At 67.2% G+C, this 54,923-nt stretch carries 57 protein-coding genes (1 of these 57 running past the window's edge); 25 read left to right on the forward strand and 32 right to left on the reverse strand.

Annotation, left to right across the window (positions count from 1 at the left end):
* Positions 1-188: 188 nt before the first annotated feature.
* The 6 genes from SGR02S_RS04365 to SGR02S_RS04390 all read right to left on the reverse strand — a co-directional run bounded on the left by SGR02S_RS04365 (position 189) and on the right by SGR02S_RS04390 (position 7,197).
* Positions 189-1,967, reverse strand: a complete 1,779-nt coding sequence (locus SGR02S_RS04365; protein ID WP_067106050.1) for a heparinase II/III family protein — start codon at positions 1,965-1,967, stop codon at positions 189-191.
* 3 nt (positions 1,968-1,970) lie between these two features.
* A complete protein-coding gene (gene rpe / locus SGR02S_RS04370; RefSeq protein WP_067106052.1) occupies positions 1,971-2,639 on the reverse strand; it encodes a ribulose-phosphate 3-epimerase in 669 nt (222 codons plus the stop codon).
* A 69-nt stretch (positions 2,640-2,708) separates the two neighbouring features.
* A complete protein-coding gene (locus SGR02S_RS04375; RefSeq protein ID WP_067106054.1) occupies positions 2,709-2,915 on the reverse strand; it encodes a type II toxin-antitoxin system antitoxin in 207 nt (68 codons plus the stop codon).
* A gap of 109 nt (positions 2,916-3,024) precedes the next feature.
* A complete protein-coding gene (locus SGR02S_RS04380; RefSeq protein WP_067106056.1) occupies positions 3,025-3,927 on the reverse strand; it encodes an SPFH domain-containing protein in 903 nt (300 codons plus the stop codon).
* Positions 3,928-4,034: 107 nt separating this feature from the next.
* Complete coding sequence (locus tag SGR02S_RS04385; protein ID WP_255211383.1) at positions 4,035-6,242, reverse strand: M3 family metallopeptidase; 2,208 nt, start codon at positions 6,240-6,242, stop codon at positions 4,035-4,037.
* A gap of 85 nt (positions 6,243-6,327) precedes the next feature.
* Positions 6,328-7,197 (reverse strand): SMP-30/gluconolactonase/LRE family protein, encoded by an 870-nt coding sequence (locus SGR02S_RS04390; protein WP_067106058.1) that lies wholly within the window; start codon positions 7,195-7,197, stop codon positions 6,328-6,330.
* Between the two features lie 196 nt (positions 7,198-7,393).
* Between SGR02S_RS04390 and SGR02S_RS04395 the strand changes: the two genes are divergently transcribed.
* From SGR02S_RS04395 to SGR02S_RS04410, 4 genes are all read left to right on the forward strand, one after another.
* Complete coding sequence (locus SGR02S_RS04395; protein ID WP_067106060.1) at positions 7,394-8,548, forward strand: acyl-CoA dehydrogenase family protein; 1,155 nt, start codon at positions 7,394-7,396, stop codon at positions 8,546-8,548.
* A gap of 154 nt (positions 8,549-8,702) precedes the next feature.
* A complete protein-coding gene (locus SGR02S_RS04400; protein ID WP_067106062.1) occupies positions 8,703-9,872 on the forward strand; it encodes an acetyl-CoA C-acetyltransferase in 1,170 nt (389 codons plus the stop codon).
* 106 nt (positions 9,873-9,978) lie between these two features.
* The gene (locus SGR02S_RS04405; RefSeq protein WP_067106064.1) at positions 9,979-10,761 is read left to right on the forward strand and encodes an SDR family NAD(P)-dependent oxidoreductase; all 783 of its coding nucleotides are present in this window, start codon (positions 9,979-9,981) and stop codon (positions 10,759-10,761) included.
* 1 nt (position 10,762) lies between these two features.
* Complete coding sequence (locus tag SGR02S_RS04410; RefSeq protein ID WP_067106066.1) at positions 10,763-11,200, forward strand: acyl-CoA thioesterase; 438 nt, start codon at positions 10,763-10,765, stop codon at positions 11,198-11,200.
* A gap of 73 nt (positions 11,201-11,273) precedes the next feature.
* Here the strand turns inward: SGR02S_RS04410 and gmk are convergent, their stop codons facing one another.
* On the reverse strand, positions 11,274-11,936 hold the full coding sequence (gmk, locus tag SGR02S_RS04415) for a guanylate kinase (protein ID WP_067106069.1): 663 nt from the start codon (positions 11,934-11,936) through the stop codon (positions 11,274-11,276).
* Between the two features lie 58 nt (positions 11,937-11,994).
* On the opposite strand from gmk, the gene SGR02S_RS04420 reads away from it, so the two are divergent.
* Positions 11,995-12,546: a DUF2585 domain-containing protein gene (locus tag SGR02S_RS04420; protein WP_156482972.1), complete on the forward strand. Its 552-nt coding sequence runs from the start codon at positions 11,995-11,997 to the stop codon at positions 12,544-12,546.
* A gap of 20 nt (positions 12,547-12,566) precedes the next feature.
* Here the strand turns inward: SGR02S_RS04420 and SGR02S_RS04425 are convergent, their stop codons facing one another.
* Genes SGR02S_RS04425 through SGR02S_RS04440 form a run of 4 tightly spaced genes read right to left on the reverse strand, consistent with a single transcriptional unit; the run spans position 12,567 to position 15,166 of the window.
* Positions 12,567-12,932 carry a hypothetical protein gene (locus tag SGR02S_RS04425; protein ID WP_067106073.1) on the reverse strand — a complete coding sequence of 122 codons (366 nt, stop codon included), beginning with the start codon at positions 12,930-12,932 and terminating at the stop codon, positions 12,567-12,569.
* 22 nt (positions 12,933-12,954) lie between these two features.
* A complete protein-coding gene (fumC, locus tag SGR02S_RS04430; protein WP_067106075.1) occupies positions 12,955-14,370 on the reverse strand; it encodes a class II fumarate hydratase in 1,416 nt (471 codons plus the stop codon).
* Positions 14,367-14,678, reverse strand: coding sequence for a hypothetical protein (locus SGR02S_RS04435; RefSeq protein WP_067106077.1), 312 nt, complete (start codon positions 14,676-14,678; stop codon positions 14,367-14,369). The genes fumC and SGR02S_RS04435 overlap by 4 nt, the downstream gene beginning before the upstream one ends.
* A gap of 5 nt (positions 14,679-14,683) precedes the next feature.
* A complete protein-coding gene (locus SGR02S_RS04440) occupies positions 14,684-15,166 on the reverse strand; it encodes an SspB family protein (protein ID WP_067106079.1) in 483 nt (160 codons plus the stop codon).
* A 97-nt stretch (positions 15,167-15,263) separates the two neighbouring features.
* On the opposite strand from SGR02S_RS04440, the gene hisB reads away from it, so the two are divergent.
* The 4 genes from hisB (at position 15,264) to hisF (ending at position 18,074) form a co-directional block, all read left to right on the forward strand.
* A complete protein-coding gene (gene hisB, locus SGR02S_RS04445; RefSeq protein ID WP_067106177.1) occupies positions 15,264-15,851 on the forward strand; it encodes an imidazoleglycerol-phosphate dehydratase HisB in 588 nt (195 codons plus the stop codon).
* A gap of 9 nt (positions 15,852-15,860) precedes the next feature.
* Positions 15,861-16,469, forward strand: coding sequence for an imidazole glycerol phosphate synthase subunit HisH (gene hisH / locus SGR02S_RS04450; RefSeq protein WP_067106081.1), 609 nt, complete (start codon positions 15,861-15,863; stop codon positions 16,467-16,469).
* Entirely contained in the window at positions 16,457-17,191 is a 735-nt protein-coding gene (gene hisA, locus SGR02S_RS04455) for a 1-(5-phosphoribosyl)-5-[(5-phosphoribosylamino)methylideneamino]imidazole-4-carboxamide isomerase (RefSeq protein ID WP_067106083.1), read from the forward strand. Before hisH ends, hisA begins: the two co-directional genes overlap by 13 nt.
* Before the next feature lie 118 nt (positions 17,192-17,309).
* Positions 17,310-18,074 (forward strand): imidazole glycerol phosphate synthase subunit HisF, encoded by a 765-nt coding sequence (gene hisF, locus SGR02S_RS04460; protein WP_067106085.1) that lies wholly within the window; start codon positions 17,310-17,312, stop codon positions 18,072-18,074.
* Here hisF and SGR02S_RS04465 read toward each other — a convergent pair.
* The gene (locus SGR02S_RS04465; RefSeq protein WP_067106087.1) at positions 18,061-19,197 is read right to left on the reverse strand and encodes a beta-ketoacyl-ACP synthase III; all 1,137 of its coding nucleotides are present in this window, start codon (positions 19,195-19,197) and stop codon (positions 18,061-18,063) included. The two genes, hisF and SGR02S_RS04465, sit on opposite strands and share 14 nt — an antisense overlap.
* 197 nt (positions 19,198-19,394) lie before the next feature.
* Here SGR02S_RS04465 and SGR02S_RS04470 point away from each other — a divergent pair, with 197 nt between their 5' ends.
* The gene (locus SGR02S_RS04470) at positions 19,395-19,946 is read left to right on the forward strand and encodes a hypothetical protein (protein ID WP_067106089.1); all 552 of its coding nucleotides are present in this window, start codon (positions 19,395-19,397) and stop codon (positions 19,944-19,946) included.
* A gap of 20 nt (positions 19,947-19,966) precedes the next feature.
* On the opposite strand, the gene SGR02S_RS04475 is transcribed toward SGR02S_RS04470, so the two are convergent.
* On the reverse strand, positions 19,967-20,734 hold the full coding sequence (locus SGR02S_RS04475; RefSeq protein ID WP_067106091.1) for a sulfite exporter TauE/SafE family protein: 768 nt from the start codon (positions 20,732-20,734) through the stop codon (positions 19,967-19,969).
* 127 nt (positions 20,735-20,861) lie between these two features.
* Positions 20,862-21,788, reverse strand: coding sequence for a LysR family transcriptional regulator (locus SGR02S_RS04480; protein ID WP_067106093.1), 927 nt, complete (start codon positions 21,786-21,788; stop codon positions 20,862-20,864).
* A gap of 82 nt (positions 21,789-21,870) precedes the next feature.
* Here SGR02S_RS04480 and SGR02S_RS04485 point away from each other — a divergent pair, with 82 nt between their 5' ends.
* Complete coding sequence (locus SGR02S_RS04485) at positions 21,871-22,209, forward strand: hypothetical protein (RefSeq protein ID WP_067106095.1); 339 nt, start codon at positions 21,871-21,873, stop codon at positions 22,207-22,209.
* Between the two features lie 72 nt (positions 22,210-22,281).
* On the opposite strand, the gene SGR02S_RS04490 is transcribed toward SGR02S_RS04485, so the two are convergent.
* Positions 22,282-23,154 carry a proline dehydrogenase family protein gene (locus SGR02S_RS04490; protein WP_067106097.1) on the reverse strand — a complete coding sequence of 291 codons (873 nt, stop codon included), beginning with the start codon at positions 23,152-23,154 and terminating at the stop codon, positions 22,282-22,284.
* Complete coding sequence (locus SGR02S_RS04495; protein WP_067106099.1) at positions 23,151-24,251, reverse strand: GNAT family N-acetyltransferase; 1,101 nt, start codon at positions 24,249-24,251, stop codon at positions 23,151-23,153. Before SGR02S_RS04495 ends, SGR02S_RS04490 begins: the two co-directional genes overlap by 4 nt.
* A gap of 248 nt (positions 24,252-24,499) precedes the next feature.
* Between SGR02S_RS04495 and SGR02S_RS04500 the strand changes: the two genes are divergently transcribed.
* The 3 genes from SGR02S_RS04500 to SGR02S_RS04510 are packed head-to-tail and all read left to right on the forward strand — an operon-like array spanning position 24,500 to position 27,863.
* Entirely contained in the window at positions 24,500-25,675 is a 1,176-nt protein-coding gene (locus SGR02S_RS04500; protein WP_067106179.1) for a P1 family peptidase, read from the forward strand.
* 5 nt (positions 25,676-25,680) lie between these two features.
* Positions 25,681-26,808, forward strand: coding sequence for an NAD(P)/FAD-dependent oxidoreductase (locus SGR02S_RS04505; RefSeq protein ID WP_255211386.1), 1,128 nt, complete (start codon positions 25,681-25,683; stop codon positions 26,806-26,808).
* Between the two features lie 47 nt (positions 26,809-26,855).
* Positions 26,856-27,863 carry an isoaspartyl peptidase/L-asparaginase family protein gene (locus SGR02S_RS04510; RefSeq protein WP_082796957.1) on the forward strand — a complete coding sequence of 336 codons (1,008 nt, stop codon included), beginning with the start codon at positions 26,856-26,858 and terminating at the stop codon, positions 27,861-27,863.
* A 105-nt stretch (positions 27,864-27,968) separates the two neighbouring features.
* On the opposite strand, the gene SGR02S_RS04515 is transcribed toward SGR02S_RS04510, so the two are convergent.
* The 3 genes from SGR02S_RS04515 to SGR02S_RS04525 all read right to left on the reverse strand — a co-directional run bounded on the left by SGR02S_RS04515 (position 27,969) and on the right by SGR02S_RS04525 (position 29,110).
* A complete protein-coding gene (locus SGR02S_RS04515; RefSeq protein WP_369691225.1) occupies positions 27,969-28,316 on the reverse strand; it encodes a hypothetical protein in 348 nt (115 codons plus the stop codon).
* A 108-nt stretch (positions 28,317-28,424) separates the two neighbouring features.
* Positions 28,425-28,724: a CtrA inhibitor SciP gene (sciP, locus tag SGR02S_RS04520; RefSeq protein WP_067106105.1), complete on the reverse strand. Its 300-nt coding sequence runs from the start codon at positions 28,722-28,724 to the stop codon at positions 28,425-28,427.
* A gap of 2 nt (positions 28,725-28,726) precedes the next feature.
* Complete coding sequence (locus SGR02S_RS04525; RefSeq protein ID WP_067106108.1) at positions 28,727-29,110, reverse strand: hypothetical protein; 384 nt, start codon at positions 29,108-29,110, stop codon at positions 28,727-28,729.
* A gap of 144 nt (positions 29,111-29,254) precedes the next feature.
* On the opposite strand from SGR02S_RS04525, the gene mnmA reads away from it, so the two are divergent.
* The 5 genes from mnmA to SGR02S_RS04550 all read left to right on the forward strand — a co-directional run bounded on the left by mnmA (position 29,255) and on the right by SGR02S_RS04550 (position 32,624).
* Positions 29,255-30,388, forward strand: a complete 1,134-nt coding sequence (mnmA, locus tag SGR02S_RS04530) for a tRNA 2-thiouridine(34) synthase MnmA (protein WP_067106182.1) — start codon at positions 29,255-29,257, stop codon at positions 30,386-30,388.
* Between the two features lie 93 nt (positions 30,389-30,481).
* Positions 30,482-30,898, forward strand: a complete 417-nt coding sequence (locus tag SGR02S_RS04535) for a hypothetical protein (RefSeq protein ID WP_067106109.1) — start codon at positions 30,482-30,484, stop codon at positions 30,896-30,898.
* Positions 30,899-31,183: 285 nt separating this feature from the next.
* On the forward strand, positions 31,184-31,879 hold the full coding sequence (locus SGR02S_RS04540) for a DsbA family oxidoreductase (RefSeq protein WP_255211384.1): 696 nt from the start codon (positions 31,184-31,186) through the stop codon (positions 31,877-31,879).
* A 58-nt stretch (positions 31,880-31,937) separates the two neighbouring features.
* A complete protein-coding gene (locus tag SGR02S_RS04545; RefSeq protein ID WP_067106112.1) occupies positions 31,938-32,249 on the forward strand; it encodes a hypothetical protein in 312 nt (103 codons plus the stop codon).
* Between the two features lie 141 nt (positions 32,250-32,390).
* A complete protein-coding gene (locus SGR02S_RS04550; RefSeq protein ID WP_067106114.1) occupies positions 32,391-32,624 on the forward strand; it encodes a DUF2171 domain-containing protein in 234 nt (77 codons plus the stop codon).
* Between the two features lie 230 nt (positions 32,625-32,854).
* Here the strand turns inward: SGR02S_RS04550 and SGR02S_RS04555 are convergent, their stop codons facing one another.
* A complete protein-coding gene (locus SGR02S_RS04555; RefSeq protein WP_156482973.1) occupies positions 32,855-33,337 on the reverse strand; it encodes a hypothetical protein in 483 nt (160 codons plus the stop codon).
* 289 nt (positions 33,338-33,626) lie between these two features.
* Positions 33,627-33,779: a hypothetical protein gene (locus tag SGR02S_RS20210; RefSeq protein ID WP_169799637.1), complete on the reverse strand. Its 153-nt coding sequence runs from the start codon at positions 33,777-33,779 to the stop codon at positions 33,627-33,629.
* A gap of 158 nt (positions 33,780-33,937) precedes the next feature.
* Between SGR02S_RS20210 and SGR02S_RS04560 the strand changes: the two genes are divergently transcribed.
* Positions 33,938-34,435, forward strand: coding sequence for a hypothetical protein (locus SGR02S_RS04560; protein ID WP_255211385.1), 498 nt, complete (start codon positions 33,938-33,940; stop codon positions 34,433-34,435).
* Positions 34,436-34,508: 73 nt separating this feature from the next.
* Here the strand turns inward: SGR02S_RS04560 and SGR02S_RS04565 are convergent, their stop codons facing one another.
* The 6 genes from SGR02S_RS04565 to SGR02S_RS04590 all read right to left on the reverse strand — a co-directional run bounded on the left by SGR02S_RS04565 (position 34,509) and on the right by SGR02S_RS04590 (position 43,230).
* Positions 34,509-34,739 (reverse strand): hypothetical protein, encoded by a 231-nt coding sequence (locus SGR02S_RS04565; protein ID WP_067106118.1) that lies wholly within the window; start codon positions 34,737-34,739, stop codon positions 34,509-34,511.
* A 133-nt stretch (positions 34,740-34,872) separates the two neighbouring features.
* Complete coding sequence (locus SGR02S_RS04570; RefSeq protein ID WP_067106120.1) at positions 34,873-35,934, reverse strand: ribonucleotide-diphosphate reductase subunit beta; 1,062 nt, start codon at positions 35,932-35,934, stop codon at positions 34,873-34,875.
* 134 nt (positions 35,935-36,068) lie between these two features.
* Positions 36,069-36,383 carry a hypothetical protein gene (locus SGR02S_RS04575; protein ID WP_156482974.1) on the reverse strand — a complete coding sequence of 105 codons (315 nt, stop codon included), beginning with the start codon at positions 36,381-36,383 and terminating at the stop codon, positions 36,069-36,071.
* Positions 36,384-36,485: 102 nt separating this feature from the next.
* The gene (locus tag SGR02S_RS04580; RefSeq protein ID WP_067106124.1) at positions 36,486-38,429 is read right to left on the reverse strand and encodes a ribonucleoside-diphosphate reductase subunit alpha; all 1,944 of its coding nucleotides are present in this window, start codon (positions 38,427-38,429) and stop codon (positions 36,486-36,488) included.
* Between the two features lie 688 nt (positions 38,430-39,117).
* A complete protein-coding gene (locus SGR02S_RS04585; RefSeq protein ID WP_067106126.1) occupies positions 39,118-41,406 on the reverse strand; it encodes an EAL domain-containing protein in 2,289 nt (762 codons plus the stop codon).
* Between the two features lie 81 nt (positions 41,407-41,487).
* Positions 41,488-43,230: an acyl-CoA dehydrogenase gene (locus SGR02S_RS04590; RefSeq protein ID WP_067106128.1), complete on the reverse strand. Its 1,743-nt coding sequence runs from the start codon at positions 43,228-43,230 to the stop codon at positions 41,488-41,490.
* 77 nt (positions 43,231-43,307) lie between these two features.
* Here SGR02S_RS04590 and SGR02S_RS04595 point away from each other — a divergent pair, with 77 nt between their 5' ends.
* Complete coding sequence (locus SGR02S_RS04595; RefSeq protein WP_067106130.1) at positions 43,308-44,240, forward strand: L-threonylcarbamoyladenylate synthase; 933 nt, start codon at positions 43,308-43,310, stop codon at positions 44,238-44,240.
* 18 nt (positions 44,241-44,258) lie between these two features.
* On the opposite strand, the gene SGR02S_RS04600 is transcribed toward SGR02S_RS04595, so the two are convergent.
* The 3 genes from SGR02S_RS04600 to SGR02S_RS04610 are packed head-to-tail and all read right to left on the reverse strand — an operon-like array spanning position 44,259 to position 47,635.
* Positions 44,259-45,161: a DMT family transporter gene (locus SGR02S_RS04600; protein ID WP_067106132.1), complete on the reverse strand. Its 903-nt coding sequence runs from the start codon at positions 45,159-45,161 to the stop codon at positions 44,259-44,261.
* A gap of 39 nt (positions 45,162-45,200) precedes the next feature.
* A complete protein-coding gene (locus SGR02S_RS04605) occupies positions 45,201-46,802 on the reverse strand; it encodes a S10 family peptidase (RefSeq protein WP_067106134.1) in 1,602 nt (533 codons plus the stop codon).
* A 53-nt stretch (positions 46,803-46,855) separates the two neighbouring features.
* Entirely contained in the window at positions 46,856-47,635 is a 780-nt protein-coding gene (locus SGR02S_RS04610) for an SDR family NAD(P)-dependent oxidoreductase (protein WP_067106136.1), read from the reverse strand.
* 88 nt (positions 47,636-47,723) lie between these two features.
* Between SGR02S_RS04610 and SGR02S_RS04615 the strand changes: the two genes are divergently transcribed.
* Entirely contained in the window at positions 47,724-49,247 is a 1,524-nt protein-coding gene (locus SGR02S_RS04615) for an acyl-CoA carboxylase subunit beta (protein WP_067106138.1), read from the forward strand.
* A 21-nt stretch (positions 49,248-49,268) separates the two neighbouring features.
* Here SGR02S_RS04615 and SGR02S_RS04620 read toward each other — a convergent pair whose 3' ends face one another.
* Positions 49,269-50,063 (reverse strand): SDR family oxidoreductase, encoded by a 795-nt coding sequence (locus SGR02S_RS04620; protein ID WP_067106140.1) that lies wholly within the window; start codon positions 50,061-50,063, stop codon positions 49,269-49,271.
* A 195-nt stretch (positions 50,064-50,258) separates the two neighbouring features.
* Here SGR02S_RS04620 and SGR02S_RS04625 point away from each other — a divergent pair, with 195 nt between their 5' ends.
* From SGR02S_RS04625 to SGR02S_RS04635, 3 genes are all read left to right on the forward strand, one after another.
* Entirely contained in the window at positions 50,259-50,498 is a 240-nt protein-coding gene (locus SGR02S_RS04625) for a hypothetical protein (protein ID WP_156482975.1), read from the forward strand.
* 104 nt (positions 50,499-50,602) lie between these two features.
* A complete protein-coding gene (gene secA, locus SGR02S_RS04630) occupies positions 50,603-53,338 on the forward strand; it encodes a preprotein translocase subunit SecA (protein ID WP_067106145.1) in 2,736 nt (911 codons plus the stop codon).
* Between the two features lie 55 nt (positions 53,339-53,393).
* Positions 53,394-54,125, forward strand: coding sequence for a proteasome-type protease (locus tag SGR02S_RS04635; protein WP_067106147.1), 732 nt, complete (start codon positions 53,394-53,396; stop codon positions 54,123-54,125).
* 72 nt (positions 54,126-54,197) lie between these two features.
* On the opposite strand, the gene acs is transcribed toward SGR02S_RS04635, so the two are convergent.
* Positions 54,198-54,923, reverse strand: partial view of an acetate--CoA ligase gene (acs, locus tag SGR02S_RS04640; protein WP_067106149.1) — the 3' end only. It continues 1,239 nt past the right edge of the window; 726 of the gene's 1,965 nt are visible here — the last part of the coding sequence; its start codon lies beyond the right edge, outside the window; the stop codon is at positions 54,198-54,200.

The raw sequence follows: 54,923 nt of genomic DNA on the forward strand, positions 1-54,923 counted from the left end.
CGATGCTCTAGGACCAATCGACATTCAGAAGATGGCGAGGCGAAAATGGTGGTTTTTCGCGACTCGGAGCGCAGCGTGCTGACGGCACGTGAGCAGCGGAAGCGCGAAAAGCCGCCATTTGCAGGCCGCCAGAGCTGAATGTCGATTGGTCCTAGCGCAAATTCAAGGCTCACCGCGATGGGAGCCGCTTACCCGATATGCTTGAAGATCCAGCCGATGCTGACGCCGCCGGCGGGGGCGCTGCCGGTGACGACGAGCTGTTCGGTGGGATGCGGGCGGCCCTCGCCGTCGACCCACAGGCTTTCCTCGACCGCGAGCGTGCCCTCGGAGGCGCGGAACTGCCACAGCGGCCCGCCGGCGATGCGCAGCAGCGCGCCGAGCCGGTCGGCGGTCAGGCTGGCGGAAATGTTGCGGCCGAGATGGAAGCGCAGCGCGAAATGCTTGTCGCCCTTGCGGCGGCTGCGCGGAGCGGGGAGCAGCATGTCCTCGCCGCGCAATTCGCGCCCGTTGGGGGACAGGATCAGCAGGCGGCGATGGATCAGCCCGTGGCGCCGCGCATAGCCATCGTGGCTCATTTCCAGCCGGCTGCCCTGCGGGGTTTCGTGCCGGTCGAGCTCGACCTCGGTCACCCCCTTGCCGAGCGAGCCGTTGGGCAGGATCGCGGTCGAATTGCTGTCGGCAACGACCAGCGTCGAATGCGCGGCGGTGGTGCGCAGCCCGCGCGCCAGTTCGGCGGGGATGGTCGCGCCGGTCAGCGCCGCGCCGCCGCAGTTGACGACGATGCGCTCGGCCCCGTCGCTCAGCTCGAACGCCAGGGTCGAGGCGCAGCCCGCCTCGGTCACGCGCGCGATCGGCGGCGGCGCCGCATCGGCGAGCAGCACGACCTTGTTCGCGACGAGCCGCTGATAGCCCCAGTCGCGCGCCTGCTTGAGCGGGCGGGTGCGCACCCCGCTCGCCGCGACGATTGCCGCGATCGTTTCGGCCGGCGTCGCCCCGCTGCCCTGCCAGCTTCCCATGCCGCCGTCGCTGTGGACGATCCCGAGCAGCGCCGGAACCGCGCGCGCCAGCACCTCGTGGAGAAAGGGCGGCAGGTCGATCCGCCGCATGTCGTATATGCGCGCAAGCATCGACAGCGCCATGATCGCATCGAGCTGCGCCTGCGGAGACCGCGCGATATTGCCGCCGTCGGCGTAGAAGCTCGTCTCGATGACCTTGCGCAGTCCCGCTTCGCCGAAGACCTGCCGCGGTTCGCCGCCGGGCATCAGCAGCGAGGCGGCGACGACGCCGATCCAGGCGACCATCTGCTCGACGCCGGGGCGCGTCTTGTCGGCGACGCGGTCGAGATGCCGCGCCGCGCGGGCGAGGTGGTTGAGCACGGCGGAGCGATAGACGAGATCGCTCGACGACAGGATCAGCGGCGCGTGCGCGGCCCAGAACAGGATGCGCCACCCCGTATTGTCGGCTTTCCACGCCGGTTCGCTGACGGTCTCGCCATGGACCGCGAGCCATTGGCGCACGATCGCCTCCGCGATCGCCGCACCGTCGGCGCGCGTCCCGGTGGCGGCAAGGTCGCGCAGCCACGCGAAGCTGTGGATGTGATCGGCAAAGCTCGGCGCGACGCCCAGCGCCGTGAAATCGAGCGTGGCGAGCGGCAGCCTGAGCCCGCGATGGAGGAAATGACCGGCGCGGATCGCGGTGCCCGCGCGCGTGTCGCCGGGAACCGGGTCCTCGGGCACGCCGAGCAGCTTGAGCGGAAAGCGCCCCTTGAGGCGGAAGGCGTGCAGCGGGGTGCGCCACGTCAGCCGCGTGATCTGGTTGGTGATGCGGTCGCCGAGCGACAGCCCCTTGTCGGCGGGGAGGCGGATCAGCCGCTTGCCGGGCTCGATCGAGTCGTCGAGCGGCGGTGTGTCGTCGCCCGCATCGGGGGTCGGGTCGATGGGGGCAACGGTCAACGGTCTCCCCTCCATCGCTCAGGCGCCGCGCAGGCGCCGGATATTGTCGGCATAGGCGTCCGGCCCGCCGCGGAAGGTCGCGGTGCCGGCAACGAGGACGTCGGCGCCCGCCGCGATCGCGAGCGGCGCGGTGCCCGCGTCGATGCCGCCGTCGACCTCCAGCCTTATGTCGCGGCCCGACTTGTCGATCATCCTGCGCACCGCTTCGATCTTGCGGAGCTGGCTGGAAATGAAGCTCTGGCCGCCGAAACCCGGGTTGACGCTCATGATCAGGACAAGGTCGATCTCGTCGATCAGATAGTCGAGCATCTTCGCCGGGGTCGCGGGGTTGAGCGAGACGCCGGCCTGCTTGCCCAGCGACTTGATGTGCTGGACGCTGCGGTGGATGTGCGGTCCCGCTTCGGGGTGGACGGTGATGATGTCGGCGCCCGCCGCGGCGAAGGCGTCGAGGAAGCCGTCGACCGGCGAGATCATCAGATGCACGTCGAAGGGCAGCGTCGAATGCGGCCGCAGCGCCTTCACCACCATCGGCCCGATCGTCAGATTGGGAACGAAATGGCCGTCCATCACGTCGATGTGAACCCAGTCGGCGCCCGCCGCCTCGATCGCGCGCACCTCTTCGCCGAGCTTCGCGAAATCGGCGCTGAGGATCGAAGGGGCGATGCGGACGGAGGGTGCGGCGGTCATGACGACCGGCCTTAACCATCTAGCCGATGGGGAGCAAGCGGCCGTGCGCCCGGTCGCCTTCGGCGACTGTCAGTCCCCGGTCCTGGGCGGGCGCCCGCGCCGCGGGCCCTCCGACTGCTTCACCGCCACGCCGCGCCGGGCGAGCGCCTCGCGCAGCAATATCTCGATCTCGGCATTGGCGCTGCGCAGCTCGGCCGCAGCCAGCCGCTCGATCGCCGCATAAAGCGCGGGATCGAGGCGGAGGGCGAAGGCTTTCCTGGGAGGATTTTGGGACATGACCTCTGTTCCAAACCCGTTCGGGCTGAGCCTGTCGAAGCCCCGGTCTTTCTTGCGGCGTCGAAAGAAAGGACGGTCCTTCAGCAGGCTCAGGGCGAACGGGTCTTGATCAATAGAGCGACCCGGTGTTGACGACGGGCTGGGTGTCGCGTTCGCCGCACAGCACCACCATCAGGTTCGACACCATCGCCGCCTTGCGCTCGTCGTCGAGATGGACGACGTCCTTCTCCGACAGGTGCTGCAGCGCCATCTCGACCATCGTCACCGCGCCTTCGACCAGTTTCCGGCGCGCCGCGATCACGGCTTCGGCCTGCTGGCGGCGCAGCATCGCGCCGGCGATCTCCTGCGCATAGGCGAGGTGGGTCAGGCCGCATTCGTCGACGGTGATACCGGCGACCGCCAGCCGTTCGATCAGTGCCTTGCGCAATTCGGCGCCGACCTCGTCATGGTTGCCGCGCAGCGTCACTTCCTGATGCTCGATGTCGTCATAGGGGTAGCGCGATCCGATCGACCGCACCGCGGCCTCGATCTGCGCGAGGACGAATCCCTTGTAATCCTCGACGTCGAACAGCGCCTGCGCGGTGTCGGTGACGCGCCATACCACCTGCGCCGCCATTTCGATGGGATTGCCGCGCAGGTCGTTGACCTTGATCTTGTCGGAGATGACGTTGTTCGCGCGCACGGCGATCTTGCGGCGCGTCAGCCACGGCAGCACCCAGCGCAGCCCGGTCTCGCGGTCGGTGCCCTTGTAGCTGCCGAAAAGCTGGATCGCTGCCGCCTCGTTCGGATTGATAAGGTAGAAGCCGCAGAGGATCAGCGTGCCGGCAATCGCCGAAACGGCCAGCAGCACCCATTTCCACGACGCTTCGGTCCCCGTGGCGTTGCTCACCCCCGCCCAGATCGCGATGCCGAGCAGGACGAGCCAGACGAACAGCATCAGATAGCCGCTGGCCGTCGCCGCGCGCACCTCGCGCGTTGGGTTGAGCGCGGCCGTCACATTCGAATCACCCATGGCACCCTCCGATATAAAGATGATATCATATTTATATCGTATCTGGCCGGCGTCAATTGGATTTTTGGGGGGCGCGAAGGCCCCTTTGCTTCGCGGCGGAATGCCGGTCAGTCGGTCGGAAAGCCGCGCTTGTGCAGCAGCGCCTTCACGTCGGGGTCGCGACCGCGGAAGGCGCGATAGGCGTCGGCGCGGTCGGTTTCGTTGCCGGTCATCAGCAGGATGGTGCGGAACCGGTCGGCGACGCCGCGATCCCATGGTCCGCCCGCTTCGGTGAAGGCCGCCCAGGTGTCGGCGTCCATCGTTTCGGACCACAGATAGCTGTAATAGCCGGCCGAATAGCTGTCGGAGCTGAACAGGTGGCCGAACTGCGGCAGCCGGTGCCGCATGACGATCTCCTTCGGCATGCCGATCTCGGCCAGCGTCTCGCGCTCGAACGCGTCGATGTCGGTGACGGGGGTCTTGCGGTCGTGCAGCTTCATGTCGACGATCGCGCTTGCCAGATATTCGACCGTCTCGAACCCCTGGTTGAATTTGGCCGACGCGAGGATCTTGTCGACCAGCGCCTGCGGGATCGGCTCGCCCGTCCGATAGTGCGTCGCATAGGTCGACAGCACCTCGGGCGTCATCAGCCAATTCTCGTTCACCTGGCTCGGGAACTCGACGAAATCGCGCGGCACGCCGCCGAGCGCCGGATAGGTCACATGCTGCAGCAGATAGTGGATGCCGTGGCCGAATTCGTGGAACAGCGTCGTCGCGTCGTCGAGGCTGACCAGCGTCGGCTCGCCCTTCGCGGCCTCGGTGAAATTATTGTTGTTCGACGCCAGCACGTTGCGGTCGCCGCCCAATGTCTGCTGGCTGCGATAGGTGGTCATCCACGCGCCCGATCGTTTGCCGTCGCGCGCGAAATTGTCGAGATAGAGAACGCCGATGTTCGCGCCGGTCTTGAGGTTGGTGACCTCGAACGTCTTCACCTTGGGATCGAAAACGGGGATGGTGCCCGTGTTCTCGCGAAAGCCGAGATCGTAGAGCCGCCCCGCCGACCAGAACATCGCGTCGCGCAGCTTGTCGAGCTGGAGATAGGGCTTCACCTCGCTTTCATCGAGGTCGTATTTCGCCTTGCGGACCTTCTCGGCATAATAGCGATAGTCCCATGGCTCGATGGTGATCTTCGGACCCTTGCCGGCCTTCGCCTCGGCGTCGGCGATCGCCTGCATGTCGGCGACTTCCTCGTGCACGCGCGCGACCGCGGCGGGCCAGACCTTCATCATCAGTTCCATCGCCTTTTCGGGCGTCTTCGCCATCGTGTCGGCCATGCGATAATGCGCGTGGGTCGGGAAAACGAGCAGTTCGGCGCGCTGTTGGCGCAGCTTCAATATCCCGGCGATCGTCGCGTTGGTGTCGTTCGCGTCGCCATTGTCGCCGCGGTTCACGAAGGCGCGCCACACTTTTTCGCGCAAGCTCCGGTTGGCGGCATTCTGAAGCACCGGTTGCGCCGACGAACGGGTGTTCTTGATCGCCCATTGGCCGGGCTTGCCTTGCGCCTCGGCCGCCGCGGCGAGCGAGGCGACGAATGCGGGTTCGAGCCCCGCCAACTCGGCCTTGTCGGTGACGAAGGTATAGAGTTTCTCGTCGGCGAGCAGCTTCGACGAGAAGGCCGAGAACAGTCCTTCGAGCTTTGCATTCAGGTCGACGAGCTTTGTCTTGTCGGCGGGCGACAGGCTGGCGCCGTCGCGCACCATCTCGTCATAGCTGCGCTCGACGATGCGAATCTGCTGCGTGTCGAGCCCGCTCGAATGCCGCGCGTCATAGACCGCCTTGTAGCGGGCGAACAGACGCGGATCGAGGAACAGCTCGGTGAAGAAGGTCGAAAGCTTCGGGCTCCATTCGGCGTCGATCGCCTCGACGCGGTCGCTCGACTTGTTCGACGTCTGCACGCCCCACAGCGCATAGACGCGGTCCATCGTGTCGCCCGCGAGCTGCATCGGGACGTGCGTATTCTCGAACGTCGGCGCTTCGGGGTTGGCGATCACCGCCTCGACCTCGGCGCGCGTTTCGGCCATCGCCTTCTGGAAGGCGTCGGGGAACAGCTCGGGATCGAGCTTGTCCCACGGCGGCACCCCCTGAAAGGGGCCGGTCCACGGTGCAAGCATCGGGTTGTCGGCGGCAGGGGTGGCCGCGGCCGGAGCGGCGGCGGGTTCGGTGGCGGTGGATTTGCTCATCTGGCTGTCCATGCTGGCATAACCCGCGACCAGCGCGGTGGATGCGAGCAGCATCGACAGGCGGCGGGCGAGAGGGGGCGCGGGGCGCGGCATCATCGGTCATCTCCCGGGGGTTTTGGTTTCGGGCGAAACCATATGGGGGAGCCTTAGCCCGGGACCGCGCGGCGATGCAAGGCGGCGGTCAACCGGCGAAGCCCGGCTGGATGAGGCCGGGCACGTCGACGCGAAAGGCGAAGAGGCCGCCCGCGTGCGGCTGCTCGCGGCGTTCTTCGTCGGACAGCGCCTTGCCCGCGCTGGTGACGAAGGCAGTGCGCATGTCGGGGCCGCCCAGCGCGATCATCGACGGGCGCTGCACCGGCAGCTCGATGGTCTGGAGCAGTTCGCCGGCCGGCGACAGGCGTACGACGCGCCAGCCGTCCCACAGCGCCGACCAATAGCAGCCTTCGGCATCGACGGTGCCGCCGTCGGGGCGGCCGGTGCCTGTCTCGAACTGGTGGAACAGCCGCCCCTCGCCCAGCGTGCCGGTCGCCGGATCGACGGCATAGGCGCGCAGCGCGTGCGTCGGCGTGTCGGCGTGATAGAAAGTCCGTCCGTCGGGGCTGAATGCGGCGCCGTTGCTCGTCAGCAGGCCGCCGAGCATTTTCGTCAGCGACCCGTCGGGGTCGAGCCGATAGAGCGAGGCGGCCGGGTTCGTCTTGTCGCGCGTCACGCTGCCGACCCACAAGCGCCCGGCGGCATCGACGCAGCCGTCGTTGAAGCGCTGCTCGGGAATGTCCGCGAGCACTTGTTGACCGAAAGGGCGCGGCGCTCGTCCCCAGACGTCGATCAGCGCGCAGCCGCCCTTCAGGCCTGCGACCAGCCCGCCGCCCGCGCGCGGCGCGATGCAGCCGACCGGCCCGTCGAGTTGCATCGTCTCGGTCCGTCGCGTCGTCGGGTCGGTGCGGTGGATGCGGTGCGCGTCGATATCGACCCAATAGAGGCGCGATTCGCCCGGGTGCCAGCGCGGCGACTCGCCGAGCAGCGCGTGGGCGTCGAGGAGCAATTCGACCATAAGCAATGGCATAGCGTCGCCGCCCGGCACCGGCAAATCCGCTCGACGAAGGAGTTTCGTGCCGTAGCGGCATTTCTACTTGACGTGGACGTAAACGTAAGGTCCATTGGTCGGCGAAGGGCGTGCCGCGGCGCGCCCGTTCTTGCGCGGACCGACTCCCCGATAACGCTCGGCCGCCCTCAGGAAAGGAAGACCCATGTCGCTCGATCATCTGTCGCGCACCGCTTATACCGAGGATCATGAAGCGTTCCGCGCGACGGTTCGCCAGTTTCTCGAAAAGGAAGTCGCCCCCAACCAGGCGAAATGGGCCGACGATGGCATCGTCCCCAAGGCGCTGTGGCCCAAGGCGGGCGAGATCGGGATGCTGTGCCCGACGGTGCCAGAGGAATATGGCGGGCTTGGCCTCGACTTCGGCTATAACGCCATCGTCGACGAGGAAAGCGCCTATTACGGCCGCGTGACCACGGGCTTCTCGCTCCAGTCGGACATCGTCGCCAACTATATCGTCCGCTACGGCAGCGAGGAGCAGAAGAAGCACTGGCTGCCCAAGATGGTCGCGGGCGAGGTCGTCACGGCGATCGCGATGACCGAACCGGGCACCGGCAGCGACCTTCAGGGGATGCGCACGACTGCGAAGAAGGACGGCAACCACTATGTCATCAACGGGTCCAAGACCTATATCACCAACGGCCAGAACGCCGACCTGATCCTCGTCTGCGCCAAGACCGACACCGATGTGCAGCCGGCGTGGAAGGGCGTATCGATCATCCTCGTCGAGGCTGAGCGCGAAGGGTTCCAGCGCGGCCGCAACCTCGACAAGATCGGGCAGGACGAAGCCGACACGTCGGAACTCTTCTTCAACGACGTGCGCGTGCCGATCACCAACTGCCTCGGTGACGAGGGGCAGGGCTTCATCTATCTGATGAGCGAACTGCCGCAGGAACGCCTTTCGATCGCGGTGAGCGCGCAAGCCTCGGCGCAGCGCGCGTTCGACGATACCGTCGAATATACGCGCGACCGCAAGGCGTTCGGCAAGCCGATCCTCGATTTCCAGAACAGCCGCTTCGTCCTCGCCGACCTCAAGGCGAAGCTGCAGGTCGGCTGGGCGCACCTCGACTGGGCGCTCGCGCGCCACATGAAGAAGGAACTGACGCCGGAGGAGGGCGCCGCGGCGAAGCTGTGGCACACCGACCTGCAATGGGAGGTGATGGACAAGTGCCTCCAGCTCCATGGCGGCGCGGGTTACATGAACGAATATCCGATCGCCCGCGCGTGGCGCGCCGCGCGCGTGACGCGCATCTTCGGCGGAACGAACGAGATCATGAAGGAACTGATCGGGCGGAAGCTCTGATTTCCCCGCCCGCAAGCGGGCGGGGCAGCGAGATCTGGGAGCTTGCTCCCTGGTCGCAGCGGGGTGGACCATCTCACCCCCGGATGCTCGCTCCGCTCGCGCTCACCCCTAACCCCTCCAGCCTGCGGGAGGGGGATCAAGAAAGGAATTCTCCATGGCTACAGCTTATATCGTAGACGCCGTCCGCACCGCCGGCGGCCGCCGCGGCGGCCGGCTGGCCGGTGTCCACCCCGTCGACCTCGGCGCAGCGGTGTTCGACGCGATCGCCGACCGCAACGATTTCGACACCAACGTGATCGAGGACGTCATCACCGGCTGCGTGTCGCAAGGCGGGCAGCAGACGATGGACCTCGGCCGCAATGCGGTGCTCGCGTCGAAGCTTCCCGACAGCATCCCTGCGGTCACCATCGACCGCCAGTGCGGCTCGTCGCAGCAGGCGGTGATGTTCGCGGCGCAGGCGGTGATGTCTGGCACGCAGGACGTCGTGCTGGCGAGCGGCATCGAGAGCATGACGCGGGTGCCGATGGGCAGCGTCGCGACGCTGTTCATGAAGGAGGGGCTCGGCAACTACAAATCGCCGCGGCTCGAAGAGAAATATCCCGGCATCATGTTCAGCCAGTTCATGGGCGCCGAGATGATCGTCAAGAAGCACGGCTTCACCAAGGCCGACCTCGACGCCTTCGCGCTCGAAAGCCACCGCCGCGCCAGGGCGGCGACCGAGGCGGGCCTGTTCGATCGGGAGATCGTTCCGGTCGAGATCGAGACCGCCGACGGCAAGGAATGGCACAAGGCCGACGAGGGCATCCGCCACGACGCGACGCTCGAAAGCATCGCCGGGGTCAAGCTGCTCCAGGAAGGCGGCACGATCACCGCGGCGACGTCGAGCCAGATCTGCGACGGCGCCTCGGCGGTGCTGGTCGTGTCCGAACAGGCGCTCAAGGATCATGGTCTGACCCCGCGCGCGCGCGTCCATCACCTGTCGGTGACGGCGGGCGATCCGATCATCATGCTCGAGGAACCGCTGTTCGCGACCGAAAAGGCCTTGAAGAAGGCGGGGCTCAAGATCGGCGACATCGATGCCTATGAGGTCAATGAGGCGTTCGCGCCGGTGCCGCTCGCGTGGCTCAAGTATCTTGATGCCGATCCCGCACGGCTCAACGTCCACGGCGGTGCCATCGCGCTCGGCCACCCGCTCGGCGCCACCGGCGCGAAGCTGATGGCGACGCTGCTCGGCGTGCTCGACGCCCGGGGCGGCAAATACGGCCTTCAGACGATGTGCGAAGGCGGCGGCCAGGCGAACGTCACCATCGTCGAGCGGCTGTAAGAATCCGGCGTCGCCCCGGCGAAAGCCGGGGCCGCTATCCACATGGGCGTCACGGCGCCTGCGATCCCGGCTTTCGCCGGGATGACGAAATCAGAAAGGACATCCCATGAAACTCGATTCCACCGTTTCCGCCGTCGTCACCGGGGGCGCCTCGGGCCTCGGCGCCGCCACTGCGCGCGCGCTCGCCGCGAAGGGCGTCAAGGTCGCGATCTTCGACCTGCAGGAGGAAAAGGGCAAGGCGATCGCCGCGGAACTCGGCGGCGTCTTCTGCGAATGCAACGTCACCGACGACGCGTCGGTTGATGCCGCCTTCGCCAAGGCGCGCGCCGCGATCGGGCAGGAGCGCATCCTCGTCAACTGCGCGGGCACGGGCAATGCGATCAAGACCGCGAGCCGCAGCAAGGAAGACGGCAGCATCAAGCATTTCCCGCTCGATGCGTTCAACTGGATCATCCAGATCAACCTCGTCGGCACCTTCCGCTGCATCGCCAAGTCGGCCGCGGGCATGATGACGCTCGACCCGATGGCGGACGGTGAGCGCGGCGCGATCGTCAACACGGCTTCGGTTGCCGCGGAGGACGGCCAGATCGGCCAAGCCGCCTATTCGGCGTCGAAGGGCGGGGTCGTCGGCATGACGCTGCCCGTCGCGCGCGACCTCGCGAGCGAGAATATCCGCGTGAACACCATCCTGCCGGGCATCTTCGACACTCCGTTGCTCGGCGCCGCGCCGCAGAATGTCCGCGACGCGCTCGCCGCCTCGGTGCTCAATCCGAAGCGGCTCGGCAATCCGGACGAATATGCCACCCTCGCGCTCTGCATGATCGAGAACGGCTATTTCAACGGCGAGGACGTCCGCCTCGACGGCGGCATCCGCATGGCGCCGCGCTGATATGGCTAAACCGGAAGGCTGGCGGCTCGATGCCGCCAGCTACCCCGTCTGCGAAACATTCCAGACGCGGTTCCAGGACATGGACGTCAACGGCCACCTCAACAACGTGGCCTTCGCGGCGCTGTTCGAAAGCGGTCGCGTCCTGCTCAACTGGCGCCTGCGCGCGCAGGGCGAGCGCGCGGCGAACGAACGCATGATGGTCGCCGCGGTCGAGATCAACTATCTGGCCGAGGGCAATTTCCCCGATCCCGTCGAGATCGCGACCGGCATCGGCCGCATCGGCACGTCGAGCTGGACGCTTATCCAGGCGATGTTCCAGAACGGCCGCGCGATCGCAACCTGCGACACCGTCGTCGTCTGCCGCACCGACGGCGAGGCGAAGCCGCTGCGCGCGGAGATGGTCGCAGAGCTGGAGGCGAATCTGGCTAGGCCGATTTAGCGATCTGGCCTGACCTTCGTCATCCCGGACTTGATCCGGGGTGACGATGAACGGAGGACGGAGCCTAGCGCTATTAAAGCTTCTTGTCCGCCTCGGGCACCGATCGGATCAGGTCGCGGGCGAAGCCGATCAGGCCGATCTGGCGGCGGCGCTTCAGCCGTTCGGCGCGCAGGATCGCCTTCACTTCGTCGAAGCAGCCTTCGACATCGTCGTTGATCAGTACATAGTCATAGCCGTCCCAGTGGCTGATCTCGTTCGCCGCGCGCGCCATGCGCGCCGCGATCACTTCGTCGCTGTCGGTCCCGCGCGACCGCAGCCGGCGTTCGAGTTCCGCCATCGTCGGCGGCAGGATGAACACGCGCACCACGTCGGGGCCGGCTTCCTGATAGAGCTGCTGCGCCCCCTGCCAGTCGATGTCGAACAGCACGTCCTTGCCCGCGGCGAGCAGGTTCTCGACCGGCCCGCGCGGCGTGCCGTAGCGGTGGCCGAAGACATGCGCCCATTCGAGGAATTCGCCGTCGGCGGCCATCTGCTTGAAGGTTTCGACATCGACGAAATGATAATCGACCCCGTCGCGCTCGCCCGGGCGCATCGGCCGCGTGGTCGCGGAGATCGAAAGCGCGATGTCGGGATCGGCGGCGAGCATCTTTTTCGAAATCGTGGTCTTGCCCGCGCCCGAAGGCGACGACAGAATGAAGAGCACGCCGCGGCGGTGAAGATGGACGCTGTCAGCCATGCGGGCTCATTGCGCGCGCGCGGGCGCCGGTCAAGCGGGAAGGGGCATCATGGCGGGAATGACGCGCAGAGGTTGGCTGGTCGCGGCCGCGCTGCTGGCCTTGCTCGCCGCGATCCTGATCGCGATGGGACGCCCGCCGATCTGTCCGTGCGGTACCGTCAGCCTGTGGCACGGGGTCGTCCAGTCGAACCAGAACAGCCAGCAGATTTCGGATTGGTACAGCTTCAGCCACGTTATCCACGGCTTCCTCTTCTATGGCCTGTCGCGCTGGCTGATGCCGCGCGCGCCGCTGTGGATCGCGCTCGCCGTCGCGATCGGAATCGAAGGGGCGTGGGAGATTCTCGAAAATTCGCCGATCATCATCGACCGCTATCGCGAGGTGACGATGGCCTATGGCTATGCGGGCGATTCGGTGCTCAATTCGGTGAGCGATGCGGCGTTCATGCTGCTCGGCTTCCTCGCCGCGAGCCGGATGCGCTGGCAGACGACCGTCGCCATCGCGATCGCCTTCGAATTGTTCACCCTGTTCGCGATCCGCGACAATCTGACGCTCAACGTCCTGATGCTGGTATCGCCGGTGGAGGCGATCAAGGACTGGCAGGCGGGCTGATCTTCGATAACGAAGCGGTTTTAGTGAACCGACGGCTGCCCATTCGTTTCGACCGGCAGCGCCGGGGGCAGGGCATCGCCGAGCTGTTCGCCGTCGGACGCCGCGCTGTCGATACCGGCATAGCTGTCGACCACGCCTTCGCGCGCCAGCCGGTCGCCGATGCGATGCGCTTCCTCGGCGGCGCGGCGCTGTTCGGCGCGGTCGGCCCATTTCTTGGTGAGGTAGGCGGCGGCCGCGGTCGCGGCGAGCACGGCATAGCGTTGCGGGAACATCCGCCGCGCCACGAACAACGTCCCGGCGCCGATCACGGCACCTGCGACCGGGTGATTATTCTTGCGGCGCCCGATCGCGCTGCCGAGCACGCCGCCGACGATCCGTCCCATCATCTTCACGATCCTTCCTCCCCCATCAATCCGCGACCCGGCCTTCGGGTTCCGGACCGAGCATATGGCGCGGGTCGACGACCCGGTCGAAGGTCGCCGCATCGACGAAACCCAGCGCCAGCGCCCCCTCGCGCAGCGTCGAACCGGTCTCGTGCGCGTGTTTTGCGATCATTGCCGCGTTGTCATAGCCGATCTCGGGCGCCAGCGCGGTGACGAGCATCAGCGAGCGCTCGACCAGTTCGGCGATTCGCGGGCGGTTCGGTTCGATCCCGGCGACGCAGCGGGTCGCGAAGCTTTCCATGCCGGTCGCGAGCAGGTCGATCGAGCGCAGCACATTGGCGCCGATCAGCGGCTTGAAGACATTGAGTTCGAGATGGCCCTGCATCCCGCCGACGGTCACCGCCTGATGATTGCCGATCACCTGCGCCGCGACCATCGTCAGCATCTCGCACTGGGTCGGGTTGACCTTGCCCGGCATGATCGAGCTGCCGGGCTCGTTCGCGGGCAGGTCGATCTCGCCCAGACCGGCGCGCGGGCCGGAGCCGAGCAGGCGGATGTCGTTGGCGATCTTGGTCAGCGCGACCGCGAGCGTGTTCAGCCGCCCCGACAGGTCGACCAGCATGTCGTGGCTCGCCAGCGCCTCGAACTTGTTCGGCGCGCTTGCGAAGGCGACGCCGGTGATCGCGGTCATCTCGGCCGCGAAATCCCCGGCGAAGCCCGCGGGCGCGTTGAGCCCGGTGCCGACCGCGGTCCCGCCCTGCGCGAGATGCGGCAGGGCATGCTGCACCAGCGGCTCGGTGCGCGTCCGGCACAAAAGCAACTGGGCGTGATAGCCCGAAAATTCCTGCCCCAGCGTCAGCGGCGTCGCATCCTGCAGATGGGTGCGGCCGATCTTGACGATATCGTCCCACGCCTCCGCCTTGGCGCGCAGCGCCTCGATCAGCAGGTCGAGCGCCGGCAGCAGGCGGCTGCGCATCGCCAGCGTCGCGGCGACGTGCATCGCGGTCGGAAAGCTGTCGTTCGACGACTGGCCGCGGTTGACGTCGTCGTTGGGATGCACCGGCACCTTGCCGCCGCGCGTGCCGGTCAGCATCTCGTTGGCGCGGCCGGCGATCACCTCATTGGCGTTCATGTTGCTCTGGGTGCCGCTGCCCGTCTGCCAGATGACGAGCGGGAACTGGTCGTCATGCTCGCCGGCGGCGACTTCGGCGGCGGCGGCCTCGATCGCGTCGGCCTTTTCGGCGGACAGGCCGTGGCGGCGGTTAACCCGCGCCGCCGCCTGCTTGACCAGCGCGAGCGCGTGGACGATCCCGACCGGCATCCGCTCGCGCGCGCCGAAGGGGAAATTCTCGATCGACCGCTGAGTCTGCGCACCCCAATAGGCGCCGGCGGGCACCGCGATCTCGCCCAGGCTGTCGCTTTCGATCCGCGTGTCGCTCATAGGATCAATATCCTCGTCACCATCACCGCCCCAGCCCAGATCAGCGCGACGAGGCTGAGCAGCTTCCAGAAACCGCGCTCGCCGACCCGCGCGCGCAGCCAGGCGGCGACGATCCAGACCAGCACCAGCGCCGGGGTCAGCACCAGCAGGCTGAAGCGCAGCAGCCCGTCGGCGATCTGCCCGCGGGGATAGGGCCCCTCGAACAAGGCATAGCCCTCGACCCCCCACCAGAAGGCGGCGGTCAGCACGACCATGCCCGCAAGGGCCCAATATTGCCAGAAGCGCGATGGCGGCCAATTGTCGGCCACGGCGGCTATTTCTTCTTGCCGAAGTCCACGGTCACCACGTTCGACCCGTCCTCGGCCGATACGTCGGGGCGGTCGTTATGGGCTTCGTCATGCGGTTCGGGCGCTTCCATATCCTCGTCGCTGACCTGGAACTGGAGCCCGAAATCGACCGATGGATCGACGAAGGCGGTGATCGCCGCATAGGGGATCACCAACATCGACGGCGTCTGGTTGAACGACAGGCCGACGCTGAAATGATCCGATTCGACCTTCAGGTCCCAGAAGCGGTTCTGGAGCACGATCGTCATTTCGTCGGGGAACTTGGCGACCAGATGCGCGGGGATCGACACGCCCGGCGCCTGCGTCTTGAAGGTGATATAGAAATGATGCTCGCCGGGCAGGCTGTCCGATCCGACGATCTGCGACAGCACGCGGCCGACCACGGCGCGCAGGGCGTCCTGCACGATCTCGTCATAGGGAATCAGGCTGTCGCGGACTTCGTCACTCATGGGCGAGGGGGATGAACGGCGCGCGGGCGATGGTCAAGGGGGGTCGAGAGCGGAGAGTCGCCTTGCAACGCGAAAAGTCGCTGCTATGGCGTCGGCCATGCGAACCGCCTCTGTCCAGCGCACGACTAGGGAAACCGATATCGCGATCACCGTCGATCTCGACGGCAGCGGCACCTATTCGGTATCGACCGGCATCGGCTTTCTCGACCACATGATCGAGCAACTGTCGCGCCATTCGCTGATCGACATTTCGATGACGGTGAAGGGCGACCTGCACATCGACCAGCACCACACGGTAGAGGATTCGGCGCTCGCGCTGGGCGATGCGGTGGCCAGGGCGCTCGGCGACAAGCGCGGCATCGCCCGCTATGGCGAGGCGCATGCGCCGATGGACGAGACGCTGACGCGCTGCATCCTCGACATTTCGGGGCGGCCGCACTGCGTCTGGAACTCGGGTTTCTCGCAGCCGCGGCTCGGCGAGATGGATACCGAGCTGTTCCCGCACTGGTTCGCCAGCTTCGCGCAGGCCGCCGGGATCACGCTGCACATCGAAACCCTCTATGGCGAGAACAACCACCATATCGCCGAGAGCATGTACAAGGCGCTGGCGCGTGCACTGCGCCAGGCGGTCGAGATCGACCCGCGCAAGGGCGACGCGATCCCGTCGACCAAGGGTGTGCTCTAGGAGCCGTCCATGAGCGTGATTGCCCTGATCGACTATGGCGCAGGCAATCTTCGCTCGGTGCATAATGCGCTCGTCGCGGCAGGCGCGGACAATGTCGCCGTCACCGCCGATCCCGATGTCGTGGCCAAGGCCGACCGCATCGTGCTGCCCGGTGTCGGCGCCTTTGCGGCGTGCATGGACGGCCTGTCGGCGATCGAGGGGCTGATCGAGTCGATCGAGCGGCGCGTGCGGGGCGAGGGGGCGCCGTTCCTGGGCATCTGCGTCGGCATGCAGCTGCTCGCCGACGCGGGCGAGGAGCATGGGCGGCACCGGGGGCTCGGCTGGATCTGCGGGACGGTGCGGGCCTTCGATCCGCAACCGGGCCTGCGCATCCCGCACATGGGCTGGAACGACGTGGTTCCGACCGTCGCGCATCCGGTGATCGCGGCGGGCGAGGCCTATTATCTGCACGGCTATCATTTCGCCGACGCCGTGGACGTGCTGGCGACCAGCAGCCATGGCGGTCTCTTCACGGCAGCGGTCGGCCGCGACAATATCGTCGGCGTGCAGTTTCACCCCGAAAAGAGCCAGGCCTATGGCCTCGCCACCCTCGAAAGATTTCTCGCATGGCGGCCCTGACGATCTTCCCCGCGATCGACCTGAAGGGCGGACAGGTGGTGCGGCTGGCCGAGGGCGACATGGCGCGCGCGACAGTTTACGGCGACGATCCGGCGGCGCAGGCGCGGCTGTTCGCCGCGGCGGGCGCGGACTGGCTGCATGTCGTCGACCTCGACGGCGCTTTCGCAGGGGAAAGCGTCAACGGCGCGGCGGTCGAGAGCATCATCGCCGCGTTTCCAGGCAAGGTGCAGGTCGGCGGCGGCATTCGTGACCGGGCGGGCGTCGATCGCTGGCTGGCGCGCGGCGTCGAGCGCGTGATCATCGGCACCGCCGCGCTGAAAGATCCCGAGTTCGTCAAATCGGCTGCGCGCGATCTGCCCGGACGGATCGTGGTGGGGGTCGATGCGAGGGACGGTATGGTTGCGACCGAGGGCTGGGCCGATGTGTCCGACGTGCGCGTCGAAGACCTTGCGCGGCGGTTCGAGGATGCCGGCGTCGCGGCGCTGCTCTTTACTGACGTCGGCCGCGACGGGCTGCTGAAAGGTTGCAATGTCGAGGCGACGGTGGCGCTCGCCCAGGCAGTCGCGATTCCGGTGATCGCTTCGGGCGGAGTCGCCGACATCGGCGACATCCATGCGCTTCGTCCGCATGTCGCAAGCGGCATCGAAGGCGTCATCACCGGCCGCGCGCTTTACGACGGTCGGCTCGATCTGGTCGAAGCAATTGCCGTGGGGCAGGGATGAAGGCCATGCCTCTCAGTGTTCCCCGGCGAAAGCCGGGGTCCAGGGTGTTATCGCGCAACGACGGCTTCGTAACGCTCTGGACCCCGGCTTTCGCCGGGGAACACGGAAGGTTGGCTCCATGACCGTCCGCGTTCGTGTCATCCCCTGCCTCGACGTCGCCGACGGGCGCGTCGTCAAAGGCGTGAACTTCGTCGATCTCCGCGATGCGGGCGATCCGGTTGAGGCCGCGCGCGCTTACGACGCTGCGGGCGCCGACGAACTTTGCTTCCTCGACATCAGCGCGAGTCATCAGGGGCGCGGCACCCTGCTCGACATGGTCGCCCGCACGGCGGAGGTCTGCTTCATGCCGCTGACCGTCGGCGGTGGGGTGCGCAGCGCCGAGGATGCGCGCGCGCTGCTGCTCGCGGGCGCCGACAAGGTCGCGGTGAACAGCGCCGCGGTGGTGCGCCCCGAACTGGTCGCCGACATCGCCGACCGCTTCGGCAGCCAGTGCGCGGTGGGCAGCATCGACGCGCGGCAGGTCGCGGCGGGGCGATGGGAAATCTTCACCCACGGCGGGCGGCGGGCGACCGGGATCGATGCCGTCGCGCATGCGGTGCGGCTCGCCGAACTGGGGGCGGGCGAACTGCTCGTCACCAGCATGGACCGCGACGGCACGAAGGACGGCTATGACCTCGCGCTCACCCGCGCGATCGCCGATGCGGTATCGGTGCCGGTGATCGCGAGCGGCGGGGTCGGCAACCTCGACCATCTCGTTGCCGGGGTGATCGAGGGCGGGGCGAGCGCGGTGCTTGCCGCGAGCATCTTCCACTTCGGCGAGGCGACGATCGCCGATGCGCATGCGCGGCTGGCGGCGGCGGGCTTGCCGGTCAGGTCTTTCTGACGAACACCGTGCCCGCCGAATAGCCGGCGCCGAACGAGCAGATGAGGCCGGTGTCGCCCGCCTGCATGTCGTCGTGATGCAGGTGAAAGGCGATGATCGACCCCGCGCTCGACGTATTGCCATAGGTGTCGAGCACGGTCGGGCTTTCGTCGTCGCTCGCTTCGTGGCCCAGCACCCGCTGCGCGATCAGCCGGTTCATGTTGGTGTTCGCCTGATGCAGCCACAGCCGCCGCATGTCGGCGCCTTCGAGCCCCAGCTTCGCCATTTCGTCGACGATCATCGCCGCGACCATCGGGACGACTTCCTTGAACACCTTGCGGCCTTCCTGGACGAACAGCTTGTCGGTTTTCGGTCCCGACTGGTCGATGCCGCCGTGGGCACGGTTGAGGAAGCCGAAATTGTTGCGGATATTGTTCGAGAATACCGTCTTCAACTTCGTGCCGAGGATGTCCCAGTGCCCCGCGGGCGCCAAGCCCTTGTCCTCGATCAGGATCGCGGTCGCGACGTCGCCGAAGATGAAATGGCTGTCGCGATCGCGCCAGTTGAGGTGCCCCGAACAGATTTCGGGGTTCACGACCAGCACGCTTTTCGCATGGCCCGCCCGGACATAGTCGGCGGCGGTCTGGATACCGAAGGTCGCCGACGAGCAGGCGACGTTCATGTCGAAAGCGAAGCCGTCGATGCCGAGCGCCTGCTGAATCTCGATCGCCATCGCGGGATAGGGGCGCTGCATGTTCGACGCCGCGCACAGCACCGCATCGACATCGGCGGCGTCGCGCCCCGCGCGGGCCAGCGCATCCTTTGCCGCTGCGACGCCGATCTCGGCAAGGATCGACAATTCGTCGTTACCGCGCTCGCGCAGCCGCGGCGCCATGTGCGCGGGGTCGAGAATGCCCGCCTTGTCGACGACGTGGCGCGACCCGATGCCGCTGGCCTTTTCGATGAACTCGACGCTCGATTCGGTCAGCGCTGGAATCTCGCCCGCCGCGATCGCCGCCGCATTGTCGCGATTGTAGAGCGCGACATATCGGTTGAAGCTGGCCACCAGTTCTTCGTTGCTGATGCGTTCGGCGGGGGTGAAGAGGCCGGTGGCGGACAGGACCGGCTGCGATTGGTGCGACATGGATGACCTGCGTGTCTTCTGCTGTTCGGGGACAGCCTGCTGATTAGGCCGCGGCATCGCGGCGCGCAACGCCCGTCGCAACAGGCTGAACGATCGCCGACATCATGGTTAACCGACTGCTAACCATCGGGGTGGCATGGTGCGCGGTGCAGGCCTCCGGGGGGATGGCTCCCCGGGCGCTTAGCGGGAGCACGACCATGGCCACGCGTTCAGGACCGGCAGCCGGCGATCTGTCGCTCGCGGAGATCAGGGAATTCGCCGCCTTCCTTCCGGGCACCCAGCGCTATATCCGCCGCTCGCTCGACATCGGGCTGGAGCGCGACGACGCGGTTGCGCGCTGGTCGCGCGATCCCGTCGAGGAAGCGGCGATCCGCGTGCAGGCGAAGGTCTATGGACGGCTTGGCGCGATCCGCGCGCATATTCCGGAGGACAGCGGGCTCGACGCGCTGGAGGGCTTCATGGCGCCGCTGGTCGCGGTGTCGGCCTTCGACCTCGGGCAGGATCGCCTGCCGAGTTTCGGGGCCTATCGCTTCCTGTACGAACGGTTGCTCGGCGCGCATGCGCGGCCCTGGCTGCCCGGTGCCTTCTGTGCCGCGGCCGCATTGCCGCACCTCCACCCCGACAAGCGCAAGGCGCTGCTCCAGTCGATCGGCGAATCGGCGGCCACCGCGCCGGGCTGGTCGGCGCGCGAACCCAGCTTCTATCCCGAATGGGTCGACAAGATCGACGAGACGCGGCCAGCGAACTAGCGCCGGCGCCCCGCCGCCGGTCAGATCAGCGCTCGCCACAGGCCGAAGGCGCTGGTCAGCGTCAGGACGACGCCGACGAGGATCAGCATCAGCTTGGGCGAGAAGCGCTTGGCCATGAAGGCGCCCATCGGTGCCGCGATCACCCCGCCGATCAGCAGGCCGAGCGTCGCGCCCGCGATGTCGGCGAGGCCGAGGTGCCAGATGAAGGTGGCCGATACCGCTAGGGTCAGGAAGAATTCGACGCTGTTCACCGTGCCGACGACCTTGCGCGGCTCGGCGCCCTGGACGAGCAGGTTCGAGGTGACGACCGGTCCCCAGCCGCCGCCGCCCGCCGCGTCGAGGAAGCCGCCGACGAGGCCGAGCGGCGCGATCACCTTGGGCTTGCGGATCTTCGGCGGATACAGGAGGCCGCGGACGAGCAGCCAGACGCCGACCAGGATCAGATAGGTCAGGACGATCGGCTTGACCACCGCGCCGTCGATCGACGACAGCAGATAGGCGCCGGTCACGCCGCCGATGATCCCGGGAACGAGCAGGCGGAAGAATAGCCCCCATTCGATGTTGCGGTGGATCAGGTGGCTGATGCCCGACACGCCGGTCGTGAACACCTCGACGACATGGACGCGCGCCGACGCGGTGGCCGGGGGCACGCCCATCACCGCGACGAGCAGCGTGTTGCAGATGACCCCGAATGCCATGCCGAGCGCGCCGTCGACGAGTTGCGCGGCGAAACCGATCAGGATGAAGGGCAGGAGCGCCGACGGATCGAGCGCCGAAAGTTCAAGCATGATTTCATCCCAACTGTTTTCGTTGAGAAGGTGCTGCCGCGATTCTACGGCGAACGCCAGTACAGTTTTTCTGCTGCCGTTGAAGGGAAGGGTTTCCGCGCCCAGCCGAGACGGCCCCGGTGCGGCATCAGCCGTTCACCTGATCGGGAAGATATTCGCGCACATGGTCGATGAAGGCACGCAGCTTCGGCATCACCTGCTTGCGGCTGGGATAATAGAGGAACAGCCCCGACGTCGAACTCGCATGTTCGGTCAGCACCAGTTCCAGATCGCCGCTCGCCACCATCGTCTTTGCAACGGGTTCGGCCAGCATTCCCATCGCCACACCCGCGCGCATCGCGACCATCGCCGCGATCCAGTCGTTGACGATCACCGGCCCAGTCACCGGCACCTCATATTCGCGATTTCCCCTTTCGAAGGTCCATGGCATCAGACCGCCCGTCGCATAGCGAAAGCGGATGCAGCGATGGTCGCGCAAATCCTCCGGCGTTTCGGGGCGCCCATGGCGGTCGAGATAGGCCGGCGCCGCCGCCGCGACGAAGCGGAAGGGACCGGTGAGGCGCACTGCGATCACGTCGGCGTCGAGCGTTTCGCCCATCCGGACGCCCGCATCGAAGCCGCCGGCGCTGAGGTCCGCCAGTCCGTCGTCGGCGTAAATCTCCAGCTCGATGTCGGGATAGGCTTCGCAGAAGCCGGCGATGATCGGCTCGAACAGCGGCTGCACCGCGCCGCGCATCAGGTTGATGCGCAGCCGTCCCGCCGGCCGGTTGCCCAGATTGCGCGCCGCTTCATAGGCGTCGGTCAGCCCCGCATAGGCCGGCGCGGCGCGTTCGAGGAACATTTCGCCCGCCTGGGTCAGACCGACGCTGCGCGTCGTGCGCATGAAAAGCGGAGCGCCCACCCGCGCTTCCAGCGCCTTCACTGTCTGGCTGATCGCCGAGGGTGAAACACCGAGGTCCGCGGCGGCGGCGGAGAAGCTTCGCCGTTCCGCCACGCGCAGAAAAGCCTCGATCCCGTCGAGCGCCCCCTGAGGGATTGTTAAATCCTGCTTCAAAGCACTTGCAGATTATAGAGGATTATCTATTGGCGCAAGCGCGGCTAAATAAGTTGCACAACGAAACGAAAGGATCTCTCCCATGACCAATCGGCTCTCCTCTTTCAACCGCTTCCCCTCCGCCTTCGCGATCGTCGCGGCTTCGGCGCTTGCCTTCACCGGCCTGATCGCCTCGACTGCGCCGGCGCACGCCCAGCCCCAGAGCGGCGACTATCGCTGCACCGCGCTCGCCGAGCAGGCGCGCGGCGCGGCCGACACCGTCCAGAGCGGCAAGCAGGCCAGCGCGAAGCGCTTCGTCGCCGCAGGCAACAAGCTGTGCGAAGCGGGCAACGAACGCGCCGCCGCCAAGCAGTATCGCACCGCGCTGAAGATCGCGGGCGTGGCCGAAGCCCAGGGCGACAGCCAGGTGGCGTCGCGCTGACATCATCCCAAGCCAGACACCATTCTCCGGTCCGCCCTCTCCCTCTCCCCGGCGGACACAACTGGGGCGGCCCTAATCGGGCTGCCCCATTTTGCCTGGAGACGGATCGCGCAGCCCCAGCATGTCGCGCAGCATCCATAGCGGCAGCCACGGGCGCGCGAGCGCCTTGTCGATCGCATAGGGCCACCAGCCGGGGCCGAACGGGATATAAAGGCGCACGGGCACGCCGCGCTGCCGCGCAATGGCGACCGTTCGCGCCCGTGGAAGCCCGCGCAGCTGTTCGAGTTCGACGGGCGTCCCGGCGGCGATCAGCCTGTCGAGCGCCTGCGCGGCGAGCGCCGGCCTATGCGTCGCGATGGCGACCGGCGCAGTGCGGCCGGCGAATTCCGACACCAGCGCCAGATAGGCCGCGTCGGTATCCGCGGGGTCTGCATCGGGATCGGGCCACTCGCCCTTGACGATCCGGATGCGCGCCGTCGTGTCGCGAAGGCGTACGGCATCGGCGGAGCTGCGCCGCCAGCGCGCGGGAAGCACGCAGCCGGTCCCCGGAAAGTCGGCGAGCAGCTGCTCGGTTGCCGCAATCGTCGCCTCGGCGTCGGCGGGGCCGTGGGCGTCGAGCATGAGCGGCATTCCTGCGGCCGCGCCCGCGTTGGCGAGCGCGCGCAGGCGCGCGGGACAGAAGCCGAGCGGCGGCGCCTTGACCGACAGATAGGCGCCGGTGCCGATAAGCCGCGCCGCGGCGGCGCGGTAGGCGGCGATGATCGTATCCGGGTTGTCGCCGTCGTCCTGGAAATAGCCGACGGTCGCCGCGAACTCCCGCCGCCGCAACCGCGCGCATAGCGCGGCGGCATCGGCGGGCTCGGGCGTCCGCAACCATCGCGCCGCGCGGCGCGGCAGCGCGTAACGCTGGTCGCGCAGCCAACGCCAGGCGGCCGACTCCTTCACCGCGCGGCTCTACCCAGTCGATGCCGCAGCCAGAACAGGCTGTCGGCGAGCAGCGCGACAAGGCCTGGCGGGGTGAAGGGATAGGTTCGCAAGCGGACGCAATCGCGTTGCTCCTGCGTCCAGAAACGTGTGATCCACGCCTCGGTCTCGCCCAGCAGTTCATAGCTTTCGAGCCCCTGCTCGGCCGCCCAGCGCAGCGTGTGCAGCATCAGCAGGGTTCCGGGCGAGCATTTGCCGAAACGATCGTCATGCCCGATCTTGAACAGCCAGTATTGCCCCGCCCAGAGCAGCGCCAGCTGCATCGCCACCGCCTCCCCGCCGATGCGCATGAATGACAGCCGAAAGGTGCCGCGCGCCGCGGCCGAACGGAAGAAGCGGCGAAAGAAGGTCTCGCGCCGCCGGTCGACCGCCAGCGCGCTGCCGGCCTCGCGTTTCCAGCTTCGCAGCTCGACACCGATCGCTTCGTCGAACAGCGCGTCGAAGTCCGCCGGGTCCGGGGCCAGCGTCTCGAACGTCACGGGGCCGATCGCTTCGGCGCGCCGCGCCGCGCGCCGAAAATCGGACCGGCGGCCGGCGTTGAACCGGCTTTCGGGATCGCGCCACGATTCGCCGAGCGCTATCATCGGGCATGGCATCGCGGGGCGGACCGACACCCAGCCGCGGCCCCGCATCGCCTGCCGCAGCGCGGGTACGAGGGGCGAGTCCCGGGAAATGCGGTCGAGCGATAGCGGATGATGCGCCGCACGGATCGCGGCGGCAATCGGATCGGCCGCCGCCGGGTCGGCACAGAGCAGGTCGCCGGGCTCGAACAATTCGGCGGCGCCGGCCATCCGCCAGCGAGCGAGATAGCGCCGGTCCCGGCACAGCGGCAGCAATGCGGTGATCGCGACGCCGCCGTGGACCCCGAGCAGCTGTTGGTGCTGGCCTGACAGGAGGGGAGCGAGCGCCGCCGCGAAATCCCGCGTCTGCGTCGGCCACCGTCCGCTCGGTTCGAGCCGTTCCCATTCCGCCGCCAGCCGGTCCGCATCCATCTCGCGAACGAGGTCGATCGCGCGCGCCGGCCGGAGCCGCGCGGGGCGCGCATTTCCGCTTTTCATCCTGTCGAAACGCGCGTGCCGCAAGCGATGCCCCCCTTCCGCGCGGATACGACCGAAAAGCTAATAAATCTCTGCGATCCGCCGCGCGAAGGGACCTGCGGTCCGCAATCCCTTTTGCCAATGGGACCGCGGACGTATAGGCAGAATTTCCTGTCCCGCCGCGGAGCCGATCCTTGCGTCCATCTTCCATTTCCCGCAGCCTTTCCGCTTTCGTCGGTCTTGGGCTGCTTTGCGCAGCCTTCGGGGATCTGGGTCGATCGTGGGCGCGTGATGCGGAAAAGCCGGCTCCCGCCGCCGCGGAGCGCGTTCGGGCGCGCGACATAGGCATCGCGCCCGGCCTGTTCGCGCCGGGGCCGCTCAATGCCATTACCGACGTAGGCGACATTCGCGTCGGACAGGTGACACGGATCGAGGGCGCCGACGTGCGCACGGGCGTGACTGCCATCCTGCCGCACGGCGGCAATCTGTTTCAGGACAAGGTGCCGGCGGGCGTCGTCGTTGCGAACGGCTTCGGAAAATTCGCGGGCACGACGCAGATCGCCGAACTGGGGGAGGTCGAGACGCCGATCGTCCTCACCAACACGCTGAACGTCGCGCAGGCGATCGACGGTGTCGTCGACTGGACGCTGCGCCAGCCGGGGAATGAATCGGTGCGGTCGGTCAACGCGGTGGCTGGCGAAACTAACGACGGCCATCTCAACGCTATCCGCAAGCGGGCGATCACCCGCGCCGACGTCGTCGCGGCGATCGAAGGCGCGCGGCCGGGGCCGGTCGCCGAAGGCAGCGTCGGCGCGGGCACCGGCACCATGGCGTTCGGCTGGAAGGGCGGGATCGGAACGAGTTCGCGGGTCCTGCCGCCGGCGCTGGGCGGCTATCGCGTCGGCGTCCTCGTCCAGACCAACTATGGCGGCACGCTGGTCATGGACGGCCTGCCGGTCGGCCGGGCGCTGGGGCGCTATTATCTGAAGGACCATGGTGAGCGGACGGCGGCGGACGGCTCGATCATCCTGGTCGTCGCGACCGACGCGCCGCTCGGCGACCGCAACCTGACCCGTCTCGCGCACCGCGCGATCGCCGGGCTGGCGCGAACCGGATCGGCCTTTTCCAACGGCTCGGGCGATTATGCCATCGCCTTCTCGACCGCCGCCGATGTGCGCCGCACGCCCGCGCGCCGCGCCGGGGTCGCGGCCTATCCCGAATTGTCCAACGATGCCGTCTCGCCGCTGTTCGTCGCCGCTGCCGAAGCCGCCGAAGAGGCGATCTACAATTCGCTGCTGATGGCGACGACGGTCGAGCGGCAGGCAACGGCGGAAGCGCCGGCGGCGCGCGGCGAGGCGCTCGACATCGCAGCGGTCAGGGCGCTGATCGCGCGCCACCGCCCGCCGACGGAAAGCCGGCATGAAACGAAAAGGAGCAACCGTTGAAGCGCGTGGAGATCGTGGTGATCGGGGGCGGGATCGCGGGCGTATCCGCCGCCGCGCTGTTCGCAAGGCATGCGCCGACCGTGCTGCTCGAGCGGGAAAGCGCGCTCGGCTATCATTCGTCGGGACGCAGCGCGACCTTCTATCATTTCGGGATCGGCGACGATGTGGTGCGCGGCCTGACCGCGGCCAGCCGCTTCTTCTTCGCCGACCCGCCGCCCGGCTATTCGGACGTGCCGCTGTGGCAGGAAAAGGCGGCGCTGTTCATCGCCACGCCGCAGCACATGGACGGACTGGTCGCGCTCGAAACGGAGATGCGCCGCTTTACGGACAGCATCGCCCGGGTCGGCCCGGACGAGATGCAGGCGATCGTGCCGGTCCTGAAGGTCGGAGGCGAGGGCGCGGTGGCGGGCGTCCTCGATACCGGCGGGCGAAAGCTCGACGCCGATCTGCTGCTCCAGGCCAATGCGCGCGCTCTGCGCGCGGCGGGGGGCGAGATCCGCTTCAACGCCGGCGTGACGGGGATCGCGCACGACGGCACCGAGTGGATCGTCGACACGGCCGAAGGACGCTATGCCGCGAAGGCGGTGGTCAACGCGGCGGGCGCCTGGGCCGACGAACTGGCGGTGCTCGCGGGGGTCCGGCCGCTTGGCCTGACGCCGCTGCGGCGCACGATCATCGGGTTCGACCCGCCTGAAGGCATCCCGATCGCGGACTGGCCGTTCCTCAAGACGGTTCAGGACGACGGCTTCTACATGCTGCCCGACGCCGGACGCCTGCTCGTGTCGCCGATGGACGTCACGCCATCGCCGCCGTGCGACGTCCAGCCCGAAGATTATGAGATGGCGCTCGCCGCCTGGCGCATCGAAGAGGCGACGACGCTGTCGGTGGGCCGGATCGCGCTCAAATGGGCCGGACTTCGCAGTTTCGTCGCCGACAAGGTGCCGACGGCGGGTTTCGCCCCCGACGCACCCGGCTTCTTCTGGCTGGCGGGGCAGGGCGGCTACGGCCTCCAGACGTCGCCGGCGATGGCGATGGCGGCGGAGGCGCTGCTGTTCGGCCTGCCGTGGCCGGGGCTGCTTTCGGAGCATGGCGTCGAGCCGCATCATATCCGTCCCGACCGGCTGTTCGCCTGACGGCGCGCCCGGTCCGAAGATCGTCCACCGCAACAGGGGAGTCCCGCATGCGTTTTCTGTCTCTCTTCGGCGCTCTTTCCCTCGTCGCCGCGCCGGCCGCCGGGGCTCAGTCGCCATCGCAGGTCTCGGCCCCGCCGGGCTGGACCATCGTGATCCACGGCGGTGCCGGCACGATCGAACGCGATCGCCTGACGCCCGAACAGGACAAGGAGATTCGCGCTGCGCTCGGCCGCGCGATCGATGCGGGGAGTGCGGTGCTCGCGGCCAAGGGCAGTTCGCTCGATGCGGTCGAGGCGGCGATCAAAGTGCTCGAGGACGATCCGCATTTCAACGCGGGCCGCGGCGCGGTCTTCACCTGGGAGGGGCGCAACGAACTCGACGCCGCGATCATGGATGGCCGCACCCGGGCGGCGGGCGCGGTGACGGGCGTGACGCGGACGCGCCATCCGGTCAGCCTGGCGCGCGCGGTGATGGAAAAGAGCCCGCATGTCTTCCTGAGCGGTGCGGGAGCCGACGGCTTCGCGGTCGAGCAGGGCCTTCAGCAGGTCGATCCGGAATGGTTCGCGACGCCCGAACGCCGCCGGCAGCTCGAACGGATGAAGGCGAAGCAGCTCGGTTCCTATGACGTCGATCGCAAATATGGCACCGTGGGCGCCGTCGCCGTCGACGTCGAGGGGCATGTCGCCGCGGCGACCTCCACCGGCGGCCTCACCGGCAAGCGCTGGGGCCGCATCGGCGATGCGCCGGTGATCGGCGCCGGCACCTATGCCGACGATCGCGCCTGCGCGGTGTCGGCGACCGGCGCGGGGGAATATTTCATCCGCGTCGGCGCGGCGCACGAAATCTGCGCGCGCATCCGGATGAAGGGCGAAGCGCCCAAGCAGGCGGCCGACGCGGTCATGGCCGAACTGGAGGCGCTGGGCGGCACCGGCGGCGTGATCGTCACCGGACCCGGCGGCACCGCCGCCTGGTCGTTCAATACGCCGGGCATGTATCGCGGCAAGGCGACCAGCACCGGCGAGCGCAAGGTTGCGATCTACAAGGACGAAGACTGAGCGGTTTCGGCCGGGGGCGGTCTTTGCTGCGGTCACGCTCATGACAAAGGGCGCCGGAGGATTGACCTCCGGCGCCCTTGCTTTGCCTTGGGCGAGCCGTTCGCCTTATTTCTTCTCGTCGACGGGCGGCACGGTCGCCGGGGGGGGCGCGACGGTTCCGTTGTCGATCGCGTCGGCCTTGGCTTCGCCGGCTGCTTCAACCGCGTCGGCCTTGTCCTCGGTGGCTTCCTTGGCGGGGCCTTCGGGCATGGCGTCGGCCTGGGCGTCGATGGCGTCCGCCTGGGCTTCGGCCTGATCCTCGACCTTGTCGGCCTGCGGGCTCTGGCAAGCGCCCAGCGCGAGGGCCGACGCGGCGGCGAGGGTGATCACAATCTTGCGCATATCGAGTTCTCTCCAAGTTTGACTCGGGGGCTTAACGCGGGATGAACGCATCGGTTGCAGGAAAATCGTCAAATATCGGAAGCAAGGCGATTCTTTCTCGATCCCACCACCGCTATTGCGGCACTCCGGACAAAAAGAAGGCGCCCGAAGGCGCCCCCTTTCGTCCAGCGATGCCCGCAGTCAGAAGCGTTGCTGGCGCTCGTAGAGGTCGCGGTAGTGCTGGATGCGCGTGACGCGCAGGCCGGCCATGCCGCTGCGGTCGATCGAGCGCTGCCAGCTGGCGAATTCCTCGAGGCTCAGGCTATAGCGCTCGCACGCTTCGTCGACCGTCAGCAGCCCGCCATTGACCGCGGCGACGACCTCTGCCTTGCGTCGGACGACCCAGCGCGTGGTGTTCGGCGGCGGCAGCGTGTCCAGCGTCAGCGGTTCCCCGAGGGGGCCGATGACCTGGGCCGGGCGGATTTTCTGATTCTCGATCATGCTCATTCCATAATGTCTGCAACGGGGGGGATCGGTTCAACCGACATTCGCCGGTCTAGAAAGGCGGGGCTCAACATCGGCTGAAACCCTCTGGTAAACGGACCGTTCACGGTTTCGGTCAAATCCTGCGTTTCGGGCGACAGGTCGAAGAAGCGCGCGGGCCGTGCCGCCGCGTCCTGCATGTCGCCGCGCCTGCCCCCCAACAGGTCGCGGACGGCGCCCACCCGCACCGCATGCGCTTCGCCGTGTGTGCGCTCGCGCATCATCCGCACCGTCGGCAACGCCGCCTGCCGCGCGCTCGACACCGCCAGCAATATGTCGAAGCCGGGCTTCGACAGGCGGGCCGCACCGGCGAAGGGCGGAAGATCGGACGGCACAAGGTTCATGCCACCCGTCTAGCGGCAACCGCCTAAGGCCGCGTAAATGCTCATTTCAGAGCTTGTTAGCGAAGCTTAATCTCCGTCAATATTTTGACAGACGTCCCGGAAATACTGGCATCTCGCCGCTATCGTCCCTAGATGGCGGCCATCATGGCAGCGCTGCTTACCCCCGACCGACTCGGCGATTTCCAGCTCGCCGAACCGCTGAAGGCCCGGCGAATCGTCGTCGCCATGTCGGGCGGCGTCGATTCGAGCGTGGTCGCGGCGCTCGCCGCGCGCTCGGGCGCCGAGGTGATCGGGGTGACGCTCCAGCTTTACGAGCATGGCGCGAAGGCGAAGCGCGTCGGTGCCTGCTGCGCGGGTCAGGACATCCGCGACGCGCGCGCCGTCGCCGACCGGCTGGGTTTCGCGCATCATGTCCACGACCATGAAAGCCGCTTTCGCGACACCGTGATCGACCAGTTCGCCGACGAATATCTCGCCGGGCGCACCCCGATCCCCTGCGTGCGCTGCAACATGGGGGTCAAGTTCACCGACCTGTTCCAGCTCGCGCGCGATCTGGGCGCCGATTGTCTGGCGACCGGCCATTATGTGCGCCGCGTGATGGGCCCCATGGGCGCGGAATTGCACCGCGCCCTCGATCCGGCGCGCGACCAGAGCTATTTCCTCTTCGCGACGACGCAGGAGCAGCTCGATTTCCTGCGCTTCCCGCTCGGCGGGCTCGAAAAGAGCGCGGTGCGCGAGATCGCGCGCGAGCTCGGCCTCGGCGTCGCGGCCAAGCCCGACAGCCAGGACATCTGTTTCGTCCCCGACGGCGACTATGCGGGGCTCGTGCGCAAGCTGCGGCCCGAAGCCGACGATCGGGGAGAGATCGTCCATGTCGACGGCACCCTGCTCGGCGCGCACAAGGGCCTGATCCACTACACAGTCGGCCAGCGCCGCGGGATCGACGTCGGCGGGCAGGCCGAGCCGCTTTATGTCGTGCGGCTGGAGGCGGAGACGAAGCGCGTCGTCGTCGGCCCGCGGCGGGCGCTCGCGGTATCGGGCGCGCGGCTCGGCGAGACGAACTGGCTCGCCGATATCGAAGGGCGCGATGTGCTGGCGAAGGTCCGCAGCATGGCGAAGCCGGTGCCGGCGCGCATGGTGGGCGACCGGCTGTTGTTCGCGGCGCCCGAATATGGCGTCGCGCCGGGGCAGGCGGCGGTGCTCTATGACGCCGATGATGCGAGCCGGGTGCTCGGCGGCGGGTGGATCGAGCAAAGCTTCGCGGCCGACGCCGCCTGATCCGAGGCGCGGCGCGCCCCTCGCGGCGCGCAAGGATGGGATTGCACTTTTCCCGGCGATGCCGCAGCCTGCGGCCAGCAAGGGAGAAGAGCGATGATCAACTGGGTATTGCGCGGTGCCGTCCTGCTCTGGGCGCTGCTGTTCGCCATATTGGGCGTGCGGGGTGTGCTCGATCCCGCCACCTATGTCGAACAGTTCGGCATCGGTGTCGATGGCGCCGCCGCGAACACGGTGCGCGCCGACATGTCGGCCTTTTTCCTGGTCGCGGCAGGCGGGGCGGCGGTCGGGGCGCTCGTGCCCGGCTGGCTTCGCGCGCTGCTGGTCCCCGCGGCGCTCTATGGCACCGCGCTTCTCGGCCGCCTGATCGGCGCCGCGAGCGGCGATGTGGTCAATGGCGGCATCGTCCAGGCGATGATCATCGAGGCGCTGTCCACCGCTCTGATGATCGGGGCCTGGTGGACCCTGTCGCGTCCAGGCCTGGCTGACGGCGCCGTCTCGCAGGGCGGCTGATCCGGGCCTTCAATACTCCGCCGATTGTCTTTTCGCCGATAATGTGAATAATGTTTCGCGGGTCGCAGCAGCTTTTCCCTTTTCGTGCGGGAAAGGAAGACCATGTCGCGAGATCAGGACAAGAGGGACCGGGCGGATCGGCGCTCGGGCGACCGGAGGGTAGCGGACGACCCGAATTACAAAGGGCCGGAGCGACGCAGCGGTGACGATCGCCGTTCGGGCAAGGATCGCCGTTCGCCTTCCTGAATCCGGTCAACACGCACGGCGGTGCGCAGGAGGACAATCGTGACCGATACGGCAATCCCGCGCCTCGACGTCGATATCGTATCCGACGTGATGTGCCCCTGGTGCATCATCGGCTGGCTCCGTTTCGAGCAGGCGATGGCGCATTTCGGGGGGCGGCTGGCCTTTCGCGTCCGCTGGCACCCGTTCGAGCTCAACCCCGACATGCCGCCCGAGGGCGAGGACGCGGCGAGCCACGTGATGCGCAAATATGGGATCAGCGCCGAACAGAGCCGCACGAACAGCGAAAGGCTCGCCGCCGCGGCCGCCGAACTGGGCTTCGTCTTCAATCGCGGGCCCGCGTTCCGCATGCGCAACAGCTTCGACGCCCACCGGCTGCTCGCCTGGGCGGCTGGATGCGAAGCGGCCGAACCGGCGGGGACGGCGACCGGGGTCCAGACTGCGCTGAAGCTAGCGCTTTTCCGCGCCCATTTCACCGACAATCGCGACGTCGGCGATCCGCAGGTGCTGGCCGATGTCGCGGCATCGGCGGGCCTCGACCCGGCGCGCGCCGCCACGATCCTCGCGGGCGATGCCTATGCCGAGGAGGTTCGCGCCGAAGAGGCGTATTGGACCGATAACAATATCACCGGCGTGCCGGCCTTCATCCTCTGCGGCCGTATGCTGATTCCCGGCGCGCAGGATCCCGAGGTTTTCGTCCGTATCATCGAGAACAAGCTGCTGACGGCCGCTGCCTGACGGAACGGCCGCGGCGCCTCGGGCGTTTCCCGGTCATCCCCCAGCGATGGAGCCGGTCATGGTCGACGAACCCCGCAACGACAAGAATGAAGCGCCCGAGGCGCGGAACCGCGAACAGCAGGACGAGGAGGCGCAGGCCCAGACCGTCGCCGAGGCCGCGCGCCGCGCTCGCCCGCTCGAAGACAGCCGGAAGACGAAGGCGCGCGACGAACGCGACGATGCCGAGGACCTGATCGACCATATGCGCCAGATGGAGCGATCGGGCCGGATCGACATGGACGCCTATCGCGGCGAGCGCAGCGACGATGACGAAGAGGCCGAACTGGGGCCGGGCGGCATCGAAGACGACGAACCGCGCGGCGCGCCCTGACAGACCCCATCCTGTCGCGAGACGCTGCGCGACCGCAGCTTTCGGGCGGTTCGTCGGAGCGCGCGGAGCCGAAGCGGGCCTTGCGCGTATCACCTCCATCGTCGCCGCGGAACGGACGGCGGCGCGGCAAGGAGACAGACCATGGCCGATCACGACCATAGCGCGATCAAGGAACATATGCATGTCATCGGCGCCGACGGCGTCCATATCGGCACTGTCGATCATCTCGACGGCGAGCGGATCAAGCTGACCCGCGCCGACAGCGGCGACGGCCGACATCATTATCTGCCGGCGGGTCTCGTCGCTTCGGTCGATGGCGACACGGTTCGCCTGTCGGCGAACGCCGCGAACGCGGTCGACCTGTTCGAGGAATGATCGGATAACCAGAGGGCCGGGGGAGCAATCCGGCACCCCGGCACCGAAACTGGCCCGTCCCGACGCCCCGGGGCGGGCCATTTCCTTTTTGGCGAAAGCCGAGGTTAGCCCCTTCCCGCGCGGGCAATCGGTTGCGCATCGAAAAACGGAGCCGGACACGCGGACCGGCTCCGTTCGATACTCGCCCGGTCGCCACGCGGATCGCGGCGGCCGGAGCTTTTTGACTGACTTCAGCGCGTCGTTGCGTCGGCGTTCGTCTCGCCCTCGGCGCTGCCGCGCGCCTCGAGGCCGGCCTTCGGCAGCTTGGTCACCAGCGTACCCGCCGCGCCGTCAGCCTGCCGGTAGAGCGAGGAAAGCGGCACGTTGTAAAGCTTGCCGCCGTCGACCACCACCGCATTGTCGCCATCGATGCTTTGCACCGTGCCGATGCTCTTGCCCTTGGTGTCGGTGACCTGAACGCCGGCGCGTACCTCCTCGCGCGTCGCGAGGGTCAGCTTGGTCGTATCGGCGGTTCTGTTCACCGTGCCGTCGACGCGGTCGACCGTGTCGCCGACCGGCTGCGTCACCCGATCGACCGTATTGCCGACCGTCGCGCCCGGATCGACCTGCGCGCCGAGCGTGCCGCCAACGGCGCCGCCGACGTCGAGCTGGGCGAATGCGGGAACCGCAAGCAGCGCGGTGCCCGCGGCGAATATCATCATCGTCTTGCGCATCATCATTCTCCATCGGGTATGGGAGTCCGCGAAGGGACGGATGCGGGTAAAACGAAGGATCGGCGGCGCTGTTGCATGGCGCCAAGTCGCGCCGACTGTCTGATCAGATGCTGCCGTTAGAAATTACCTATTTCTTACACACGCTTATGCTGAATCTGGAAGGATGGCGAAAAGCGCCGAGACGCCGCGAGGTTGCGACGAACGCGGCCGGCGGTAGCGGAATGGTCGTCGCAGACCATCGGCTTTCCGATTCGCTCTTGCAGCGGGCTTCCGACTTCGGCGCGAGGCGTCAGTGGCGGGACGCGGGCCGCGGCGCGATCAGCCGGTTCAGCGTGGCGATGCGCCGCCGCGCCGCGGTCCAGTCGCGCTCGGGATGCGCCTGAATCTGATAGAGGAGCGCGCGGACCTCCTTGCGGCGATCGCCTTCGGTCACGACCTGCATGGCATTTCTCCTTTTCCGGACCAGCCTACCATGCGCCCGCCGAGTCGGGCAAAGCGGTCTCGCCCGCAATCCGTCTTGGTGGGAGAGCGGATCAGCGTGGCGCCGCGACGGTTGCGCGCGGGCTGGCGCGGTGCGGCGGCGATGCTATGGACCGGGCGATGACGCACCGGGGTTCGAGGATGATCGTGATCGGCCGATTGAGGGCGAAGCCGCTGCTGGCGGGGCAATTGCTGTGCGCGCTGGCGGCGGCCGGCCTGATCGCGCGGCAGGCACGCGGCGCGAACGTGACGGAGGTCGCGATGAACCTGCTGTTCGGCAATCTGGTGGTGACCGCGGCCCTTGCGGCGGCGATCTTCGGCTTCGTCGGCTTCTTCCGCGCGTGGCGGCGCCGCGATGCCTGGATCGTCCACGACGGCGCGCAGCTCTATCGTGGCACCGACGCCGCGTGGCCGCTCGCGCTGATCCGCGACGTGGTGATCGAACGCAACGACCTCGGCATCGCGTCGTTGCGGCTGGTCGTCGACGATGACAGCGAGGTGACGCGCGAACTGGTCAAGCTCTACCTGCTCGAAGACTCGCCCGATGCGGTGCGCGGCGGCGTGATGTTCGCGGTGGGCCGCATGCGGAGCCCCGGCGGTTCGGTGTCGGTGCATTGATGCCGCGGCATTCGGGGGCGATTCCCCGTTGCAGGATCGTCCGGGGGAACCCGGAGCGACCGGAATAGCCGCCTTAAACCGAAAATCCGCCCTTGTTCCGCCGGTTGGAGTTTGCCGCCAGCACCTTCTTGCCCGTCGGGGTCAGCGCCCATCTGGCGCCCTGCTGCGCGACGAGGCCCAGTGCGACGAGTTCGTCGCGGATGGGGTCGGCGGCGAGTTGGGGGCGGCGGTTGGAGAGACCCTCGAGCGTCGCGCGCTGGGGCTGGCTGAGGATCAGGAGTTTGAGTTTCTTCTTTTCGGTCATTCTGTCGTCTCTGACTTCTCGTTCCTAAGCGTCCGGGGCGGACATCGGATGCCCGCCCCGCCGTGATTGATGGGACGGAGCCCATAAATAAGTCTCGCTGCCCCTCCCGCGAGCAGGAGGGGGTAAGGAAGGGTTATTCCGCCGCGATGCCCGCCTTGGCGAACATGTCCTCGCCGTCGCCTTCGGCTTCGTCGACCGGCGCGTCGTCGTTCGCCTTCGCCTTCTTGCGGTTGTCGAAGCTGTCCCACACGCTGTTCCAGTCGCCGCGCGTCGCCGCCTTCGAATATTCGGTGGCGCGGGTTTCGAAGAAGTTGGCGTGCTCGACGCCGTTGAGCAGCGGCGCGAGCCAGGGGAGGGGATGCTCCTCGATCATGTAGATCGGCTGGAAACCGAGCTGCCCCAGGCGCCAGTCGGCGATGTAGCGGATATAGCGCTTGATCTCCTTGGGCGTCATGCCGGGGACTGGACCCTGCTCGAACGCAAGGTCGATGAACGCATCCTCGAGCCGCACCGTCTTCTGGCAGCAGTCGATGATGTCCTCCTTCACCGCCTTGGTCAGGCAGTCGCGTTCCTTGGCGAAGGCGTGGAACAGGCGCGTGATGCCTTCGCAATGCAGGCTCTCGTCGCGGATCGACCAGCTGATGATCTGACCCATTCCCTTCATCTTGTTGAAGCGCGGGAAGTTCATCAGCATCGCGAAGCTGGCGAAGAGCTGAAGCCCTTCGGTGAAGCCGCCGAACATCGCAAGCGTACGCGCGATGTCCTCGTCATTGTCGACGCCGAAGGTGCCCATATAGTCGTGCTTGGCGCGCATCTCCTCATATTCGAGGAACATGCCATATTCGCTTTCGGGCATGCCGACCGTGTCGAGCAGGTGCGAATAGGCCGCGATGTGGACCGTTTCCATGTTGCTGAACGCGGTCAGCATCATCTTGATCTCGGTCGGCTTGAACACGCGGCCGTATTTTTCGTGGTAGCAGTCCTGCACCTCGATGTCGGCCTGGGTGAAGAAGCGGAAGATCTGGGTCAGCAGATTGCGTTCGTGGTCGCTGATCTTCTGCGCCCAATCGCGGCAATCCTCGCCCAGCGGCACTTCTTCGGGCACCCAGTGAATCTGCTGCTGGCGCTTCCAGAAATCATAGGCCCAGGGATATTCGAAGGGCTTGTAGGTCTTGCGGGCTTCGAGAAGAGGCATGGTTCGTTTCTTTCGTCAGGCAATGGCAGCAGCAGGGCGGACAGGGACAGACGCCGGACGGCCCGGCGGGCGTCCGGCGTGATAGAAGGGGGTGCGCGGGCCCGGTGCCCCTGCCCCCGGTGCTCGTGCCGACGTCAGCCGGCGGGCGGGATATAGGGCGCGCCGAGCGTCGCGCGACTGTCGATCGCGTCGATCTCCTGACGCTCCCCGCTCAGGAACAGCATCAGGAAGGCGCCGAATCCGCCGAGAACGAACAGGATGATCGCGATCCACACCGCGCGCGCCGACGCCGTCACGCCGCGCGGCGCCGGACCGGGTTCCAGATCGTTGGTACGCCTGGCAAACAGGCGCGCCACGCCGCGCGCGTTGATGATGAGCCAGATCATCGCGACGAAGCTGACCAGCGTGAACAGCGCCGTCAGGATCGGGTAGTGGATGATGTCGCTCATCGCCATGCTCCGCTTCGGCCCGCCTCGCGTTGGAATAACGCGCGAGGGCTGCGGAGGATGCGTGGCGGCGCTCGCCGTGGGACAGGGATGCGCGTGCGCGCATCACTGGCACGCCAGGCATTCGTCGTAATCGGTGCTTTCGGCCGTGAGTTCGTATTTGGGCGCTTCGGCCGTGTTATCGGCCTCGACACCGCCCGCGAAGCCCGCGCGCTGCACCGACTTGGACCGCAGATAATAGAGCGACTTGATACCGAGTTCCCACGCGCGATAGTGGAGCATCAGCAGGTCCCACTTCTCGACGTCCGCCGGGATGAACAGGTTCAGCGACGCCGCCTGGTCGATATAGGGCGTGCGGTCGGCGGCGAGTTCGAGCAGCCAGCGCTGGTCGATCTCGAAGCTCGTCTTGAACGCGTCCTTCTCGTCCTGCGTCAGGAAGTCGAGGTGCTGAACGCTGCCGCCCTTTTCGAGGATCGAATTCCACACCGCATCGCTGTTCTTCGCCTTGTCGACGAGCAGCGATTCGAGGTGCGGGTTCTTGACCACGAAGCTGCCCGACAGCGTCTTGTGGGTGTAGATGTTCGCCGGGATCGGCTCGATGCATGCGCTGGTGCCGCCGCAGATGATGCTGATCGACGCGGTCGGTGCGATCGCCATCTTGCAGCTGAAACGCTCCATCACGCCCTGGTCCGCGGCGTCGGGGCAGGGGCCGCGCTCCTTGGCGAGCAGCATCGACGCCTGGTCGACCTGCGCACGGATATGCTTGAAGATGCGCAGGTTCCACGATTTCGCCATCGCGCCCTCGAAGGGCAGGCCGCGCGCCTGGAGGAAGCTGTGGAAGCCCATGACGCCGAGCCCGACCGAGCGTTCGCGGCTTGCGCTGTATTTGGCGCGCGCCATTTCGTCGGGCGCGCGGTCGATATAGTCGCTGAGGACATTGTCGAGGAAACGCATCACGTCCTCGATGAACGGCTTGTCGCCGCTCCACTCGTCCCAGGTTTCGAGGTTGAGCGACGAGAGGCAGCAGACCGCGGTGCGGTCGTTGCCCAGATGGTCGCGGCCCGTCGGCAGCGTGATCTCCGAACAGAGGTTCGAGGTCGAGACCTTCAGCCCCAGGTCGCGGTGATGCTTGGGCATCATGCGGTTCACCTGGTCGATGAAGATGATGTAGGGCTCGCCGGTCGCGAGCCGCGTCTCGACCAGCTTCTGGAACAGCCCGCGCGCGTCGACGGTGCCGCGGACGCTCTGGTCCTTGGGGCTGCGCAGGTTGAATTCGGCGCCGTCGCGCACCGCTTCCATGAACTCGTCGGTCAGGAGGACGCCGTGGTGGAGGTTGAGCGCCTTGCGGTTGAAGTCGCCCGACGGCTTGCGCACCTCGAGGAACTCCTCGATCTCGGGATGCGAAATGTCGAGGTAGCAGGCGGCCGAACCGCGGCGCAGGCTTCCCTGGCTGATCGCGAGGGTCAGCGAGTCCATCACGCGCACGAAGGGGATGATGCCGCTGGTCTTGCCGTTGAGGCCGACGGGTTCGCCGATGCCGCGGACATTGCCCCAATAGGTGCCGATGCCGCCGCCGCGGCTGGCCAGCCAGACATTCTCGTTCCAGGTACCGACGATCCCCTCGAGGCTGTCGTCGACCGAGTTCAGATAGCAGGAGATGGGCAGGCCGCGGCCGGTGCCGCCGTTTGAGAGCACCGGGGTCGCAGGCATGAACCAGAGGCGCGAGATATAGTCGTAGAGGCGCTGGGCGTGGTCGGCATCGTCGGCATAGGCGCAGGCGACTCGCGCGAACAGGTCCTGATAGGATTCGCCGGGCAGCAGATAGCGGTCCTGCAGCGTCTCCTTGCCGAAATCGGTGAGCAGCGCGTCGCGGCTGGAATCGGTCGTGACCTCGAATCGGCGCGCGTGCACTTTCGGTTCGCCCGAATCGCCCTGTTCGACGACCGGCGAATCAGTCTTCGATTCGGCCGCACCGGGCGCATCGTTTCTCGTCAGTTCCACCGTCGCCACGTCGTTCATCTCCACCCGTTCGGTCTCGCGAAAATCCATCCTGCTTCACCCCGTTTGCATGGCGCGCGACGGCGCCTTCGTTCTTGTCTTGTTCGACTCGGGGCGAAGCCCCAGCCTAGCATCTTTCGGCGCGTCGGGTGGCACATATTTGGCGCACCACGTTCTTTTCCCGCCCCTCTGCACGAAGAGCGACGGAAATCCGCCATTTGCAGCCAGATACAATTTCTTGGGCCCCCCCGACGGATCACCCACCACCTATAGTGCCACTTCGGCGCAGGGATGCAAGAGAGTAAATGCCCGATTACCGACTCGATTCGTCGCTGATTTGATTCGGTTCATCGCTCGCGCACGCTCCGCGACGCGCGCCGGTCACGCTATTCCGCGGGTTCGCCGCATTCAGGTGCGTGGCCGTCAGCGGCCGTGTCACGGCAGGGAGCGGGACGGGGGCAGTGGGCCCGGGGCGCGGACGGACATGGCTCCGTCTCGAATCGACTTTCGCCCAAAAAGAAAAGGCCCCGGCGATGCCGAGGCCCTTCCTGCAGTTTTTCAAGGCTTAGGCGGACGCGCCGCCGATGGCGCTACCGGAGCCACCAAGCCAACCCCAAAACCAACCCATGATCAATCTCCTGTCGGCACTGCCCCACGAAAAGAACAGTTAACCGCGCGTATACCTTAATTTTTAAGGTAAATCGAGTCTTAACCAATGGGATTGCCGCCAGATTGGCAGCTATGCGATGCGGCTGTGGGAGGTGGGGAAGATCGACGCGACCAGATCGGAAAACAACTGCGGTTTTCCAAGATGATACCCCTGTCCGACGTCGCAGCCGAGTTGATGGAGCAACGCCATCGTCGGGGCGTCCTCGATCCCTTCGGCGACCGCAACGGCGCCCAGGCGATGCGCCAGATCGATGGTCGATTTGACGATTTCGAAGTTGCGCTGCGAATCGCGCATCGTCATCACGAATCGCTTGTCGATCTTGATCTCGTCGGCTTCGATCTCAGTCAGATATTCGAGGTTGGACTGGCCGGTGCCATAATCGTCGATCGACAGGCGGATGCCGGCACGACGAAGCTGCGCCAGCGTCTGGCGCGCCTGCCGGCTGTTCTCGATCTGCGCGGTTTCGGTAATCTCGATCGTCAGCAGTTCGGGCGGCAGATGATGCGCCGTGAGCATCACGCGGATCGTGCCGACGAGGTCGTCATGGTCGAGCAACGCCGCAGACAGGTTCACCGACATGTTGGCGTGGAGGCCGCGAGCATGCAGCTGGGCCGCCGACCGGATCGCCTGGTCCATGACGAACAGCGTCAGGCGATAGATGTCCTGGCTCTTCTCGGCCTGGACGATGAACTCGTCGGGCGGGATGGGGCCGCGGGTCGGATGCGTCCAGCGCACCAGCGCCTCCACGCCGACCAGCTGGCCGGTCGCGATGCCATATTGCGGCTGAAAGGCGACCCAGATGTCGCCGCCGGTCAGCGCGTCCTCGAGCTGCGAATGGAAACTCAATTGCCAGCCGGCGTCCTCCTGCTGGCGGGGCATATGTTTGGTCCACAGCGCGCGGGTGCGGACCGCGTGATCGGCGGCGACCAGTGCCGCGGCCAGCCGCTGCGCGTTCGATCCCTCGAACTCGTCGTTGACGCCGAAGGCGATCGCGACGTCGATGCGCGCGCCGCCGATCGTCAGCGGGGCGTTGAACAGCGCGGCGAGACCCGCGAGCTGCGCCTCGATCTGGCTGTGCTGATAAAATGGGACGAGCCAGGCGAAGTTGCCGTCGGGGTCGTGGTGCAGCGCCGTCGACTGCGACGCGAGCTGCAGGCGTCGGGCGACCTGCTCGACGAGCTGCTGGCTGCCTTCGCCGGGCAGAAAGGCGACGAGATCGCCGAAATTGACAAGCTTTGCCGCAACCACGGTGTGGCTTCCGAACGGCGCCTGCGACCGCAACGCCTCGAAATTGGGTAGCCCCGATACGGGATTTTCGTGGAGCGCCGATTCGCGGCGGCGGCGGCGCGAAACATTGGCACCGAACACCCCGATCAGGACCAGTGCGGCGCCGATCGAACAGGTGACGAGCATCGTCGTCAGCCAGACCTTGACGACGATCAGCGCCGCGATCGTGCCCAATGCCGTCGCATTGAACCATCGGCCACGGCGGAAGGCGACGGCGCCCAACGTCGTGAGGAGGGCAAGCGCGAACGCCGGCATCCAGCCTATATCGGCCGGATTGCCGCGCTTCAGCGTCTCCGCGCCGATGACATGGATGAAGGCGCCCGGCACGCGATTATGTCCCGGCAGAAAATGCGCGTCCTGAAAGGATGGGGCGGTGGGTGCGAAGACGACATCCTTGCCCGCCAACTCGCGCCCGCCGACCTTTCCCGAGAGCAGGTCGATGGCCTCATAAACAGGAATGGAGCTGGTTCGATAGGAATAGTCGAGCGCGAAACTGCCGATCGGAAGCGACCGCTGCGCCAACAACGCGGAAAAGCTCGGAACGGTTTTCCCGCCGATCGAGACGGCCGTCGCGAGACGCCAGACCTGCCAGAAATCATATTCCAGCCCTATGCTGGCCTGACCGGCGGCAGAGCCGAACGCGGGACTGGGCAGGAACGTCGGCTGGAAATCGCCGGGCCTGTTCGAGCCGGCAACCAGCCCCAGGACGACCCGGTCGCCCATGCGGCGAATGGCCCCGGTCAGTCGGGGAAAGTCGCTGTCCGCCTCGCGTCGGTTGTAGTAGAAATCGATGAACAGCCGCCGCGCGCCGGCGGCATTGACCGCGTCGACGACCTGTGCGTGCTGTGTCAGCGAAAAGCTGGATTTGGGCGAATTGTCGAGCGTTCGCTCGTCGATTGCGACGACCACGATATCGCCCGACACCGGTCGCCAGGCGAACCGGCCGATGGCCGCTTCGACCAGCCGGTCGAGCGGCACCGCGGCCGCCGACAGGCCGACGAGCACGCTCAACAGCAGCGACAGGCCGATGGACCGCCAACTGATGATCAGGCTTCTGACCGGATTGGGCACGCACGTCTCCAGCGATTGCCCGCCGTGCTTAGGACGCGATGGTTATCATCGCGTTAATCATGCGCCCGACCCCGGCGGAAATCAGCCGATCCGCGGTAGCGTGGGAAGCACGGCGTCGCCTGCGAGCACGGCGGCGGCCAGACCCGTCGCGGCGGGCACGATCTGCTGAAGATAGAAACGCGTCGAGGCGATCTTGGATCCCAGAAAGGCGGCATCGCCGTCGTCCGCTTCGAGCGCCGCTTTCGCCGCCCGATGCTCGATCGCCATCAGCCAGCCGCAGGTCGCCGTCGCGAGCATGGTCAGATAGGGATAGCTGCCCGCAAGCCGGTCGGGCATGCTCGCCTGTTCGAGCCAGTCGGTGACCGCGCCGCACGCCTCGGCAAGCTGCGCCAGTTCGGGGAAATCGGCGCCGCCGTGCGCGATGTCGGCGATCAGCGAGCGCACGCCCTCGCCGCCGGCAAGGCCGAGCTTGCGTCCGACGAGGTCGGCGGCCTGAATGCCGTTGGTGCCTTCATAGATCGGCGCGATGCGCGCGTCGCGGTAATGCTGCGCGGCGCCGGTCTCCTCGATGAAACCCATGCCGCCGTGGACCTGCACGCCGAGGCTCGCGACCTCGCAGCCGATGTCGGTCGCATGCGCCTTCGCCAGCGGGATCAGGACGTCGGCGCGCAGCGCCGCGGCAGCGTCGCCCAGCTTGCCGAAATCGGTCTGCGCCGACGCATAATAGATGAGCGCGCGCGCGGCCTCGGTCTGCGCGCGCATCCGCCACAGCATGCGCTTGACGTCGGGATGATGCTCGATCGTCACCGGCGTGCGGTCGGGCGAACCCGCGAGTGCCGACTGGACGCGCTCGGCGGCATAGCGTTGTGCCTGCTGCAGCGCGCGTTCGGCGATCTGGACGCCCTGACAGCCGACCATCAGGCGGGCGTTGTTCATCATCACGAACATCGCGCGCATGCCGCCCATCTCTTCGCCGACGATCTCGCCGAGGCAATCCTCCTCCTCGCCATAGATCATCACCGCGGTCGGCGAGCCGTGGATGCCGAGCTTGTGTTCGATCGATGCGCAGCGCACGCCGTTCGAAATCGTCGGCCGCCCTTCGGCATCGAGCCGGTATTTGGGGACGAGGAACAGTGAGATGCCGCGCGTCCCCTCGGGCGCGCCCGGCGTGCGCGCGAGAACGAGGTGGACGATATTGTCGGTGAGGTCGTGCTCGCCGAAGGTGATGAAAATCTTCTGCCCCCTGATCCGGTAGAGGCCGGCATGTTCGCCCTCGGTCACCTTCTCGGCGGTCGAGCGCAGCGCGCCGACGTCGCTGCCCGCGCTCGGCTCGGTCAGGTTCATCGTGCCGTTCCACTCGCCGGTGACGAGCTTCGGGAGCCAGGTCCGGCGCTGTTCCTCGGTGCCATAGACCATCAGCGCGTGAATCGCGCCGGGGGTCAGGATGTTGCACAGGGTGAAGCCCATGTCGGCGCTGCCCAGCGCCTCGATCACCACGGTCGCGAGGGTGAAGGGCAGGTCCTGCCCGCCATAGGCGGCGGGGCCGTCGAGGCTGCCCCAGCCCGCCTCGACGAATTGCCGATAGGCTTCCTTGAAACCCGGCGGCATGGTCACCTTGCCGTCTTCCCAGCGGGGATTGTTCACGTCGCCGACGCGGTTGAGCGGCGCGTAGACCTCTGCCGCGAAGTCGCCGATGCCGGTGACGATCGCCTCGACCATGTCGGGGGTCGCGGCGGCGAAGCGCTCGTGCTGCGCCATCGCGTCGATGCGGGCGATATGGTCGAGGACGAATAGATGTTCGGTGGTCGGCGCGGTGTAGGTCATGAAGCGTCCCGTTTTAGGGGGTGATTCCGTTGCAGCCGGCGCTATAGCGCGGCATGGCCGATGGTCCAATCGAGAGTATGGCAACCGAAGTCCGCGCCTTCGACGCCGACACGGTCGCGCGCGCCGCGACGCTCGTCGCGCAGGGGCTTCCGGTCGCGGTGCCGACTGAAACGGTCTACGGCCTCGCCGCCGATGCACGGAACGCCGATGCGGTCGCGCGCATCTATGCCGCGAAAGGGCGGCCTGACTTCAACCCGCTGATCGTCCATGTGCCCGATCTGGCAGCGGCCGAGGCGCTGGGGGTATTCGGCGCGGCCGAGCGCACCCTCGCGGCGCGCTTCTGGCCGGGGCCGCTGACGCTGGTGGTGCCGCGCACACGCGACTGCCCGGTTGCGCGCATCGCGACGGCGGGGCTCGACACGATCGCGCTGCGCGTCCCGGCGCACTGCGCGATGCAGGCGCTGCTTGCCGCCAGCCGCGCGCCGCTCGCCGCGCCGAGCGCCAACGCCAGCGGCCGGGTGAGCCCGACGAGGGCGGCGCATGTGCTGACGAGCCTCGACGGACGGATCGCGCTGGTGATCGACGACGGCGCGACGACGGCCGGGGTCGAATCGACGATCGCACGGGTCGTGGACGGCGCGGTGGAGGTGCTGCGACCGGGGCCGGTGACGGCGGCGATGCTCGGCGCAGCCAGCGGCCTCCCCGTCCGCGGACGCAAGGGGGCCGACGTCGTTGCCCCCGGTATGCTGGCAAGTCATTATGCGCCGGGCAAGCCGGTGCGGCTGGATGCGGCTTCCTTTGCGCCCGACGAGTTCGGCATCGGCTTCGGTGCCCTGCGCGGCGACTATTGCCTGAGCGAGGCGGGCGACGCGACCGAGGCGGCGGCGCATCTGTTCGACGCGCTGCATGCAGGGGCGGCGAGCGTAAAGCCGCGGATCGCGGTTGCCGCGATTCCGGCCGATGGACTGGGCGCGGCGATCAACGACCGGCTCGCGCGCGCGGCGGTGTGAATTCGCGCGAAATATTGCCTAAGCCGCCGCCGGCTCGACCGGGTCTTTGCGCGGGGTCTTGCGCGTGACGATCAGGCAGGCGACGACGATCAGCAGCGCGCCGGCGATCGTCGGCAGCGTCACCGGCTCGGCATAGAAGAACCAGCCGAACAGCATCGCCCACAGGAAGCCGGTATATTCGGTGGTCGCCAGGATCTGCGCCTCGGCACGCGCATAGGCCCAGCTCAGCAGCAGCAGCGACAGGATGGCGAGCAGCGCGGCGCCGACGATCGGCGCAGCGTGGGCGGCGGCGGGAATCGCTGCGAACCACGGCGCCGCAAGCGACAGGAACAGCGCGACGAACAGATTCTGGTAGAAGGCGATCTCCGCCGGTCCCGCCATCTTCGCCTGCCGCCGCGCGAGGATGAGGTTGTAGGCGTAGCAGACCGCCGAAAGGAACACCGCGCCGACCGCCCACAGCGCCTGCGTGTCGTGCCCGCCGTCGCCCAACTTGCCCGCGACGATCACCAGCACCCCCGCGAATCCCAGCAGCGACGCGGCGATCGAGCGCCGCCCGATCCGCTCGCCGAGGAAGATCGCGGCCATGTACAGCGCGAGCAGCGGCGCGACGAAGGCGAGCGCTATCGCCTCGGCCATCGGCAACCGCGCGAGCGCCCAGAAGAAGCCGAGCGCCATGCCGGTGACGAACAGCGAGCGCCAGGCATGGATGCGCATCGTCGCCGCATCGGGGCGCGCCGGCCGCGCCGCGAAATAGACGAGACCGCTCAGCACGCTTCCCGCCATCGTGCGCCACAACACCGCATTATAGGCGCCGATGCCGATCGACAGCCCCTTCATCAGCACGTCCATCGACGAATAGGTCGCGATCCCCGCGCAGGCGACGAGGAAGGGGACGAGCGGCGAGGGCGAGTCGGGACGCATGACGGGGCTTCGGCGCGGTGCGGATGACCGCCGCGCGGTTCAGTCGATATGGTCGGTGCGGCGGATGAAGTCGGCGACGTCGACGCGCATCTCGCGAAGCAACGGGACGTTGACATAAACCATGTGGCCGGCGGGATAATATTTATAGGCGATGTTCGCCTGCAGCTCCTTGGGAACCGGCAGGTGCTGAAGCTCGTACCAGCCCGCGAAATAGGGGGTCGAGACGTCGAAATAGCCGCCGGTGACGAGCAGCTTCATCTGCGGATTCTGTTTCATCGCGGCCGCGAGGTCGGGCAGCACGTTGGGGAGCGCGATCAGCGGCCTGCCGGCCTCGGGCGGTTCGTGCTTGTAGTCCCAGCTTCCATAGACGCCGAGGCTGCCCTCGTAATGCCGGCCCTCGCCATAGCCGAGCGTGCGCCGGGCGTAATCGTTGAACGCCGCGGTGTAGGCGCCGCCGATCGCGCTGCCCTGCGGATCGTAGGAGGCGGTCTTGCTCAGCGGGTCGAGCGTCGGCCCGGTGAAGCGCGTGTCGAGCGTCCCGGTCGTCTGGCCCTTGTCGGCGAGCAGTTCCTTCTGCATCGCGCCATATTCGATGCGCAGGTTCGTCTTGAGCAGATAGGCGAGCGGCAGCCCGGTATAGGCGTGGAGCCTTGCGGCGATCGCCTGCCGCTCATCGTCGGGAAGCCCGTTCCCCTTCATCAGCGCGAGCGCATAGTCGGTGGTGGCGAATTTCTCGACCTCGTCGAGGAAGGGGCGCAACTCGGGAGGATTGCCCGCGGCGCGCTTGTGATACCAGGCGGTCGCGGCATAGGTCGGCAGCGACACGATATAGGGCAGGTCGACCCCGGGGTTGAGCTGCGGGTCGTCGGGGATGAGGTCCCAGTTCAGGATGTCGGACAGCAGGATCACGCCGTTGAGGTCGATGTCCTGCCGTTGCAGCGCCAGCGTCATCCCCGCGGCGCGCATCGTCCCATAGCTTTCGCCATAGAGATATTTGGGCGATTTCCAGCGGTCGTGTTTCGACAGGAAATCGCGGATGAAGACGGTGAAGGCGTGGATGTCCTGATCGACGCCGAAGAAGGCGTCGGCCTTGTCTTTGCCCGCGACGCGGCTGAATCCGGTGCCCGGTGCGTCGACGAAGACGAGGTCGCTGACGCCCAGCAGGCTCTGATCGTTGGCGACGGTGCGATAGGGCGCGCTGCCGTGAACCAGATCGGGCGTCTCGACGCGCACCGGGCCGAAGGCGCCCATGTGCAGCCACAGCGTCGGCGATCCGGGGCCGCCGTTGAAGAAGAAGGTGATCGGGCGGCTCTCGGCGGGGGCGCCCTCCTGGAAATAGGCGGTGTAGAACATCGACGCCTCGGCGTCGGGGATGTCCTTTCCGGCATCCTTGTCGCGGCGGCGTTCGGCGGCGAGCGTGTCGGTCCAGCCCTTCGGATGGACGATCAGCGTGCCCGCCACCGCCTGATAGGCGATGGCGACGCCGTCGACCGTCACCGACCCCGCCGAGCGCACCTCGGTAGGCTCGAACATCGGACCGGCGGGCGGCGCCGTTTCGGATGCGGCGCGCGGTTCCTTCGTCTGGGCGGCGGCGCAGCCCGCAAGCAGGACGGCAAGGGCAAGGGCGGCGAAGGATTTCATGGATCGGACCTCGGGATCATTAGGGACGGGTCATGTGGGCGATGGTGCGGGGGTCAGCGAAAGCTCGCCTGTCCGGCGCCGTCGATGTTGAGCTTCTGCCCCGAACAATAGGGGTTGGCGTCGGAGACGAACCACAGCACCGCCGCGGCGACATCGTCGGGCGTGGGGACGCGGCCGAAGGGGAATTTGGCGTCGAGGTGATGGATGTCGTCCTGCCCCGTGATCGCGCGTGCCAGCCGCTCGCCCATGTCGCTGACGGTCAGCGACGGTGCGACGATGTTGACGCGCACGCCGCTGCGCACCTCTTCCTTGGCGAGGGTGAGCGCCAGCGCCTCGGCCGCCGCCTTCGCCATGTTGTAGGGCGCGCCGTTGGCGGCGTGGTTCAGCGTCGCGACGCTCGAGATGACGATGATGTCGCTGCGCTCGTGCCGGCGAAGCTGCGGCAGTGCGAGGCGCGACAGGCGATGGGCGCCGACCGCGTGGATGGCGAGCAGCTTCTCGACCTCGGCGGCGTCGGTGTCGGCGACGGTCTTGCCGCGACTGGCGATGCCGGCGTTGTTGATCAGGATCGACATGGGGCCGAAGTCGGCCTCGATCGCGGCGACCATCGCGGCGGACGCCGCTTCGTCGGCGACCGATGCCTGATAGGCCCTGGCCTTGCGGCCGAGCGCGATCACCCCGGCCACCGTTTCGGCGGCGGCTTCGCCATCGCGCGTATAGTTGACCGCGATATCGGCGCCCGCCCCGGCCAGCGCCAGCGCGATGCCGCGCCCGATGCCGCGCGAGGCGCCGGTGACGAGTGCGGTGCGGCCTGCGAGGGTGATGTCGGTCATATCTCTTCTCTCCCCTTTGTCCCCTCTCGTAAACGGGAGGGAAGAAAATGGGAATGACGTTTCCGTCAACGTAAGCTAGCGTCGCGCGATGAGCTGGGAAAAGGAAGTCGCCGAACTCACCGCGCGGCGCGCGATGGCGGAGAAGATGGGCGGCGCCGAAAAGGTCGCGCGCCAGCACAGCCGCGGCAAAATGGACGCGCGGGCGCGGCTCGCCGCGATCGTCGACGCGGGCAGCTTTCGCGAGATCGGGCAGATCGCGGGACGGGGCACTTATGGTCCCGACGGCGAACTGGAAGATCTGGCTGCGAGCAACTTCATCTTCGGCCGCGCCAATATCGACGGGCGGCCGGTGGTCGCGAGCGCCGACGACTTTACCGTGCGCGGCGGCGCGGCCGACGCGGCGCTGCACCGCAAGTTCATCCAGTGCGAGGCGATGGCGCACGAGTATCGCCTGCCGCTGATCCGCATGATCGACGGCACCGGTGGCGGCGGGTCGGTCAAGACGCTGGAGGACATGGGCTATACCTATATCCCGCATGTGCCCGGCTGGGACCAGATCATCGCCAATCTCGATACGGTGCCGGTGGTCGCGCTCGCGCTGGGGCCGACGGCCGGGCTGGGCGCGGCGCGGGTCGTCGCGAGCCACTACAGCCTGATGGTGCGCGGCCTGTCGCAGCTTTTCGCGGCGGGGCCGGCGGTCGCGGCGGCGATCGGCGACACGCTCGACCGCGAGGAACTGGGCGGCAGTGACGTGCATACGCGCAACGGCGTCGTCGACGACGAGGTGGTGAGCGAGGCGGAGGCGTTCGCGCGCGCGCGCCGTTTCCTGTCCTATCTGCCGTCGTCGATCCACGATCGCGCCGTGCGGACGAAGAATCGCGACCCCGCGGGCCGGCGCGAGGAGGCGCTGCTGTCGGTCGTGCCGCGCGAGGCGAAGCAGGTCTATTCGATGCGGCGCATCGCCGAAGCCGTGTTCGACAAGGGCAGCGTCTTCGAAATGGGCGCGCGCTGGGGACGGGCGGTCATCACCGCCTTTGCCCGCCTCGACGGCTGGCCGGTCGCAGTGCTCGCCAGCGATCCCACCTACCTCGGCGGATCGTGGGACGCGAAGACGAGCGAGAAGGCCGAGCGCTTCGTCAAGCTCGCCGACCAGTTCCATCTGCCGATCGTCCACCTCGTCGACAATCCGGGCTTCATGATCGGCGGCGAGGCCGAGCGGACGGGGACGATCCGCTATGGCGTGCAGGCGATGAACGCGATCTATCGCGCGTCGGTGCCGCTCGCGTCGGTGGTCGTGCGGCGCGCCTACGGCATCGCGGGGAGCGCGATGTCGAACGCCGAGCGCTTCCAGTACCGCTTCGCCTGGCCATCGGGCGACTGGGGCAGCCTGCCGATCGAGGGCGGAGTCGAGGTCGCCTACAAGAGCGAACTGGAAGCGGCCGAAAATCCGGCGGCGCATCTGGAGGCGATCCGCGAACGGCTCAACCGCGTACGCAGCCCGTTCCGCACCGCGGAGAAGTTCGGGGTCGAGGACATCATCGACCCGCGCGACACGCGGCCCCTGCTGTGTGAGTTCGCGGAGCTCGCGTGGCGCGTAGTCGGGCGGGGCTAGGAATGGCTCGTCAAGCTCGCCCTATCCCCCCAGGCCGTCGACCTTCTTCGACTGCTTGACGATCAGGCCGGGGAACCAGCGGGCGATGCGGGCGAGACGCTTCGCCATCTTGCCCACCGTCACATGCACCCGGTCGCCGTGCACCGCGTCCCACGCCGCTTCGGCGACGCGCTCGACGGGCACGATCTCATATCCGTTCGCCGACAGGCGGTTGCGCGCGGGTTCGTTGCTGTCGGCGCTGACCTGATCAAGCAGGGGGGTGTCGATGAAGCCCGGCATCAGCGAGCGGACCTTGATGCCGTGCTTGGCGAATTCGATGTCGAGGGCCTCGGTCAGGCCGCGCACCGCGAATTTGGTCGCCGAATAGATCGCGAGCCCGCCGACGCCGTAGAAGCCCGATGCGGAGCCCGTGTTGAGAATCGTCGCCCCCGGCGTCGCGCGGAGCAGCGGCAGCGCCGCGTAGATGCCGTTGACGACGCCGCCGAAGTTGATCGCGATCAGCCGGTCGGCCTCCTCGGGCGGCATGTCGATCAACTGGCCCCCCGTTCCGATGCCGGCATTGTTGAACAACACGTCGAGCCGGCCGCCGCTCGCCGCCGCGAAATCGGCAAGCGCCGCCCGCCACTGGTCGCGGTCGCGCACGTCCATGACGTGGCGCGACGAGGCGCCGTCGGGAAGCAGCGCCGCGGTTTCGTCGATCCCTTGCGCATTGACGTCGGCGATGCCGACGAACCAGCCCTGCGCGGCGAAATGTCGCGCGGTCGCCCGGCCGATCCCCGATCCGCCGCCGGTGATGAAAATTGCCTTCCTCGTCATCGCGCCCTCCCTGACATGTTTGTCAGCGAGGGATGGAGCGTCGGAAGCCCGCGCGTCAAGCGGCAATGCCGACCCGGGGTCAGGACCCTAGACGCGGCGGGGCTTTCACCCTATGTTCAGCGTCGCGTGCGCATAGGGGTGCGCGCTCAACCTGAAGAGGGGCGATTCTTGCGGTTATTGCTGACCCTTTTGGCCTTGCTGACCGGTCTCGCCGGTGCGGATCGGGCCGTGGCCGCGCCGCTGGCGCCCGCCACGATGGGGTCGCTCGTCCTGCTCGCCGATGTGGCGAGCCAGAGCGAGAATAACGACAAGGTCCGCCGTCCCGTCGACCCGACCCCGACCCGCCGCGCCTCCTGCGCCTGCCGCAAGGCGCCGCGCTCGTCGGCGCCGCATCTTCCCGGCCTGCTCGGCCGCATCGACCGGGCGCTCGAATAGCCTTTTTCGCGGGCCTTCGCGCCTGACGATCGACCAGCGGCCGCAATCAGCGGCCCGGCGGCGCACAAGCCGCCTCTTTCAGTTCATATACCAAGGAAATCGCCATGTTCGGCAGCTTCGCCAAAAGCCTTTTCGGTTCGTCCAACGACCGCTACGTCGCCTCGATCCGCAAGATCGTCACCGGGATCAACGCCTTCGAGCCCGCGATGGAGGCGCTCGACGACGACGGCCTGCGCGCGCAGACACAGAAATTCCGCGACCGGCTCGAAGCCGGCGAGACGCTCGACGATATCCTGCCCGAAGCCTTCGCCACCGTCCGCGAAGCGGCGAGGCGCAGGCTCGGTATGCGGCATTTCGACGTGCAGATGGTCGGCGGCATCGTCATCCACCGCGGCGAGATCGCCGAGATGGCGACCGGCGAGGGCAAGACGCTGATGGCGACGCTGCCCGTCTATCTGAACGCGCTCGAGGGCAAGGGCGTCCACGTCGTCACGGTCAACGACTATCTGGCCCGCCGCGACGCCGAATGGATGGCCGAGGTCTATGGCTTCCTCGGCCTCACCACCGGCGTCATCGTCCCGAACCTCAACGAGACGCAGCGGCGCGAAGCCTATAATTGCGACATCACCTATGCGACGAACAACGAGCTGGGGTTCGACTATCTGCGCGACAACATGAAGTTCGACCGCACGCAGATGGTGCACCGTCCCTTCAACTTCGGCATCGTCGACGAGGTCGATTCGATCCTGATCGACGAGGCGCGCACGCCGCTGATCATCTCCGGCCCGACCGACGACAAGTCGGAACTCTACATCCGCGTCAACGAGGTGGTGAACCAGCTCGTCGAAGCCGATTACGAGAAGGACGAGAAGACCAAGTCGATCAGCCTGACCGAGGACGGCACCGAGCATGTCGAGCGACTGCTCGAGGCCGCCGGGCTGCTCCAGGGCAGCAACCTCTATGACATCGAGAACACCCAGGTCGTCCATCACGTCAACCAGGCGCTGAAGGCGATCCAGATGTTCCGCCGCGACACCGACTATATCGTCAAGGACGACAAGGTCGTCATCATCGACGAATTCACCGGCCGCATGATGGACGGCCGCCGCTGGTCCGACGGCCTGCACCAGGCGGTCGAGGCGAAGGAAGGGGTCAAGATCGAGCCCGAGAACCAGACGCTCGCGTCGATCACCTTCCAGAATTATTTCCGCATGTACCCGAAGCTCGCGGGGATGACCGGCACCGCGGCGACCGAAGCGGCCGAATTCTTCGAAATCTACAAGATGAACGTCGTCACCATCCCGACCAATCGCCCGATCGCGAGGGCCGACGAGGAGGACGAGTTCTACAAGAACATCACCGACAAGTTCGGCGCCATCGCGCGTACGATCCGCGAGGCGAACGAGCGCGGCCAGCCGGTGCTGGTCGGCACGGTGTCGATCGAGAAGTCGGAACTGCTCTCCTCCTTCCTCGAAAAGGAAGGCGTCGCGCACAGCGTGCTCAACGCGCGCTTCCACGAGAGCGAGGCCAATATCGTCGCGCAGGCGGGACGGCTCGGCGCCGTCACCATCGCGACCAACATGGCGGGCCGCGGCACCGACATCAAGCTGGGCGGCAACGAGGAATCGCGCATCGAGAACGAAGTGGGCGACATGCCCGCGGGGCCCGAGCGCGACGCGGCCGAAGCGCGCATCCGCGAGGAGGTCGCAGCCGAGCGCGAGGCGGTGAAGGCGGCGGGCGGACTGTTCGTGCTCGGCACCGAACGCCATGAAAGCCGCCGCATCGACAACCAGCTGCGCGGCCGTTCGGGACGCCAGGGCGACCCCGGCCTGTCGAAATTCTACCTGTGCCTCGACGACGACCTGCTGCGCATCTTCGGCCCCGACACGCTGTTCGCCAAGATGATGAACAAGAATCTGGAGGACGGCGAGGCGATCGGGTCGAAATGGCTGTCGAAGGCGATCGAAACCGCGCAGAAGAAGGTGGAGGCGCGCAACTACGACATCCGCAAGCAGGTCGTCGAATATGACAACGTCATGAACGACCAGCGCAAGGTCATCTACGACCAGCGCGGCGAGATCATCGACAGCGACACGGTCGACGACGCGATGGACGCAATGCGCGCCGAAACGGTCAATTCGATCGTCGCCGACGCCTGCCCGCCCGGCAGCTATCCCGAGCAGTGGGACATCGCGCAGATGAAGGCGCGCATCGCCGACGTGCTCGAACTGACGCCGCCGCTCGAAGCGTGGATGGAAGAGGACGAGGTCGATCCCGAAATCTTCGAGGAGCGCATCCAGAAGATGGCCGAGGACGCCGCCGCCGCGAAGGCGGCGCAGGTCGACCCCGAAACGTGGCGCGGGATCGAGAAGTCGATCCTGCTCCAGACACTCGACCATCATTGGAAGGAGCATCTGTCGACGCTCGACGCGCTGCGCCAGGTCGTCTTCCTGCGCGCCTATGCGCAGAAGCAGCCGATCAACGAATATAAGCAGGAAGCCTTCGCGCTGTTTGAGCGCATGCTCCAGAACATCCGCGAGGATGTGACGCGCACCGTCGCGCGGATCGACTTCCAGTTCCAGGAGCCCGAGCCGCTGCCGCTGCCCGATCTCCCCGACTTCCTGACCACGCACATCGACCCCTTCACCGGCGAGGACAACAGCGCCGACATCGACGGCGGATCGCTCGGCGTGATCGCCGACACGCTGCCCCCGATGGCGGCGCCGCGTCCCGACCTGCCCGAGGGTGAGAATCCCTATGCGGCGATGGAGATCAGCCGCAACGCGCCCTGTCCCTGTGGGTCGGGCCGCAAATACAAGCATTGCCACGGGGCGCTTTGAGGCCCCGCGCGCCGCTGCCCTTGACGGCGGCGGCGGACCGGGCGAACCTCGGGCGATGACCTATTGCGTCGGCATGCGTCTGAACAAGGGACTGGTGTTCATGTCGGACACCCGCACCAACGCGGGTGTCGACGACATCTCGCAGGTCCGCAAGATGCGTAGCTGGCACGTTCCCGGCGAGCGCGTGATCACGCTGATGTCGGCGGGCAATCTGGCGACGACGCAGGGGGTCGTCAGCCTGCTCGACGAGCGGCTCAAGGCGCCCGGCGACCGGCACCCGCCGATCCTCACCGCGGCGTCGATGTTCGAGGTCGCGACGATCATCGGCGAGACGCTGCGCGGCATCGTGATGCGCTATGGCGCGGAGGGCCAGAACGCCGAATCGATCTTTCGCGCCTCGCTGATCGTCGGGGGGCAGATCCGGGGCGGTGAGCCGCGGCTGTTCCTGATCTATCCCGAGGGCAATTTCATCGAATCGGGCGAGGACAATCCCTTCTTCCAGATCGGCGAGACCAAATACGGCCGCCCGATGATCGTCCGCTCCTATCACCCCGCCATGGCGTTCGAGGATGCGGTGAAACTGCTCTGCGTCTCGTTCGATTCGACGATCCGCGCCAATGCCGGGGTCGACCTGCCGATCGACCTGAAGGTCCATGCGCGCGACGACTTCACCACCGTGCGCGAACGTCGCTTCGAACGCGGCGATCCCTATTACCAGAGCGTGTCCGACGGTTGGGCCGCGGCGTTGGGGCACGCGCTCGACACGCTGCCGGACTTTCATTTCTGACCACCGGCATTTCTGACGGCCAGCATTTCTGACGTTTGGCGCCGCGCCAGCTTTTGCCCGGGGGCGGCGAAGCTACCGGTTCCGCCGCTCCTCGATCAGCCCATCGACCAGGCTCGGGTCGGCGAGGGTCGAAGTGTCGCCGAGTGACCCGAAGTCGTTCTCCGCGATCTTGCGCAGGATGCGCCGCATGATCTTGCCCGAGCGCGTCTTGGGCAGCGCCGGGGTCAGGTGGATATGGTCGGGGGTCGCGATCGGGCCGATCTCGGTGCGCACCTGCTGCTTCAGCATGGCGACGATCTCGTCGGTCGGCTCGATGCCCGCGTTCAGCGTGACATAGGCGTAGATGCCCTGGCCCTTGATGTCGTGCGGGAAGCCGACGACCGCCGCCTCCGCCACCAGTTCGTGCAGCACCAGCGCGCTTTCGACCTCGGCGGTGCCCATGCGGTGTCCCGACACGTTGATGACGTCGTCGACGCGGCCGGTGATCCGCCAATAGCCTTCGGCGTCGCGGCGGCAGCCGTCGCCGGTGAAATATTTGCCCTTGTAGGTCGAGAAATAGGTCTGAACGAAGCGCTCGTGATCGCCATAGACGGTGCGCATCTGCCCCGGCCAGCTGTGCGTGATGCACAGATTGCCCTCGGCGACCCCGCCATCCTGTTCGTCGGCGAGGACGTTGCCGTCAGCATCGACGAGTTGCGGGCGGACGCCGAAGAAGGGACGCCCCGCGCTTCCCGGCTGCATCGGATGCGCGCCGGGCAGGGTGGTGATCATCGTGCCGCCGGTCTCGGTCTGCCACCA

It is taken from the genome of Sphingopyxis granuli NBRC 100800, from assembly GCF_001591045.1.
Taxonomy (GTDB): Bacteria; Pseudomonadota; Alphaproteobacteria; order Sphingomonadales; family Sphingomonadaceae; genus Sphingopyxis; species Sphingopyxis granuli.

Excerpts from the sequence above, each read along its gene's own strand:
- SGR02S_RS04365 (WP_067106050.1), bottom strand. The coding sequence starts at position 1,967 with ATGGAGGGGAGACCGTTGACCGTTGCCCCCATCGACCCGACCCCCGAT.
- rpe (WP_067106052.1), bottom strand. The coding sequence starts at position 2,639 with ATGACCGCCGCACCCTCCGTCCGCATCGCCCCTTCGATCCTCAGCGCC.
- SGR02S_RS04375 (WP_067106054.1), bottom strand. The coding sequence starts at position 2,915 with ATGTCCCAAAATCCTCCCAGGAAAGCCTTCGCCCTCCGCCTCGATCCC.
- SGR02S_RS04380 (WP_067106056.1), bottom strand. The coding sequence starts at position 3,927 with ATGGGTGATTCGAATGTGACGGCCGCGCTCAACCCAACGCGCGAGGTG.
- SGR02S_RS04385 (WP_255211383.1), bottom strand. The coding sequence starts at position 6,242 with ATGATGCCGCGCCCCGCGCCCCCTCTCGCCCGCCGCCTGTCGATGCTG.
- SGR02S_RS04390 (WP_067106058.1), bottom strand. The coding sequence starts at position 7,197 with ATGGTCGAATTGCTCCTCGACGCCCACGCGCTGCTCGGCGAGTCGCCG.
- SGR02S_RS04395 (WP_067106060.1), top strand. The coding sequence starts at position 7,394 with ATGTCGCTCGATCATCTGTCGCGCACCGCTTATACCGAGGATCATGAA.
- SGR02S_RS04400 (WP_067106062.1), top strand. The coding sequence starts at position 8,703 with ATGGCTACAGCTTATATCGTAGACGCCGTCCGCACCGCCGGCGGCCGC.
- SGR02S_RS04405 (WP_067106064.1), top strand. The coding sequence starts at position 9,979 with ATGAAACTCGATTCCACCGTTTCCGCCGTCGTCACCGGGGGCGCCTCG.
- SGR02S_RS04410 (WP_067106066.1), top strand. The coding sequence starts at position 10,763 with ATGGCTAAACCGGAAGGCTGGCGGCTCGATGCCGCCAGCTACCCCGTC.
- gmk (WP_067106069.1), bottom strand. The coding sequence starts at position 11,936 with ATGGCTGACAGCGTCCATCTTCACCGCCGCGGCGTGCTCTTCATTCTG.
- SGR02S_RS04420 (WP_156482972.1), top strand. The coding sequence starts at position 11,995 with ATGACGCGCAGAGGTTGGCTGGTCGCGGCCGCGCTGCTGGCCTTGCTC.
- SGR02S_RS04425 (WP_067106073.1), bottom strand. The coding sequence starts at position 12,932 with ATGATGGGACGGATCGTCGGCGGCGTGCTCGGCAGCGCGATCGGGCGC.
- fumC (WP_067106075.1), bottom strand. The coding sequence starts at position 14,370 with ATGAGCGACACGCGGATCGAAAGCGACAGCCTGGGCGAGATCGCGGTG.
- SGR02S_RS04440 (WP_067106079.1), bottom strand. The coding sequence starts at position 15,166 with ATGAGTGACGAAGTCCGCGACAGCCTGATTCCCTATGACGAGATCGTG.
- hisB (WP_067106177.1), top strand. The coding sequence starts at position 15,264 with ATGCGAACCGCCTCTGTCCAGCGCACGACTAGGGAAACCGATATCGCG.
- hisH (WP_067106081.1), top strand. The coding sequence starts at position 15,861 with ATGAGCGTGATTGCCCTGATCGACTATGGCGCAGGCAATCTTCGCTCG.
- hisA (WP_067106083.1), top strand. The coding sequence starts at position 16,457 with ATGGCGGCCCTGACGATCTTCCCCGCGATCGACCTGAAGGGCGGACAG.
- hisF (WP_067106085.1), top strand. The coding sequence starts at position 17,310 with ATGACCGTCCGCGTTCGTGTCATCCCCTGCCTCGACGTCGCCGACGGG.
- SGR02S_RS04465 (WP_067106087.1), bottom strand. The coding sequence starts at position 19,197 with ATGTCGCACCAATCGCAGCCGGTCCTGTCCGCCACCGGCCTCTTCACC.
- SGR02S_RS04470 (WP_067106089.1), top strand. The coding sequence starts at position 19,395 with ATGGCCACGCGTTCAGGACCGGCAGCCGGCGATCTGTCGCTCGCGGAG.
- SGR02S_RS04475 (WP_067106091.1), bottom strand. The coding sequence starts at position 20,734 with ATGCTTGAACTTTCGGCGCTCGATCCGTCGGCGCTCCTGCCCTTCATC.
- SGR02S_RS04485 (WP_067106095.1), top strand. The coding sequence starts at position 21,871 with ATGACCAATCGGCTCTCCTCTTTCAACCGCTTCCCCTCCGCCTTCGCG.
- SGR02S_RS04495 (WP_067106099.1), bottom strand. The coding sequence starts at position 24,251 with ATGAAAAGCGGAAATGCGCGCCCCGCGCGGCTCCGGCCGGCGCGCGCG.
- SGR02S_RS04510 (WP_082796957.1), top strand. The coding sequence starts at position 26,856 with ATGCGTTTTCTGTCTCTCTTCGGCGCTCTTTCCCTCGTCGCCGCGCCG.
- sciP (WP_067106105.1), bottom strand. The coding sequence starts at position 28,724 with ATGATCGAGAATCAGAAAATCCGCCCGGCCCAGGTCATCGGCCCCCTC.
- SGR02S_RS04525 (WP_067106108.1), bottom strand. The coding sequence starts at position 29,110 with ATGAACCTTGTGCCGTCCGATCTTCCGCCCTTCGCCGGTGCGGCCCGC.
- mnmA (WP_067106182.1), top strand. The coding sequence starts at position 29,255 with ATGGCAGCGCTGCTTACCCCCGACCGACTCGGCGATTTCCAGCTCGCC.
- SGR02S_RS04535 (WP_067106109.1), top strand. The coding sequence starts at position 30,482 with ATGATCAACTGGGTATTGCGCGGTGCCGTCCTGCTCTGGGCGCTGCTG.
- SGR02S_RS04545 (WP_067106112.1), top strand. The coding sequence starts at position 31,938 with ATGGTCGACGAACCCCGCAACGACAAGAATGAAGCGCCCGAGGCGCGG.
- SGR02S_RS04550 (WP_067106114.1), top strand. The coding sequence starts at position 32,391 with ATGGCCGATCACGACCATAGCGCGATCAAGGAACATATGCATGTCATC.
- SGR02S_RS04555 (WP_156482973.1), bottom strand. The coding sequence starts at position 33,337 with ATGCGCAAGACGATGATGATATTCGCCGCGGGCACCGCGCTGCTTGCG.
- SGR02S_RS20210 (WP_169799637.1), bottom strand. The coding sequence starts at position 33,779 with ATGCAGGTCGTGACCGAAGGCGATCGCCGCAAGGAGGTCCGCGCGCTC.
- SGR02S_RS04560 (WP_255211385.1), top strand. The coding sequence starts at position 33,938 with ATGACGCACCGGGGTTCGAGGATGATCGTGATCGGCCGATTGAGGGCG.
- SGR02S_RS04565 (WP_067106118.1), bottom strand. The coding sequence starts at position 34,739 with ATGACCGAAAAGAAGAAACTCAAACTCCTGATCCTCAGCCAGCCCCAG.
- SGR02S_RS04570 (WP_067106120.1), bottom strand. The coding sequence starts at position 35,934 with ATGCCTCTTCTCGAAGCCCGCAAGACCTACAAGCCCTTCGAATATCCC.
- SGR02S_RS04575 (WP_156482974.1), bottom strand. The coding sequence starts at position 36,383 with ATGAGCGACATCATCCACTACCCGATCCTGACGGCGCTGTTCACGCTG.
- SGR02S_RS04580 (WP_067106124.1), bottom strand. The coding sequence starts at position 38,429 with ATGGATTTTCGCGAGACCGAACGGGTGGAGATGAACGACGTGGCGACG.
- SGR02S_RS04590 (WP_067106128.1), bottom strand. The coding sequence starts at position 43,230 with ATGACCTACACCGCGCCGACCACCGAACATCTATTCGTCCTCGACCAT.
- SGR02S_RS04595 (WP_067106130.1), top strand. The coding sequence starts at position 43,308 with ATGGCAACCGAAGTCCGCGCCTTCGACGCCGACACGGTCGCGCGCGCC.
- SGR02S_RS04600 (WP_067106132.1), bottom strand. The coding sequence starts at position 45,161 with ATGCGTCCCGACTCGCCCTCGCCGCTCGTCCCCTTCCTCGTCGCCTGC.
- SGR02S_RS04605 (WP_067106134.1), bottom strand. The coding sequence starts at position 46,802 with ATGAAATCCTTCGCCGCCCTTGCCCTTGCCGTCCTGCTTGCGGGCTGC.
- SGR02S_RS04610 (WP_067106136.1), bottom strand. The coding sequence starts at position 47,635 with ATGACCGACATCACCCTCGCAGGCCGCACCGCACTCGTCACCGGCGCC.
- SGR02S_RS04615 (WP_067106138.1), top strand. The coding sequence starts at position 47,724 with ATGAGCTGGGAAAAGGAAGTCGCCGAACTCACCGCGCGGCGCGCGATG.
- SGR02S_RS04620 (WP_067106140.1), bottom strand. The coding sequence starts at position 50,063 with ATGACGAGGAAGGCAATTTTCATCACCGGCGGCGGATCGGGGATCGGC.
- secA (WP_067106145.1), top strand. The coding sequence starts at position 50,603 with ATGTTCGGCAGCTTCGCCAAAAGCCTTTTCGGTTCGTCCAACGACCGC.
- SGR02S_RS04635 (WP_067106147.1), top strand. The coding sequence starts at position 53,394 with ATGACCTATTGCGTCGGCATGCGTCTGAACAAGGGACTGGTGTTCATG.